51 protein-coding genes and 1 tRNA gene are annotated in these 51,881 nt (G+C 36.5%); 6 read left to right on the top strand and 46 right to left on the bottom strand.

Going from position 1 to position 51,881, the window contains the following annotated elements; translation table 11 throughout:
- Positions 1–20 precede the first annotated feature (20 nt).
- Positions 21–665, bottom strand: coding sequence for an HAD family hydrolase (locus tag ACJMLD_RS02855; RefSeq protein ID WP_405267782.1), 645 nt, complete (start codon positions 663–665; stop codon positions 21–23).
- Positions 666–771: 106 nt separating this feature from the next.
- On the opposite strand from ACJMLD_RS02855, the gene ACJMLD_RS02850 reads away from it, so the two are divergent.
- Both ACJMLD_RS02850 and ACJMLD_RS02845 read left to right on the top strand, forming a co-directional pair.
- Entirely contained in the window at positions 772–1,128 is a 357-nt protein-coding gene (locus ACJMLD_RS02850) for a hypothetical protein (RefSeq protein WP_405267780.1), read from the top strand.
- Complete coding sequence (locus ACJMLD_RS02845) at positions 1,125–2,081, top strand: ARPP-1 family domain-containing protein (protein ID WP_405267778.1); 957 nt, start codon at positions 1,125–1,127, stop codon at positions 2,079–2,081. Before ACJMLD_RS02850 ends, ACJMLD_RS02845 begins: the two co-directional genes overlap by 4 nt.
- Before the next feature lie 18 nt (positions 2,082–2,099).
- Here ACJMLD_RS02845 and ACJMLD_RS02840 read toward each other — a convergent pair whose 3' ends face one another.
- The 10 genes from ACJMLD_RS02840 to ACJMLD_RS02795 form a co-directional block, all read right to left on the bottom strand.
- Entirely contained in the window at positions 2,100–2,576 is a 477-nt protein-coding gene (locus tag ACJMLD_RS02840) for a methylated-DNA--[protein]-cysteine S-methyltransferase (protein ID WP_405267776.1), read from the bottom strand.
- 1 nt (position 2,577) lies between these two features.
- On the bottom strand, positions 2,578–3,375 hold the full coding sequence (gene cfbC / locus ACJMLD_RS02835; protein WP_405267774.1) for a Ni-sirohydrochlorin a,c-diamide reductive cyclase ATP-dependent reductase subunit: 798 nt from the start codon (positions 3,373–3,375) through the stop codon (positions 2,578–2,580).
- Entirely contained in the window at positions 3,368–4,615 is a 1,248-nt protein-coding gene (locus ACJMLD_RS02830; protein ID WP_405267773.1) for a U32 family peptidase, read from the bottom strand. Before ACJMLD_RS02830 ends, cfbC begins: the two co-directional genes overlap by 8 nt.
- A 5-nt stretch (positions 4,616–4,620) precedes the next feature.
- On the bottom strand, positions 4,621–6,042 hold the full coding sequence (gene purF / locus ACJMLD_RS02825; RefSeq protein WP_405267771.1) for an amidophosphoribosyltransferase: 1,422 nt from the start codon (positions 6,040–6,042) through the stop codon (positions 4,621–4,623).
- A gap of 72 nt (positions 6,043–6,114) precedes the next feature.
- Entirely contained in the window at positions 6,115–7,008 is an 894-nt protein-coding gene (locus ACJMLD_RS02820) for a hypothetical protein (RefSeq protein WP_405267769.1), read from the bottom strand.
- A 9-nt stretch (positions 7,009–7,017) separates the two neighbouring features.
- On the bottom strand, positions 7,018–7,986 hold the full coding sequence (gene galE / locus ACJMLD_RS02815; RefSeq protein WP_405267768.1) for a UDP-glucose 4-epimerase GalE: 969 nt from the start codon (positions 7,984–7,986) through the stop codon (positions 7,018–7,020).
- Positions 7,987–7,995: 9 nt separating this feature from the next.
- Positions 7,996–9,174, bottom strand: coding sequence for an NAD(P)/FAD-dependent oxidoreductase (locus ACJMLD_RS02810; RefSeq protein WP_405267766.1), 1,179 nt, complete (start codon positions 9,172–9,174; stop codon positions 7,996–7,998).
- A gap of 4 nt (positions 9,175–9,178) precedes the next feature.
- A complete protein-coding gene (locus tag ACJMLD_RS02805) occupies positions 9,179–9,346 on the bottom strand; it encodes a 4Fe-4S binding protein (protein WP_067041727.1) in 168 nt (55 codons plus the stop codon).
- 123 nt (positions 9,347–9,469) lie between these two features.
- A complete protein-coding gene (locus tag ACJMLD_RS02800) occupies positions 9,470–9,895 on the bottom strand; it encodes a universal stress protein (protein WP_405267764.1) in 426 nt (141 codons plus the stop codon).
- Between the two features lie 3 nt (positions 9,896–9,898).
- Positions 9,899–11,602: an ATP-binding cassette domain-containing protein gene (locus ACJMLD_RS02795; RefSeq protein ID WP_405267762.1), complete on the bottom strand. Its 1,704-nt coding sequence runs from the start codon at positions 11,600–11,602 to the stop codon at positions 9,899–9,901.
- Between the two features lie 86 nt (positions 11,603–11,688).
- Between ACJMLD_RS02795 and ACJMLD_RS02790 the strand changes: the two genes are divergently transcribed.
- Positions 11,689–11,988, top strand: a complete 300-nt coding sequence (locus ACJMLD_RS02790) for a hypothetical protein (protein ID WP_405267760.1) — start codon at positions 11,689–11,691, stop codon at positions 11,986–11,988.
- A 1-nt stretch (position 11,989) separates the two neighbouring features.
- Here ACJMLD_RS02790 and ACJMLD_RS02785 read toward each other — a convergent pair whose 3' ends face one another.
- The 4 genes from ACJMLD_RS02785 to ACJMLD_RS02770 all read right to left on the bottom strand — a co-directional run bounded on the left by ACJMLD_RS02785 (position 11,990) and on the right by ACJMLD_RS02770 (position 22,612).
- Positions 11,990–12,532 carry a zinc ribbon domain-containing protein gene (locus ACJMLD_RS02785; RefSeq protein WP_405267758.1) on the bottom strand — a complete coding sequence of 181 codons (543 nt, stop codon included), beginning with the start codon at positions 12,530–12,532 and terminating at the stop codon, positions 11,990–11,992.
- Between the two features lie 100 nt (positions 12,533–12,632).
- Positions 12,633–14,384, bottom strand: coding sequence for an excinuclease ABC subunit UvrC (gene uvrC / locus ACJMLD_RS02780; RefSeq protein ID WP_405267756.1), 1,752 nt, complete (start codon positions 14,382–14,384; stop codon positions 12,633–12,635).
- A gap of 8 nt (positions 14,385–14,392) precedes the next feature.
- The gene (locus ACJMLD_RS02775) at positions 14,393–21,631 is read right to left on the bottom strand and encodes a DUF3320 domain-containing protein (protein ID WP_405267754.1); all 7,239 of its coding nucleotides are present in this window, start codon (positions 21,629–21,631) and stop codon (positions 14,393–14,395) included.
- Between the two features lie 162 nt (positions 21,632–21,793).
- On the bottom strand, positions 21,794–22,612 hold the full coding sequence (locus ACJMLD_RS02770) for a PfkB family carbohydrate kinase (RefSeq protein ID WP_405267752.1): 819 nt from the start codon (positions 22,610–22,612) through the stop codon (positions 21,794–21,796).
- Positions 22,613–22,739: 127 nt separating this feature from the next.
- Between ACJMLD_RS02770 and ACJMLD_RS02765 the strand changes: the two genes are divergently transcribed.
- On the top strand, positions 22,740–22,919 hold the full coding sequence (locus ACJMLD_RS02765; protein ID WP_405267751.1) for a hypothetical protein: 180 nt from the start codon (positions 22,740–22,742) through the stop codon (positions 22,917–22,919).
- Here the strand turns inward: ACJMLD_RS02765 and ACJMLD_RS02760 are convergent.
- The 18 genes from ACJMLD_RS02760 to ACJMLD_RS02675 all read right to left on the bottom strand — a co-directional run bounded on the left by ACJMLD_RS02760 (position 22,911) and on the right by ACJMLD_RS02675 (position 34,717).
- Positions 22,911–23,600, bottom strand: coding sequence for a HisA/HisF family protein (locus ACJMLD_RS02760; RefSeq protein WP_405267749.1), 690 nt, complete (start codon positions 23,598–23,600; stop codon positions 22,911–22,913). The two genes, ACJMLD_RS02765 and ACJMLD_RS02760, sit on opposite strands and share 9 nt — an antisense overlap.
- A gap of 591 nt (positions 23,601–24,191) precedes the next feature.
- Positions 24,192–24,476: a DUF3194 domain-containing protein gene (locus ACJMLD_RS02755; protein WP_405267747.1), complete on the bottom strand. Its 285-nt coding sequence runs from the start codon at positions 24,474–24,476 to the stop codon at positions 24,192–24,194.
- A gap of 36 nt (positions 24,477–24,512) precedes the next feature.
- Positions 24,513–24,860, bottom strand: a complete 348-nt coding sequence (locus tag ACJMLD_RS02750) for a prefoldin subunit beta (protein ID WP_405267745.1) — start codon at positions 24,858–24,860, stop codon at positions 24,513–24,515.
- A gap of 31 nt (positions 24,861–24,891) precedes the next feature.
- Positions 24,892–25,158 carry a KEOPS complex subunit Pcc1 gene (locus tag ACJMLD_RS02745; protein ID WP_405267744.1) on the bottom strand — a complete coding sequence of 89 codons (267 nt, stop codon included), beginning with the start codon at positions 25,156–25,158 and terminating at the stop codon, positions 24,892–24,894.
- Complete coding sequence (locus ACJMLD_RS02740) at positions 25,151–25,636, bottom strand: ribonucleotide-diphosphate reductase subunit beta (RefSeq protein ID WP_405267742.1); 486 nt, start codon at positions 25,634–25,636, stop codon at positions 25,151–25,153. Before ACJMLD_RS02740 ends, ACJMLD_RS02745 begins: the two co-directional genes overlap by 8 nt.
- 41 nt (positions 25,637–25,677) lie before the next feature.
- Positions 25,678–25,809, bottom strand: a complete 132-nt coding sequence (locus ACJMLD_RS02735) for a DNA-directed RNA polymerase subunit P (RefSeq protein ID WP_082706360.1) — start codon at positions 25,807–25,809, stop codon at positions 25,678–25,680.
- Between the two features lie 3 nt (positions 25,810–25,812).
- A complete protein-coding gene (gene rpl37A, locus ACJMLD_RS02730) occupies positions 25,813–26,082 on the bottom strand; it encodes a 50S ribosomal protein L37Ae (protein ID WP_405267740.1) in 270 nt (89 codons plus the stop codon).
- Positions 26,083–26,331: 249 nt separating this feature from the next.
- Positions 26,332–27,816, bottom strand: a complete 1,485-nt coding sequence (gene guaB / locus ACJMLD_RS02725) for an IMP dehydrogenase (protein ID WP_405267738.1) — start codon at positions 27,814–27,816, stop codon at positions 26,332–26,334.
- Positions 27,817–27,831: 15 nt separating this feature from the next.
- The gene (locus ACJMLD_RS02720) at positions 27,832–28,545 is read right to left on the bottom strand and encodes a (5-formylfuran-3-yl)methyl phosphate synthase (protein ID WP_405267736.1); all 714 of its coding nucleotides are present in this window, start codon (positions 28,543–28,545) and stop codon (positions 27,832–27,834) included.
- A gap of 100 nt (positions 28,546–28,645) precedes the next feature.
- Positions 28,646–29,848, bottom strand: a complete 1,203-nt coding sequence (locus ACJMLD_RS02715) for an LUD domain-containing protein (protein WP_405267734.1) — start codon at positions 29,846–29,848, stop codon at positions 28,646–28,648.
- Positions 29,835–30,506: a (Fe-S)-binding protein gene (locus ACJMLD_RS02710; protein ID WP_405267732.1), complete on the bottom strand. Its 672-nt coding sequence runs from the start codon at positions 30,504–30,506 to the stop codon at positions 29,835–29,837. Before ACJMLD_RS02710 ends, ACJMLD_RS02715 begins: the two co-directional genes overlap by 14 nt.
- A 3-nt stretch (positions 30,507–30,509) precedes the next feature.
- The gene (locus tag ACJMLD_RS02705; protein ID WP_405267730.1) at positions 30,510–30,857 is read right to left on the bottom strand and encodes a DUF2304 domain-containing protein; all 348 of its coding nucleotides are present in this window, start codon (positions 30,855–30,857) and stop codon (positions 30,510–30,512) included.
- 9 nt (positions 30,858–30,866) lie between these two features.
- Positions 30,867–31,598: a glycosyltransferase family 2 protein gene (locus ACJMLD_RS02700; RefSeq protein ID WP_405267784.1), complete on the bottom strand. Its 732-nt coding sequence runs from the start codon at positions 31,596–31,598 to the stop codon at positions 30,867–30,869.
- Positions 31,582–32,040 carry a riboflavin synthase gene (ribC, locus tag ACJMLD_RS02695; RefSeq protein ID WP_405267728.1) on the bottom strand — a complete coding sequence of 153 codons (459 nt, stop codon included), beginning with the start codon at positions 32,038–32,040 and terminating at the stop codon, positions 31,582–31,584. Before ribC ends, ACJMLD_RS02700 begins: the two co-directional genes overlap by 17 nt.
- Before the next feature lie 135 nt (positions 32,041–32,175).
- Positions 32,176–33,009 (bottom strand): ATP-binding cassette domain-containing protein, encoded by an 834-nt coding sequence (locus tag ACJMLD_RS02690; RefSeq protein ID WP_405267726.1) that lies wholly within the window; start codon positions 33,007–33,009, stop codon positions 32,176–32,178.
- 1 nt (position 33,010) lies between these two features.
- A complete protein-coding gene (cbiQ, locus tag ACJMLD_RS02685) occupies positions 33,011–33,706 on the bottom strand; it encodes a cobalt ECF transporter T component CbiQ (protein WP_405267724.1) in 696 nt (231 codons plus the stop codon).
- A 47-nt stretch (positions 33,707–33,753) separates the two neighbouring features.
- The gene (locus tag ACJMLD_RS02680; RefSeq protein ID WP_405267722.1) at positions 33,754–34,041 is read right to left on the bottom strand and encodes an energy-coupling factor ABC transporter substrate-binding protein; all 288 of its coding nucleotides are present in this window, start codon (positions 34,039–34,041) and stop codon (positions 33,754–33,756) included.
- A gap of 10 nt (positions 34,042–34,051) precedes the next feature.
- Positions 34,052–34,717, bottom strand: a complete 666-nt coding sequence (locus ACJMLD_RS02675; protein ID WP_405267720.1) for an energy-coupling factor ABC transporter permease — start codon at positions 34,715–34,717, stop codon at positions 34,052–34,054.
- 199 nt (positions 34,718–34,916) lie between these two features.
- Here ACJMLD_RS02675 and pyrF point away from each other — a divergent pair, with 199 nt between their 5' ends.
- Entirely contained in the window at positions 34,917–35,564 is a 648-nt protein-coding gene (gene pyrF / locus ACJMLD_RS02670) for an orotidine-5'-phosphate decarboxylase (RefSeq protein ID WP_405267718.1), read from the top strand.
- 87 nt (positions 35,565–35,651) lie between these two features.
- Positions 35,652–35,897, top strand: coding sequence for a DUF5654 family protein (locus tag ACJMLD_RS02665; RefSeq protein WP_405267716.1), 246 nt, complete (start codon positions 35,652–35,654; stop codon positions 35,895–35,897).
- 44 nt (positions 35,898–35,941) lie between these two features.
- On the opposite strand, the gene ACJMLD_RS02660 is transcribed toward ACJMLD_RS02665, so the two are convergent.
- The 13 genes from ACJMLD_RS02660 to ACJMLD_RS02600 all read right to left on the bottom strand — a co-directional run.
- Positions 35,942–36,469: a hypothetical protein gene (locus tag ACJMLD_RS02660; RefSeq protein WP_405267714.1), complete on the bottom strand. Its 528-nt coding sequence runs from the start codon at positions 36,467–36,469 to the stop codon at positions 35,942–35,944.
- Positions 36,470–37,393, bottom strand: a complete 924-nt coding sequence (locus tag ACJMLD_RS02655; RefSeq protein WP_405267712.1) for a deoxyhypusine synthase — start codon at positions 37,391–37,393, stop codon at positions 36,470–36,472.
- Positions 37,394–37,406: 13 nt separating this feature from the next.
- Positions 37,407–38,309, bottom strand: coding sequence for a CBS domain-containing protein (locus tag ACJMLD_RS02650; protein WP_405267710.1), 903 nt, complete (start codon positions 38,307–38,309; stop codon positions 37,407–37,409).
- A gap of 133 nt (positions 38,310–38,442) precedes the next feature.
- Positions 38,443–39,432: an ATP phosphoribosyltransferase gene (locus ACJMLD_RS02645; protein WP_405267708.1), complete on the bottom strand. Its 990-nt coding sequence runs from the start codon at positions 39,430–39,432 to the stop codon at positions 38,443–38,445.
- A 75-nt stretch (positions 39,433–39,507) separates the two neighbouring features.
- The gene (locus ACJMLD_RS02640; RefSeq protein ID WP_405267706.1) at positions 39,508–41,556 is read right to left on the bottom strand and encodes a heavy metal translocating P-type ATPase; all 2,049 of its coding nucleotides are present in this window, start codon (positions 41,554–41,556) and stop codon (positions 39,508–39,510) included.
- Between the two features lie 259 nt (positions 41,557–41,815).
- A complete protein-coding gene (locus tag ACJMLD_RS02635) occupies positions 41,816–42,409 on the bottom strand; it encodes an NAD(P)H-dependent oxidoreductase (protein WP_405267704.1) in 594 nt (197 codons plus the stop codon).
- 13 nt (positions 42,410–42,422) lie between these two features.
- Positions 42,423–43,550 (bottom strand): TIGR04083 family peptide-modifying radical SAM enzyme, encoded by a 1,128-nt coding sequence (locus ACJMLD_RS02630; protein ID WP_405267702.1) that lies wholly within the window; start codon positions 43,548–43,550, stop codon positions 42,423–42,425.
- 1 nt (position 43,551) lies between these two features.
- Entirely contained in the window at positions 43,552–43,761 is a 210-nt protein-coding gene (locus ACJMLD_RS02625; RefSeq protein ID WP_405267700.1) for a TIGR04165 family Cys-rich peptide, read from the bottom strand.
- Positions 43,762–43,837: 76 nt separating this feature from the next.
- Complete coding sequence (locus tag ACJMLD_RS02620; protein ID WP_405267698.1) at positions 43,838–45,061, bottom strand: aldo/keto reductase; 1,224 nt, start codon at positions 45,059–45,061, stop codon at positions 43,838–43,840.
- Positions 45,062–45,088: 27 nt separating this feature from the next.
- The gene (gene galU / locus ACJMLD_RS02615; protein WP_405267696.1) at positions 45,089–45,943 is read right to left on the bottom strand and encodes a UTP--glucose-1-phosphate uridylyltransferase GalU; all 855 of its coding nucleotides are present in this window, start codon (positions 45,941–45,943) and stop codon (positions 45,089–45,091) included.
- Between the two features lie 92 nt (positions 45,944–46,035).
- A tRNA-Leu gene (locus tag ACJMLD_RS02610) sits at positions 46,036–46,119 on the bottom strand.
- A gap of 54 nt (positions 46,120–46,173) precedes the next feature.
- Positions 46,174–46,593 (bottom strand): DUF371 domain-containing protein, encoded by a 420-nt coding sequence (locus tag ACJMLD_RS02605; protein WP_405267694.1) that lies wholly within the window; start codon positions 46,591–46,593, stop codon positions 46,174–46,176.
- 201 nt (positions 46,594–46,794) lie between these two features.
- Positions 46,795–51,881: Ig-like domain repeat protein (locus ACJMLD_RS02600; protein WP_405267693.1), on the bottom strand; the 5,087-nt coding region annotated here is incomplete at its 5' end.

The raw sequence follows: 51,881 nt of genomic DNA, 5'->3' as shown, positions 1-51,881 counted from the left end.
ATAATTAATTGATTTTCAAGCTAAAAATAGTTAAGTATTTCAGAAACATCATCAATAGCTTCCAAAACATAATCGTTTTCAAAGTCCTTTTCGTTTCCATAGCCCCATTTGACAATCAAGCAGTCAACTCCTGCATTTTTGGCTGTTTCAATGTCTGTTGAAGAGTCTCCGATGAAAATTGCATCCTCAACAGAAACTCCTGCCTTTTCAATGATTCTGTTGACGCCCGCTGGAGACGGTTTGGTTGGAATATCAAAATCATGCCCTTCAATCGATAGGAAATCAACATCCTCCAAGAACTTTTCTACAAATGACTCGATTGAATCGGTAAACCTGTTTGAATTGATTGCCAGCAATACTCCCCGGCTTTCCAATTCTTTCAAGATGTCATGAGCGCCCGGAAACGGAAGGCTATTCTCCTTTTTTGATCCGTAATAAATCTTCAGATAGGTGTTCTTGAAGCTTTCAAGATTTTCAGGAGTGGCATTATCCTTCAATACCAATGAGACTATTTCATCAATGTTTCCGCCCAAGCTGCCGATATACTCCTCACGTGTTACGGTAGGAAAACCATAGACTGTCAATGCCTCATTGAAAGATTTGACGACATCATCTACTGAATCAAATAAAGTCCCGTCAAAATCGAAAATTGCAAGCTTTTTCATATACTAAACTTTATAGTTCATCATACAACTATTTTTTCGATACCTTTAAATATTATCAAGCACAATATACACACAAGGTGATAATATGTATATAACAATACTTTCAATGGATAGATTTCACGGACCAAAACCATTAGCATTAAACAGATTAGTAAAATTAACAAAAGAACCGGATAATAACTATGATGCAGAGGCAATATCTTGTGAAATGAGACATTTCGGAAAAATAGGATACGTTGCAAACAGCACCCGCACCGTAGCAAAAGGTACAATGAGCGGTGGAAGACTATATGACAAAATTTCAGATGAATACATTGCAAAAATACAATTTATAATAGGAAAAGAGGCTATTGCAAAAGTACTATCAACCGAAGAGTTCACTCAAGAAGTGAAAAACCCTGAAAGCGACATACACTTCCTATTCGATGACTTATCAAAATTACACGTGGAGGAGAAACAATGATAATCATAGGAGAAACCGAATTAAACTCAGACATTGAACTTTTAACTCCTCAATCACATGAACATATGGCGATTATTCCTTTAAAAACCCAGCCTAACTATAAATTAGACATCCTAACACTAAAAAAAGGTTTGGAATTAGGCCTTGTTGAAGTTAAAGAATGTGAACACTCAACCGTAAACACATTGATCGTCAAAAACAATTCCATTACCCCTCTCCTTTTAGTTGATGGCGAAGAGGTGGTTGGAGGAGACCAAAACAGGATTGTAAACTCAACAATATTGGTAGCACCAAAATCAGAATGCAGCATTTCCGTCAGCTGTACCGAACAGGGCCGTTGGGCATACAAAAGCGAATTTAGAAGTTCCGTGCATATTGCAGACTATAATACCCGCCGAGCAAAACTAAGCGCAAAACGCCATAACAGGCCCGTGCAGAGTGAAGTCTGGTCATCAATCAGAGACCTTGAAAAATCAATCGACTTTTCATCCCCTACAGGTGCAATGTCCGAAAGCTATGATGCACAAAAAGTAAATCATGAGGAATTTATAAAGGCATTTAATCTGGCCGAAGGTCAAACCGGCGTTTTAATCATTGTAAACGGTGAAATAAAAGGATTTGAATTATTCCTAAATCCTGAAATTTACAGCCATTTTCATGAAAAAATTATCAAAAGCTATCTGATAAATTCAAAAGTTGAAAACACCACATTTTCAATAAACGTTGATGAATCAAGACTCGTAATTGAAAATGCAAAGGACTCAACATTTGAAGATAAAAAAAGCAATGGCTTGGAAAAGGTCTATGAGTTTGAAAATTCACAAGGATTTGGAAATCTCTATACCTATGAACAGGAAATTCTTCACTGGTCCTACTTTAAAAAGGACACTGCTGAAGAAGAAACCGACGATGTTGCTGAAAACATTGAAATAAAAGAGGTATACGACATTTAAAAACCTTTTTTTTATTTTTTATATTATTTTTTCTATTTTCAACAATTCTATTTTTTTATCCAAGCCGGCGGCATATCCTGTCAATTTTCCGTTTGATCCCAAAACCCTATGGCATGGAATCAGAATGGATATGGGATTGTGGCCTACCGCACCGCCAACTGCCTGTGCCGACATTTCAGGTGAAATCTTTCTTGCAATCTCGCCATATGTCAATGTCTCGCCATATGGAATTTCAGACAATATATTCCAGACTTTGAGTCTGAACTGGCTGCCATCAGGTTTCAGCTTAAAGTCAAATTCAGGGTTTTCACCTTTAAAATAGCTATCCAACCACTTTTTAACATTATCAAAAATAAGCAAATCGTCCTTTTCAATAAAATCCTCCAATGATGGAAAATGCTTCTGGCCATAAAACCATATGCCGCAAATTGCTTCGCCATCACTTACGATAAGCATCTTACCTAAAGGTGAATCATAATCAGTTGAAAAATACATTTTAATCCATATATGATTTGAAGAATTCCTCAAATTCCTCATCGCTCATAGGTTCCGGAGTTGAAATCTTTTCATTGGCCATTATATTTGAAGCAAGGTTCGAGTATTCTTGTGCTTCTGCGCTTTCAGGGTATTTTTCTACAACGGTTTTTGCATCTAATTCAGCATCCTGAATCAAATTACTTCTATGTATCGTTCCAATAACATGTGTGCCTATCTTTTCTGCAAAGTCATTGACAATTTCCTCCTCATTGTCGACATTTCTGCAGTTGCAGACAATGCCGCTCAAGTTACCCTTAAGCTTCTTAACACCGCGAACAATATTGTTGGCCGCATAAAGTGACATGTACTCACCTGAAGTTACAATCAAAACCTCATCCGCATACTTCTCCCTCAGAGGCACCGAAAAGCCGCCGCATACGACATCCCCCAAAACGTCATAGACCACAACATCCAAGTCCTCATCAAAGATGCCCAATTGTTCGAGGCGTTTCATGGCAACGATGACACCTCGCCCTGCACATCCTACACCAGGCTCAGGACCTCCACTTTCGACACATAGTATATCTTTAAAGCCTCTGAAAACCAAATCATCCTTTTCAGGCTTTCTGTTATCCTTCAAAGTATGGACAACTGTAGGAATTCTTTTACCATATAAGGTACGTGTAGTATCCGCCTTTGGATCGCAGCCTATTACAAGACAATTCAAATCCTCACTTGCCCAAACAGCAGACAGATTAGCTACTGTAGTACTCTTTCCAATTCCTCCCTTTCCATAAATGGCTATTTTCTTAATCATCAGAATTCCTCTCAACTAATTTATAAACAAAATCGTTTTCCCTTACTTTCTGCTCAATGGCTATTGCCACATTGCATCCTCTTTCAACTTCACTAACGCTTTCACCTTCGATTTGCATAGAATCAATCGTATGGGTGATGGAACCGGTAGTGGGACCCTGAATGATAATCTTATCACCAATCCTTAAATCATCCCAAATCCTTAACTCGGCCGCCTTTACTCTATTGTAATAGTTAACAACCTGTCCGATGTCCTTTTTGATATATTTTGATTGGTTGTCTTCGCTTGTCTCAAATGGAGTATTGAAATAAAAATTAGTGTCAAAACCCCTATTGAATACGCTAGTGAGCTCTTTCATCCATTCGTCCTTAACTTCATAATGCAAGGGGTCTTTTGAATAATCGTCAATCGCTTGCCTATAGATTCCTGTTACCATCGCACCGTAATCGGGACTGCGTGCCCTTCCCTCAATCTTGAAAGATGCAACGCCGCTTTCCATAAGCTCAGGAATATGTTCAATCATGCACATGTCCTTTGGTGAAAAGAAGTTAGTCCTATAACTTCCATCATCGCTTCCGGTTACGATAAATGTCTCATCTTCAACATCCGAAAAGTTAACGACATTGTCTTCACCCTCTTCATATGTCAATGTCCAGTTTTTTCTGCAGGGCTGCAGGCAATCGCCGCAGTTTGCGCTTCTTCCATAAAGGCCATAGCTTAAAAAGCAACGCCCGGAAATCGCCATGCAGATTGCGCCATGAACAAAGATTTCAGTTTCGATTGGGGATTTTCTGGCAAGCTCCTCAATCTCCCTTAAGGAAAGTTCACGTGACAGAATTGCCCTTTTGGCGCCTAATTTTTTAAGAGTTTTCAAAGTATAAGAATTAGTAACGTTTTCCTGAACGCTGATGTGGGCCTCAAGGCCATGGGATACTGTATCCTCAATTAATCCTATATCCGATAGGATCAGTCCGTCAATTTCTGAATCTGAGATGATTTCCAATTTGGATTCGAGCTCTGAAGCTAAGCGTTCATTCAAAATAATATTTGTGCCCAAGTATGTTTTAGCCCCATATTCCTTGGCAATCCTTGAGACATCCCTTAAATCATCTAGGGAAAAATTTTTTGCATTGGCCCTCATGTTATAATCTTCAAGGCCAAAGTAAACTGCATCTGCACCATTTTCCAAAACAGCGCGCAGAGATATGAAATTTCCGGCAGGAGCTAATAATTCAACCATGATATCTAAGGCTTATAGTAAGTTTCAGCTTCAAGACCTTCAGGAATCTCGGTAGGGTATTCCTCATTGACGCAACCCAAACATAAGTCCTCTTTAGGCATTCCGATTGCATCGACCAAAGCATCAAGAGTAATATATCCTAACGTATCGATGCTTAATTGCTGCCTTATCTCTTCAGTAGTGTAATTCGCTGCAATCAATTCTTTTTTGGTTGCCATAGCCACTCCATAATAACAAGGTGAAATAACTGGCGGACAACCTATTAACAAGTGTATTTCAGCCGGTTCCGCTTCCTTTACAAGATTGAGCAATTGTTTTGAAGTGGTTCCCCTAACAATACTGTCATCTATCAAAATAATCTTTTTGCCTTTCAAGGCTGATTTAATAGGATTTAATTTGAGCCTAACCGCCAGCTCACGCTCTTCCTGAGTTGGCATGATGAATGTCCTTCCGACATACCTGTTTTTGATAAGACCCTCACCATATGGAATTCCGGAAGCCCTTGAGTATCCGATGGCCGCAGGAATTGATGAATCAGGCACGGGAATTACAACGTCGGCATCAATAGGATATAACTTTCTTAGCTGTTCGCCAATGTTCATTCTGGTCTGATAAACGTTAATGCCGTCAATAGTACTGTCAGGCCTTGCAAAGTAGACATATTCAAACATGCAGTGTGAAAGTTTGCATGTTCCTGCGCTTTCCAGCATGTGGGAGTTGAGTTCGTCGTTTTTGAAGTAAACGATTTCACCAGGAACGATATCCCTGATATATTCTGCATTGATTACATCAAAAGCAACAGTCTCAGAAGCTAAAATGAATTCATCACCCTTTTTTGCAACTGCAAGCGGTTTTATGCCCATAGGATCTCTTACACCATATAACTCGCCGTCAACTAAAATTGTTAATGCATATGACCCTACAATTTTTTTACATACAGCTTCGATAGCCTCTAAAACATCCTTATTGTTATCGTAATGCTCTTTTTTAAGCAAATAACAGATTACTTCAGAATCGGAATCGGATTTGAAGTAAAACCCTTCACTGATAAGTTCATTCCTTAACTCTTCAGAGTTTACAATGTCTCCATTATGAGCCATTGCAATAAATCCGTCACCAAAATCAATTACGAAAGGCTGTGAATTTTCCAGTTTTGATTGGCCGGTTGTTGAATATCTTACATGTCCGATGGCCATATTGCCTTTTAGATTTTGGATTTCATAATCTCTAAACACGTCAGTAATCAAACCCATTCCACAGTAATATTTTAAACCGTGGCTTGAATTAAAAGTAGCTATTCCTGCTGATTCCTGACCTCTGTGCTGTAAAGCATACAAACAATAATAAACAAAAGATGCGACATCTTTAGAATCATCACTTGTGTGAATTCCAACAATACCACACTTATCTTCCATCTCACCTTGCATTTGCTAACTCCTATTAAATAGTATAATTATAATTATCTTAAAACTAGTATAAAATTATAATTGTTTTAGGGTTCAGTCCCAAAAATTCTCAAAGGAGCTGGAAATATCATAGTCATCCCTGACTTCCGGAACTTTAGGTTCGCTGTCGGGAGTCGGTTCCTTAACCAGATCATCGGAATTGTCATCTACAAAAATCAGTGCGGTTCTGACAATTTTTAACCATTCTATAGCTTTAGGTTTAGATTCGGCTGCGATGAAACCCTGGCCAACAATGATATTGTCGGGTCTAAATTTGTCTGTTGCAATGACAACCCTCTCCTCATCTTCCAAATCTTGCCTGAAAGTATCCTGCCATAGATCATATAGATTAAAGATTTCGAGAATTTCTCTGGAGTAGATGTCCTGGTAACGCAATTTAAAAGCATCAAAATCAGCCCGGACTTCTGAGATATCCTCTCTCAACTCATTGTTCTCTTGACTTAACACTTCATTCTCTTTAATAATCTGGTTGTAGTCGTCCAAAAGATTATTATAGTTATGAGTCACTTTCATCAGCTTATTTTCCAATGAATGAATATTGATTAGATTCAAGGAATAGGACAATGTTGACTTTATTATTGAATTCAGAATCTCCTTTTCGGCCAGCTTAAAGTCAATTGATTCGTCTTCAATGATGATGGCATTATAATCGAATAAACCTATATTGTTAAAATCGGTTTTCAGTTCATTGAAAAGAATATTGTATGTTTCATCATGACCATATCCTCCAATCAAAAGGATATCTGCACCGCTGGCTACCTTTTTAACAATGTCCAGTTCTACAGTAGGTATTATTGAAGAGACGATAATGTTATAATCCCTTTCAAGCTGAATGTTATTTACAGCTTTTGAAACAAGCTGTGCGATATCCAGACCTGACACTATTATGCGAACATCAATCTTTGTCTCATGATTTTCGTTTTCCATGAATATTACCTAAACTACACTCATTTTTTTATGCCACTTCCAGGCAGACTCTACAATCTGTTCAAGATTATATTGAGGAGCCCATCCCATCCTTTCCTTGATTTTTGTTGAATCGGCTATTAGAATATCCGGATCGCCTTCACGGCGTTTGTCTATTTTGACCTCAAAATCACGGCCAGTGACCTTTTTGCACATATCAATTACTTCACGTACAGAATATCCCTTTCCGTTTCCTAAATTAAAGACATCTGACTCATTTCCTTCACATAGATATTCATATGCCCTGATATGCGCATCAGCCAAGTCATTGACATGAATATAATCGCGGATGCATGTGCCGTCTGGAGTATCATAATCATCACCGAAAATGGAAATGGATTCGCGCTTTCCGATAGCGGCATCCAAGACCAATGGAATCAAGTGAGTTTCGGGGTCATGCAGTTCCCCGATTTCACCGTCAAAGTCACAACCTGCTGCATTGAAGTATCTGAGAGACACATAATTGAAATCACCTTTTTTGGCTTCCCTTTCAAGAGCCTTTTCTGTGATGAATTTAGAATGTCCATAAGGATTGATTGGCTTCAAGGCCTGGTCTTCTGTAATAGGAACCTTTTCAGGGTTTCCATATACTGCAGCGGTTGAAGATAAAATAAATTTGTCCACACCAAATTCCCTCATAATCTGCAGGAGATTTAGCGTATTCTTATAATTATTTTTAAAGTATTTTTGAGGCATTTCAACTGATTCTGCTACAAGCGAGAAAGCTGCGAAGTGAATAACACCATCGATGTCATATTTTTCAAAAACCTCTCTCAAATCTTTGCTTCCAAAGTCATAGTTTTCAAAATTTCCCCATTTGACAAAGGACTCATAGCCCTTACAGAGATTATCCACAACAACAGTATCATAACCTGCAAGATTAAGAGCCTTGTTGGTTTGAGATCCAATATAGCCTGCTCCACCAGTAACCAAAATCAATTTTAACACCTAAACGAATTTGCCTAATTTAAGTAAGGCTTTTGGAGATACTTTAATCAATTTTTTAACGATTTCAGTAGTTGAAATCTTATCAAAGCTTTCATCCTGGAATGCATGACCGATGCTGTCCAATTCCTCATCGGATAAGGTAAGCAGGTATTCCTGAACCTTCTTATACCTTTTGATGTCGTGGTCCAATTCCGCATGTGCCATTTCATCGTATTGTTTTAAGAATTTTTTAGAACAATCTTCCTTAATAGCTTGAGCGGCAACCTGGCCCGCGCACATTCCACCAGTCATTCCTGAGATAATTCCTCCACCGGTCAATGGGTTTACCTGACCTGCGGCATCTCCGCAGACTAAAATGTTATCATCATAAAGTTTTTTGGTCATTCCACCTACAGGGTCTCCTCCCACATTCATTTCAACAGCCTGAGCGTTTTTCAAGTAAGGGGAAGTTGCAACAAAGTCGTCCAAGTATTCTTTTGCTGTCTTTTCAGCTTTATGAGGTAAAATTGCCAAACCTACATTTGCAATGTCATCGCCTTTAGGGAAAATCCATACGTATCCTCCAGGAGCACATGAACCTAAATAGAATTCAATTACCCCAGGCCTTTCGAATTCGACATTACACATTTCATACTGAACACCGGATTCCATTTCCTTAGGCTTTGCAGCCGGTTTTAATCCTGCCCATCTTGCAACGTGGCCTTCAGGACCATCAGCGGCAATCAATATCTTACATTTATAGTCGATTTTTTCACCCATACATTCAGTATAGACAATATACCCATCTTCAATCTTATCGATGCCTGTCACTAAGGTTTTGATTCTGATTTCAGCACCTGCTCTGGCAGCATCCATAGCCATATGCTTATCGAACACTTTTCTCTCTAGAATGTATCCTGCTTCAGGTATTTTGACCTCTTCGCTGGTCATCCAAACATCGGTTCCATCAGGAGTCTGAATTCTGATTCCTTCTATTTTTTGAGTTACCCAACGAGGGGAAAGTTCAATGCCTAATTTTTCCAATCCTTGAATTGAAACACCTTCAGCACATCTTTTTGGTGAACCTATTTCAGATTTCTTATCCATCAAAATTACTCTTGCGCCACCTAATGCAGCGTGTTTTGCTGCAGAGGAACCTGCAGGTCCTGAACCTACTACAATTACATCAGTTTCAATCATATAATCAATCCTCTTTTTCCAATGCGTTTATCGGACATGCTTTGATGCATGTGTCGCACTCTTTACAGTCATCATCATTAAACACTAATGAATATTCTCTAACTTGAATCAAGTTTCTTGGACAAACTCCAGCGCACTCACCGCAGAATGAGCACCAATCTTTAACAATCATAAAATATCTCCTATAATCTTAATAATTTATGTTATATTTAGTATATTTCTTATTATATAAAAAGTTAAGTAAAAAATACCTTATAAAAATGTATAAAAAAAGGAAAATAAGTTTTTTTAAGTATTATTTTATCAATAATACAGGTACTGAAGAAGTTCTTAAAAGCCTTTCTGAAACAGAACCTATTTGGGTATCTGAAACATCGTTTTCATCAAAGGACACAAATCGATGATTATTGGCTCCATGAGCATGAATGACAATCAAATCAGCACGGGTCTGGTCTGCAATGAATTTCATGTCCCTTAACGGATCTGCAGTGAGCAAGTGTTCTGTAACTTCGATTCCTAGCTTATTTGCCTTCTCAGTAATTTTTGCCAAGATTGCATCGCCGGAATCCTCTTCCATGTCATAACTATTGAATGAGAATTCCTCCAGAACATGGACTGCGGCTATTTTGGAGTCGAATCTTTGGGCTATTTCAATAGCCACATCGGCTGCCTTGTATCCATATTCGGATCCGTCAACCGGAACCATTATTACATCAAACATTGTCTAATCACCCTTGAGGTAATCCGCATGACAGAAATCAATGAAATTGTCAACAATCTGGTCGATGTCCTCACTGTCATCGATTAATTTGCCGTCATCCATAAATACCGCCCTGTTGGACAGCTCCTTGATAAAGTCGGTATTGTGTGAAATCATTACGATGGTGATTCCATAATCCTTGGAAATTGTTTTCAAAGCATTGGTTACATCTCTTAAGGTAACAGGGTCCAAATCACCGAACGGCTCATCCAAAAGCAGGAACTTAGGCCTTGAAACCAGAATCAATGCAAGCATTACACGCACCTTCTGGCCACCTGACAATTCATAGGATTTCCTATGCAGGATATCCATGTCCAAATCAAGGCTTTCGAATATGTCTGCAACTGCTTCTTTTGTTGCGGTTTCCGGGAATCTTGGGAACAGGTCATCCAAAATACCTTCATCAAGCCCAATCTTCTTAAGACGATCCCTCGCTTCGACTTCAGGCAAATCAGTGAGCAAGTAAAATGAATCCAATAGCTCTTCGCTAAGTCCTATTCTTTTAGCCCTTTCCCTGGCTTCATTAATAATGTTCTGGTTCTTATAACCTAGTCTGGTTGCAAGTTGATTCAAAACGGTTGCATAATGGCTTAAGGCGAATTCCTGATGCATGAATCCTAATTTGGATCTGATTTTCATACGGCCCATGCCGGGAATGTCCACATCATTCCACTCTCCGTCGACCTTGTACAATACTTCCCCTTTGTCAGGGTCTTCAAGTCCGCCGAGCATTCTCAAAAGGACTGTTTTGCCGGCACCACTAGGTCCGATAATGCTTAGGATATTCTCCTTTTGAACTGTAAAGTTTACATCCTCAATCTGCAGAACTTCCCCTCCAGTCAAGAGGTAGAACCTTTTGTAGATGTCATTGACTTGGATTACGTCTTCATCGGTTGCAACATTTTCGATATCAACTATGTCATCCATGCCTTCCATGAACTTATCGCAGATTTCATCAGCAGAGCCTTCATCAACAATTTCACCGTCTTCAAGAAGAATCACCCTGTCCGCCAGATACTTCTGAACATCCGGCAGGTGAGATACGATGACCACAGTGATGTTCAATTCCTTGTTGATTTTTTTGACTGCATCCAATATCTCTTGTTTTGTTTTAGGGCATGCCATTGTTGCAGGTTCATCAAGAAGCAATGCTTTAGGCTGTTTAGCAAGTTGTCTTGCCATGATAAGCCTCTGCTTTTCACCGCCGCTTAATACAGATGCATAATGGTCTTTCTTATGAGTTAATGAAACAAGTTCCAAAAGCTCATCGGCTTCATCACCGAATTCTGATTCGGCAACTTCAAAATTAGTATCCCCTTCGTCAAAATATCTTCTGGCATACAGTTTCCTCAATACATTTTCACGTACTGTATCCGGCCAGATACCAAAGGATCTCTGAAGGTGTATTGCAGTTTCCTTTTTGAGTTTATTGTAGTAGAACTGAGAGGAATCCTGGTTAATGCTAACATCACCGACAGTTATGCTTCCCTCATCAATGTGTTCAACACCTCTTAAAGCCCTTAGAAGTGTAGATTTACCGGAACCGCTTCTTCCCATGATTCCTAAAATTTCACCTTCCTTGACTTCCAGACTAACATTCTTGAGTGCGGTAACTTTTGTCCCATCAGCTAATTCATAATCTTTACTTACATTTTCAACTTTTATCATTCTTTATGCCCCTTATATTATACAAATTTTTATTAATGAAAGTATTTATATTTTATATTAATTAACAAAAAAAAACTGTGATTAACATGGCTAGCGAAAATAAGATTGAAGAATATCAAAATAGCTTAGAAGAAGAAAAATTTATGATTGAAAGTCATTTTGTAAATATTGAAAGGATTTTAAGGGAACCTGAACCAATAGAACAGGAAAAGCTAGTTACACTAATGAATAACTATAACACCCTAAATATTCAATACGACCAGCTATGCAGTGACCTTATCAGATTTATCCAAATATTCAAAGATGACGACGAACAAGAAATCAGATTATATAAGACTGATGAACTAGTTGAACTGCTGCAGGAAAAGATTAACCAAATAGAATAGATCAATAGTTGTAATTGATTACAATCCTGCCTGTAACATTTGTAGTTGAATCTTCAGCTACAACTTCACCATTTCTTAAAAGCTGCACTTTGAATTCCCCTTCACCATAGTCATATTTTTTGGCATCGATTGCCACCCTATCCCATGGAGCACAGTCAAGTGTGAATTTTTTCGGACCGTAACCTGATTCTTTTGCAAGATAATTCGGGTTTCCCATTTCAGCATACCAACTACCTTCGTAGTCGATTACAGCAACATATGGATAAGAAGCAGTTTTGTGAACACTGCCATCATCAGTAATCACGTTCAAAGTTTCATTATGAGAGGGTTGAGTGTTGTTATAGACCAGAGAGAAGAGTAACAGCGCTATAATAATAATTCCTAGTACGATAACAATTTTTTTAGCAATACCTATGTCCCAACTGTTTTTGCGTTTTGTATTATTGATTCTGTTCCCATGAGAGTCTGTTAGAAGATAGGCACAATTATAACAATATACGGCGTTGGATGGATTTTCATACCCACACCGTGGACATTTTACCATAAATAATTATTCCTTTTTCTTTCTTATAAAAACATTATTAAAATTCTTATATTTAAACTTAATGGAAAATTAGCCATTTTTCATTAAAAATAATAAGACGCTAGTGATAATAATTATAGACATTTTCAGCCGTTTTTTGATTCATGCCGTCGGTTTTAGCTAATTCATCGATTGATGCCTTCTTAATGTTTTCAATAGTGCCAAATTCTTTTAAAAGATTAACCTTTCTTTTTTTACCGATTCCAGCGATATCGTCAAGTGAAGAGGCTGAAATATCCTTACTGCGCAGTTTTCTATGATAGGTTATCGCAAAACGGTGCGATTCATCCCTAACTTGCTGAAGCAAGTGCAATGCCTTATTGTTTTTAGGAATAATGATTGGGCGCTTACTGTTTGGAACATATATCTCTTCAAATTCCTTTGCAATCCCAATGACTGGAATATGAGTGAGATTTAATTCCTCCAACACCCCGCATGCCATACCCAGCTGACCTTTGCCACCATCAATCACTATCAGGTCAGGTTCCGGATCAGAATCGATTAATTTCAATCTGCGGGTCAACAGCTCCTCCATCATTGCAAAATCGTTTGGTCCTGGAGTTTCCATTTTGAAATGCTTATACATCTTTTTGTTAGGTTTTCCATCTTTGAATGACACCTTCGAACCAACAGCGAATTTGCCTGAAATGTTACTGATATCATATCCTTCAATCACATGAGGAACATTTTCAAGTTTGAGGTATTTCTTAAGCTCTATCAATGAATTTTCCATCTTCTTCTTTTGATGCTTGATAATTTCGGCATTTTTCTTTGCCATCTTGACAAGCCTTAATTTAACGCCCTTTTGAGGAACTTTAATTTTTACCTTGTTTCCCCTTAAGTCACTTAACCATTCTTCAAGTAGCTCCTTTTCATCAATATCTTCATCCAAAAGAATCTGTTTAGGAATGTGCCTGTTATAACCATAGTACTGCTGAATAAAAGAAAACATTATTTCGGATGGTGAGTCATATTGTGAACCGCTCATCAGAAAGTCGTCACGACCTACAATCTTGCCGTTCCTAATCGGCATTATAATGACTACAACCTCATTCTCGCCGGGAGCTATGGCTATGACATCCTGGTCCAGGTCATCGTCGACAAAATCGACAAGCTGCTTTTCCATAATCTCTTCAATTGATGTAATCTGGTCTCTTATGACAGCTGCCTTTTCGAATTCCTCATTATTGGCCGCCGCAATCATTTCCTTTTTGAGATTATCCACGATAATCGAATATTTGCCTTGGAAAAATAAGTCAATCTTGTTAATAATTTCGGCATAGTCCTCTTTGGATATTTTTCCATCACATGGCGCATAGCATAAATCGATTTGGGAGTTAAGGCAAGGTCCGTTCATATTGCGGCAAGTTCTTATCTTGAACAATGACTTCAAAAATTTAACAGTTTGCTTGACAGAGCCCACATCTGTAAATGGGCCAAAATAAACACCGCTTTTTGTAACGTTTCTTGTAATGACCAATCTTGGGAACTCCTCATCCGTAATCTTGACATAAGGATATCGCTTATCATCCTTCAGTTGAATATTATAACGGGGCCTGTGCTTTTTGATTAAAGTGGCTTCTAAAATTAGGGCTTCCTTTTCAGAATTGGTTACGATATATTCCAAGCTATCGAAATGACTCATCAATATTTGGGTTTTTGGCCTGTCCAGCTTTTCACGAAAATAAGATTTGACACGCTTTATAAGGCTTTTAGCTTTGCCTATGTAAATTATGGTGTCCTCATCATCCTTCATTATATAGACACCAGGTTTATTCGGCAAATTGTCAGGTGATTTCACTTTAGTTGACATAAAAAACACTATTTAAGTTCAACAATATCATTCTCAATTTTAACTTTATTGTTTGCTATCATTAAATCCAGGACGCTATTGATTCTGGTAGCGGTCTTTTTAGAAGTTGACCTGAATCCGAAGTTGCGTGAGGTTTCCTTTGCGATTTGAGAGGTTGTGATTTCAGGATTGTAAATCAATACCAATTCTATGCTTTTAGCTATTTCCTCATCTGAAATCAAATCGATATTCGGTTTGTTCCTTCTTCTAATAACAATATTATTATCTGAAGCATCATATAAGAAGTCTCCAATTCTGATAATGTCACCGGAGTTTTCCGCTTCAGTGATTGCTGCATTTACGCGCTTTTTCAATGTGGAGCCTGCTCTTTTAATATCACAGGAATCCTTAACCCTCTTTGTTACTTCGCTAATATGAATAGGTCCTTCAATATCCACAATCTCATTGATGGATTTGGCTACCTTCTCAATTGGCTGCTTGTATAAATCATCGGATGAATTCAAGCCAAAGTCATCAATCTCAACATAATCCATAATTTGGTCTTCCATCTTTCTTTTGCCTGGAAGTTTCTTATCATCGAATGCCTTTAACTGATTATCCTGTCTGTGCCTTTCCTTTTCTATTTCCTTGTAGTCCTCATTAGCTGTCAGAATTATATCCTCAAGAGCCTGATCCTTTAGTTCCTCTCTCCTTTCATGCTCATGAACAGGGACAATAACATCTTCCTCTTCTGATATTTCTTTTCTGAGAGCTTCCATCATCATCTCTTTTTCAATTCTTTGCTCCTCTTGTTCGGCGAATGTCAATCCTTCTTCCTTTTGAATAATCTTATCGGAATCATCATCGCTTGGTCTGCTCAGGTAATCATTAGGATCATATTCCTCTGTTCTGTCCACTACAGAAACATAATCAATGTGGGTTGGATTTTCAATTTCCTTCAGGGATTTGTTGATGTATTGCATGTCCTTTTTGATTCCCCTGATTGAATCACGAACAGATCTAGGCTTTTCTTCCTCATAGTAGAAATTATTTTTCCTAAGCTTGCTTGTTACATCATTTGACCCTTGATAGTAAGTTACTCCATCACCTATATCATCTTTAGTGACTTCTTGTTCCTCTTCAGGCACGGAGTCATTATCTTCAACAATCACTTCATCAAATTGAGGGGTTTCCTCTTTAACTTCACTATCTAAATCATTCCTTTCCAATGCTTCACTGTCATGGGGCGCTTCATATTTTGTCTCATTTTCCAAATCATTCCTTTCAAATAATCCATCATCATAAGGCGCTTCCTTTGGCAACTCCTCTTCTTTAAAGGTTTCATCTTTATAGACTTCCCTTTGCAACTCTTCATTATCGAAGACCTCATCAATGAACTCCTCTTTTGCCTTATCTACAATATTATTGGATTTTCCACCATCTTTGCCAAGTGAATCATCAGTGAAAATATTCAATTCCTCCCCTTCCGTATAGTCCATTTTAGGAGACGGCCTTTCAAGCTCTTCATCATATTTGCCAAGTGAATCGTCAGTGAAAATATTCAATTCCTCCCCATCTTCAACAATTTCGGCTTCAACAACGATGTCATCACTAGGTGCCGGCTTATATTCCGGAAGCTCATCATCTTCCATCAGTTCTCCCTTAAAGGTTTTGACTTCTTCAGCTTCCAATTTAGGTTCACCAGCCATTACATCTGAAATGAAAGATTTAAAACTTCCTCTTCCGGATTTAGTTCTTTGTTTTTCTTCATGAATTTCATTGACAGGTTCTTTCTCATCCAAATCCTCATTGAAGTCATATTTATTAGTTTCATCATCCATTACGTGCTCTTCATCATGGCTGTGGTCAACATAAATATAATCCTCATCAGAACCCAAATCAACCTTATCGTCATCTATTTCTTCAGATTTCTCATCGGGAACATCTTTAACTACATTATCAAAATCAACCTTATCTTCAAAAATTTCTTCAGATACGTTTTTAGTTGTTTCATTGACTGTCTCATCATCACTATGATCAACAATGATGTAATCCTCATCAGAACCCAAATCAACCTTATCATCAAAGATTTCTTCTTTAGATGGCTTTTTAACAGTTTCCTCAACAGCCTCATCAACACTATGGTCAACAATGATATAATCCTCATCAGAACCTAAATCAACCTTATCATCGAAAATTTCTTCTTTTGATGGCTTTTTAACAGTCTCTTCAACAATCTCATCATCACTATGGTCAACAATGATATAATCCTCATCAGAACCTAAATCAACCTTAGTTCCGAATTTTGGCATTTTCATCTGCGAATCGTCATCTTCGGGAGTTTCATCGACATCAATTGCCTCATCAATAATATCCTCAACAATAAGCTCTTGTGATTCTTTAGAAATTTCCTCATCGATTCCAGATAAAGGCTCTTCAAACTCATCCTCCAAATCTGAATTTTCGCCCAGATTGCTGGTGAATTTAAGAGATGAGAAAAATGAACCTTTTTCCTCTTCATTTTCTTCTTCATCTGATTTTAATAATGACTTGAACTTATCTGAAATAAGCTTTGAAACACTATTATTTTCCTCATCAGAGTAATCCTTTTCATTTTCCCAAACTTCAGCATTATCTTCCGGAGCAACCCCTTCATCAGACTCCCAAACTTCAGAATCACCATCTATGCCTGATTCATCTGCTGCATCATCAGAGATTTCTTCATTTGCAGCTTCTTCCTGTTGATGGAATTCAGGAGCCTCTTCAACAACGCTTTCATTTGAAGGCTCCACATCAACAAACTCAGAAGGATCCTCTTCAACAACGCTTTCATTTGAAGGTTCCACATCAACAAACTCAGAAGGATTCTCTTCAAACTCAACATCACCCCCAGAAGACCCAACATCAACAAATTCAGATGGAGTTTCATTTATTGAACTGGTTTCATTGATAGTTTTTTCCTCTTCAAAGAATTCTGAAGGGTCAATTTCACTTACGTCTATAGGTTTCTCCAACACATCATCATCAACTTTTTCGACTTCAACAAAGTCTGCAGGACCAATATCCTCAATGTTAATGTCGTCCTGTGATTCTTCCTTCATCTTTCGCTCAGCTTCTTCCCTTTCACGTGCAATGCGTAATTCTTCGGCTTTTTTCTCAGCTTCCAATCTTCTTTTTTCAGCCAGTTCTTTCTCCTCTTCAGATTTGCGTTTTTCTTCTGCACGGGTTTGGCGAATAGATTTTTCAACAAATGTTAAAAGTTTTTTACGTCCAAGGTCTCTGTTTCTGTACCAGTCAGTTGACCATAAATGATACAGTTTCCATCCCAAACCATTCAATACCTGTTCACGGAGCCTGTCTCTGTCACGTGCCACCTTACTGGATGAATACATTTTTCCATCAGTTGTAATTCCCAAAATGTATTTTCCAGGATTTTCATCATCCACAATAGCCAAATCAACTCTAAAACCTGCACAACCGATTTGCCTGTCAACAGTATAACCGTTTTCCTCTAAAAAGCTGGCTATTGCATCTTCAAATGGTTCATGGGTATATGCTTCACCAACATGAGTTCCTAAAGTCAGGTTTTCGGCATATTCCAAGAACTCTTTTAATGATTTTACACCATAAGGAGGGTTTGCAGTTAATTTCATGTCATAAGCTTTAAAGTTTGAAAATACAACACACTTTTCTCTTGCACGAGTAATTAAAACATTTAAACGTCTTTCTCCACCATCTTGGTTTAAAGGACCGAAGTTAAGTGACATCTTTCGCTCCTCATCAAAACCGTAACCAACACTGATTAGGATAACATCCCTTTCATCCCCTTGGATTGTTTCAAGGTTCTTGACAAAGAATCTTTCTTCCTTACTGTCTGAAAACAATGGCTCGAATTCCGGCCTTTCCTTACGCTTTACTTCCAATGCCTCTAGAATTGCATTCTTTTGTGCAACGGAAAATGTTCCAACACCCAAACTTTTTGTATCACCGTATTTCTCAAAGTGGTTGAAGATTTCATCTGCAACATCTTCTGCTTCAAGAGGGTTTGCTGAAGATGAACCTCTATGATATGCGGTATTTGGATTATAATGGAACTTTAAACCAAGTTCAGGGTCATTGTGTGAAGGTGAAGGGTAAACCAACAGGTCATCATCATAAAATTCCCTATTTGATACTGTAATCAGTGATTCATGGCGAGACCTGTAGTGCCATTTGAGCATTTTGACCGGGAATGACAGTTTGCACAAATGCAGGATACTTTCCATATCTAGTGAAGTTGCTTCCTCTTCATCGCTTTCGGCATCTGACATTTGGTCAAAGAAGGAAGTCGGAGGCAATTGCTGAGTATCGCCCATAACAACTGCAGTTTTACCTCTCATGAATGCACCAAGCGCATCTTCAGGCTTTACCTGACTTGCTTCGTCGAAAATGACTACATCAAACTGCAACTCTTCATTAGTTGGATCCAAGTATTGTGCAATAGACAATGGGCTCATCATAAAGCAAGGCTTGATTTGTTTTATCATGCCTCCTGCCTTTTCCAGAAGTTTGCGTACGGGCATATGCCCGCTTTTTCTTGTAAATTCACCTGCCAATATCTTTGCCTGCGGATTTTCTGTTCCTCCAAAGATTTTAGGAATGTTGCTGTTAAGCTTATGGTAAATCCTCTTACGGTTCAAGACAAGAATCTTTTTGTCCAAATCCCTGAATTCACGAATTCTGTTTTCATGAAGCTCACCGACAAATGTAGCCAATTCGTGATTTTCAACAAATAATATATTTAATAATGAATCTGCAAAGTTTCCTTCAACCAATGCTTCAATATCCTCTTTTTTAATGTTTCTTTTCTCAATGGAGTCAACGAACATTTTCGCATTTGAAGTCTTAAGAGAATTTTTAGTATTCAAATATTGGGACCATAGGTGAAGGCTTGACAGTTGTCCTCTCCAATTATACAGCTGTTCCTGCCATGCCTCAAAAGGAACATCACCAGTTTCCCTTTTGAAAATCAGTTTGCTTCTTGGATTTAGCTTGTCCTTAAGTCTTGACAATACCCTTACGAATTCCTCACCGGCATCAATATACTCTGCAAGATCCCTTTCGGGTTTAATGTCAAAGAGGTCTTTGCTCATCAGGTCAATGGTATTTTCAGAGAATGTTCCTTCACGAACAAGTGCGGTAAATTCGTTCATCCATTTTGCAATAGCCTTCAGGTCATTGATATTTGCATTCAAATGCCAATATCCTCCATAGTACTTTTGGCCCAATGCCTCATTGGCCTCCAGATTCTTTCTGATTTTAATTACTGCCTTTGCTTCCTGCAAATCTCTTATGATTTCATCAATGCTTCCGGGAACTGGAACCGCATAGTATCTTTCAACCAACTCAATGTGCTGCTTGTTGTTGAAGAATCTGAACTTTTTGTTTGAAATGCTTCTTAACTCATATATCAATCTGTCAATGTCCGCCTGGAAAATGCTCTGATTGAATTTGGTTAATATTCCTGAATATTTCTGATACCTTTCAAGCTCATGGATTAACTTAAACGCATCGTCATTGTTGTTATTCCATGCCCCTGACTTAATTATGGATCCGTCAATCAGCTCTGCATTCTGAGACTTGATTATTTCAAATGCGGAAAGCGAATTTTCAAACTCGTTTAAGGTATTCGGCTGTTTGATTCCATAAATGTCGTAAACCCTTCCACGCTCAACAAGGAAATTGTCCAAAGCGAACAGCGTATCGTTAATCAGCATTTCGATTTCCCTCAAGTCTGCTGGAAGCAGACTTTTAGGAGCGCATTTGCTCCAAGGGTTTTCTTTAGAGATTGTCTGATATAATTCCGCTAAGTTCTCCAAAGCAATCTTCATGTCATCCAAATCCTTTAATGTAACGGATTCAGGATTTTGGAATCTGACCAATGGCATTATTGTGCCCTTAATTGCAAAATGGTCATCTGCAGATTCCTTCATTCCATATAACTGGAATGGAGATAAGTTAACCGCAAAAGCGGGTTTATGAATAATTTGAGAGTAATCATCAAGCTGGCGACGTAATGTCTCCAATTTACGAATTGTCTGATCGATATTCAACGGCTCCTGTGCCCTTACGTTAGTTGCCTTCTGCAAATCCTTAAGGAATTTTTTCCTTCTTGTCTTATGGGAATGCAATTCCAAGACAAATTTGCCCAATCCCACAGCAGTCAGCCTGTCCTTTACAACATCAAGCGCCGCCATTTTCTCAGATACAAATAAGACTGATTTGCCTTCGGCCAGCAATTCGGCAATCAGGTTCACAATGGTCTGTGACTTACCGGTTCCTGGTGGACCCTCTACAACAAGGTTGCGGCCTGCCTTAACATCCTGAATGGCTGCAATCTGAGATGAATCTGCATCAAGAACCTGATACATGTTCTGATATTCCAGACGTGAGTCGATGTCCTCTTCCCTAAACGCTTCATGGTCATTTTTGGCAGGATTGAAAATTGCTTGAATCAATTCGTTTTTAGTCAAGTCAACATTGTCCGCCCATGCATCAGGGTTCAGGTCATTATACATCACAAATTTGGTAAAGCTAAAGAAACCTAAAGCCACATTGGAATTGACTTCCCATCCGTCCATTCTGCTGACTGCACGCCTTACATTAGATATGTAATGGTCGATTACTTCACCGTATCTTTTAAATTCAAAATCGGGAAGCTCAATGCCCGCTTCCAGTAATTTGGCCTTAAGCGAAATGTTTGTCTGAATATCTTCTCCGGTCCATTCAAGGTTGAATGATTCGCCGACCTTCTTCCTTTCCATTGCGACCGGAATCAACACTAAAGGTGCATTGTTTTTCTGCCTTGGCTTTGATTTGTCTTTCCATGATAAAAAGCCAACTGCAAGATATAGGATGTTATAACCCTGTTCCTGAAGCATTGTTTTAGCTTGGTTGTTTATGTAATATAATCTTTTTTGGAGTTCCTTTGGTGTCAAATCAGTGGCTAATTTCTTATCGCCTTCAGAAAACTTTGAAACATCAAACGGAATGTAATCCCATACTGAAGACTTGTCTTCCTTCTTATCCTTTTTATTGGCCACAAAATACATTTTATGTTCTTGCAGAACCAATGTCTGAAAAAGGTTTGTAGGAGATTGGTTTACTATGGTAATGGTTTTGGCCCTTGATTTGAAGTTAAGAAGTTGATTTCTTAAAGTTAAATCCAAAAGCTCCTTACGTAAGTTTTTAAATTCCTTTTCGATTATATTATCTGACTTATTTAACATGATGACCCTTTGTAGTGTTTAAAAAATTCAAAAATACATTATATACTATTATAATATTAATTAATAAAGTTTTCTAAATTAGGTAAATTTAATTAAAAGCTAGTAAAAATTAAAAAAGAATGTTAATAAAAAGCAAACAAAAACAGCTTAAAATCTGATAAATCAATTCGAGTTATAAGGGCCGGACTTTTCAATTTTCCTGCTGGCAATCTGTGAAGCAAAAGAACCTGCAATTTCACGGGGTTTGAGCAATAATTTTTGAGCAATGTATGCTGCCATATAGGTGTCCCCGCAGCCTGTCGTATCCACAACATCCTCACATTCAACGGCATCAATTATGATTTCATCATCAGAAACTATCCTAGATCCTCGACTTCCATTAGTTATGACCATCTCATCTACATCAAAGACCATGCCGATGATGCTTGCCTCATCCTCATCCAGAAATATTGAAGTGACGCCTTCTAAAACATCACTTAACTTATCAAAGTTCTCTAATTTTATAGTATAATTTCCATTTACTTCATCTGAAGGAACCCTTAAAAATCCCTGAACTGAAATGAAAACCGGAACATTGAAACTCTTTATATATTCTATGGTTTCAATTGGAAAATCATATCTGTTAAGAGGATTCAAAACAAAAGCGTCAATCTCCAAAGGTAATGCATCTTCCAAATCCTGCTTTAAAATTGGAATTCTTGCAAAATTGGTTGACTGTTCCCGGATATCCAAATTATCCTCAAAAGGATACTTATTGATAAAGTAGTGAGTATCTTCCTTCAAGATTACTTTAACCTTATCCTTTGAAGGAAAGCTGTTTGCCAGCTCAATATCAGAGCAGTTTACGATAGCCCGGTAATCCTTGTGAAATTCCTCAAAAACAAAACTTTGATAATACGTTGGCCCTCCGATTCTCTGTGATTCCTCACCACCGATAACTATCAAATCTTTTGTTACAGGGCCGATAACAACTAACGTCATAAAAAAAGATTTAACCTTTATTTCATTTAAAATTTTAGTCAACTTCAACAGTTGCATCAACATCCAGAATTCTGCATTAAGTTATATTTATATAATTAAAAAATGTAAATTATAGTAGTGATTTAAAATGGCGATAGTTGGAACAACAATATTTTCACATATCCTTCCATTGATATGTGGATTTTTTGGATTTGTATTTATAATATCCGGATCTTTGGAAAACGATAGAAACAAATTAGGATTAGGCATTGCATTATTCATTATAGCTTGCGTATTCCCATATCTGATTTTATATGTTCTAGTCTAGGATTTTCACTTCACCGGAATGCAGACTAGTTCCTATCAATACTTTTTTTATGCCCAATGACTCTAACTCACCAAGAGAGTCCTTATTCAAACCACCAGCAATGATTAATTTTTCTTTTAGCTCCTTGAATTCATCAAGCAATTCCTTATTATATCCATGTTCCGTTCCAACGCCGGAAATATCCAAAAGGATAATCTCATTAGGATCCAATCTTTTTAGAACTTCCTTAAATTCAGAAAGGGACATATCGAAATTTTTGGATAACAGTTCATTGTTCTTAACATCTACACTGACTACAATCCTTTCCTTTGGGAATTTCTCGAATATCCTTTCCATCTCCTCAATGCTTTCAAGGGTTTCTGTCGGAACGATTATCTTATATGCATAATCCAAGAAAAATTCGAAGGATTCGTAATTCTTAACACCGCCATCAAACATTACAGGTATGATTGTATTGACCATCTTCACGTCGTTGATGTTGTGTCCGACTGATTCTATAAGGTCCAAATCAGCAATGTACATTTCATCGGCACCATTCAGTTTCAGCCCTTGGGCAATTTCAACCGGATTGGCTGACGGTGCAAAAACTGTGCTTAACGGTTTATAAGTGTCTCTCATACCGGATTTGCCACTTACGGCTTGGTGTTGTTTTAAATCAATAACGGGAATTTTCTTAATCATGATAATAGTTAGATAAAAACAAGTATTTAATATTTTTAAAAAAGTTAAGGAGGTGAGGAAAGCCGACGTGTTTTTGCTTTCCTCGAGAATATAAAAAATAATGATCAATTTATAGGTAAATAACAGATTAGTTATGAACCTCTATTTATTAAGTTAATTCACATACTATATAAATGTTACTATAATTTAGAAAAATTAAAGTATACTTGAATATATGATTTTTAAAAAAACTTTAAAAAAATAAACATAATATAATATTTAATACAAAATCATTAACAAAAATTAACAAATTATCAATAAATATAAAACGCAATATTTTAGGCACATAAAAATTTGTAATAATAAATAAAATCAGATTGATAAACTCAAATTGATAAAAAAAGAATAAAGAAAAGTTTGAAGTAATGAAAGAGGGAATTTAATTTAAAAGATAGTATTACGTGTTTGACCTTAATATTGCTAAGCTATTTTGTTACTTCAAACTCTTAATTAATAATTGAATTTTTTAGTATAAATACTTTTTTATAAAAAAGTAATACTAATTTAATATAAAAAATTAATATAGTAATACTTGGAAATTTAAAAAAATAATTAAACTCTATAATTCTCATCAATATATGAATCGAACTTCAAATAAGCCTCATCAATGGCCTTAGTTACTTGATCTTGAGTAATCTCTGAAAGCTCATCAAACAGCACTCCAACATCAACATCAACATCCAGCTGTTCATTGTCATAGCTGAGAACAATATCCAAATCGATATCCTCCAATTCCTTCATGGAAATAAACTTTGAAACTTCACGTTCGAGAATTTCTCCAAAATCATCGGAAATGACAGCCAAATCATCTTGAGTTAATTGCTTTAATTTTGACATAAAAATCTAAAAAAAAGAAAAATGAAAGTATCGAACCTATTGGCCCATACCGTTCATAGCAGTTTGAATAGCAGCTTGCATTTCTTCAAGTTTTTTGACGACCCTTTCTTCCTGGCGGGTCATGGTTTGTTTTCTTAACTCGAGAGTTTCTAATTTATCCGCCATTTCAGCCATTGCGTCGTCATATTCCACTTTAATAAGTAAAGTGCCTGCTTGTTTAAATACTTCAGTTGATGAATCAGTTTTTTTAAGTTCATCTAATGCGTTTTTGGTTTCTTGAATTTGAATTTCAACATTTTGAACTTGCATACTTACAGCTTGAGCCTGTTGTTGTAATTGTTGAAACTGATTTAATTGTTCTTGAATGTTTTCAGGAATCTCCATATTATCACCTTTATAAATTATATTATGAACATCAATTGGTTAAATTATTTATTTCCAATGCCAGCTTAATCCACTTTATTGCTGAGTTAACAGAAGCCCTAAATGATGTGGAATCTTCTGCATCAATATTGATTACAATATTTGAATCATCTAAATCCAATGTCATGGATGATCTGAAGTCGGGAGCCGTATCGAATTCCAAAAGAATAGAATCATAAACTATTTTGGCTTGACTGCTGTTTTCAAATTCGATGACTATATTGCTTTTGACAGATTCAAGAGGGCTTTCATCAATCATTTGAAACCTCTAAAATCTTTTTAACATTAATCTGGAAGTTGATTTTGTCTCCAAACTTGTTGATGAAATTAATTTTAGCTACAGAATCGTCACTTTTAGAAATCAAGATATAATTTTCTTCTGCCTTATCCACTAAATCCATGTCCAGAATGTCGCTTAAGACATTGAGCCTGTCGACTTGTGATACTATTTTCAATTGGGATGGAGCAATATTCATTTTTTCGCCATCCTCAGATGCTCCAATAAGAATGGTAAGCAATAATTCTCCCTTATTAGAATAAAATGATATTCTGCTAGGATTGCCTTTTATTTCATTGACGACAGCCAAATTAAACTCATCCACTTCCAGTGCCTTAAGTAAAAGCTCACGCATGTTCATTTTTCCTCTGTTGACAGAGGTAGATCCGGTCGCATGCGCTAAATTTTTACAGAACTTTCTAGTTTTTTGAGAAGGTTTTCTAGAAGTTGAGATTAACATTTAAATCAAAAATAGTAAAAAATTTAGTAAAAGCAGATGAATTATCTTGCTTTTATGATTCTAGTAGTTTCTGGAACATTCTTAAATAAAATCCTATATCTGCATTTAGGACATTTATTTTCCATGTAGCTTTTATGGTCTACTTCTGCTCCACAACGTGGACATCTATACAATGCCTATTCCTCCACTTTAATGTATCTAATACTACGTGCTGCGGATTTTGCCATAGGAGTTTGTGGAACGTAAGCTCCTCCAGTGAAGACTGCACCACATTTTCTACATTTCCAAATTCCAGCAGCTTGTCTTTTTACGTAAGGTCTAGCGCATTTAGGACAAACATGGTCTTTTTTCATGTTTTCTTCAATAATCTTAACAGATCTTTTAGCTTTTCTTCCGTATCTTGCACCGAACCTTCCTGTAATACCCACTTTTTTAGTTCTTGCCATTTATATTCTCTCCATAATAATAAAATTTAATCAAATGTAAATAAATTGATTATCTAAAATAATCATAAAATTATCTAATATTACAATATTGAATATACTAATATTTAAAGGTTTGCTTAAAATAGGTAATTTTAAGAAAAAACACCTGTTTTAATATAAAAATATATGATTTTGATGAGAAAAATCCATTTTCCTATAAATCTTTATGCCTCATTGTAGTCTCATCAAAACAATATGGTAAGTGCCCAACTATTCAGGAGGTGAATAATTAGGACTTTCATTAGTAATCAACAAGTCATGAGGGTGTGATTCCTTAATACCGCTACTTGTAATTCTGACGAATTGTGCTTTTTCCTTCATTGCAGCAATATCTTTGGCACCGCAGTATCCCATAGATGATTTCAAACCACCAACCAGCTGGAACAGTATTTCAGCGATAGTTCCCTTATATGGCACTGCACCTTCAATTCCTTCAGGAACATATTTTGTGTGGTTCATCTTACTTTTTTGACCTTGGAAGTATCTGTCTGCTCCACCATCATACTCACTGGTCATTGCACCCATGGAACCCATTCCACGGTATTTTTTGTATTGCTTACCGTTCATGACTACAATATCACCAGGTGCTTCAAGGGAAGCTGCAAGCAAGTTACCGAGCATTACTGCATCTGCGCCAGCACCAATAGCCTTTGCAACATCTCCTGAGTATCTGATACCACCATCGGCAATGACTGGAACGCCTGAATCTGCAGCCGCATCAGCAACATCGGAAATGGCTGTCAATTGCGGCACACCTACACCCGCTACAATACGGGTGGTACACATTGAACCTGGACCGATTCCTACCTTAAGTGCGTCAACACCCATGGAAATCAAGTCTTCTGCAGCTTCTGCAGTTGCAATGTTACCGACACATAATTCAGCATCAATATTGTCCTTGATGGTTTCGGTGAATTTGACTACATTCATGTTATGCGCATGAGCGCAGTCAATGGAAATGATGTCCGCACCTGCCTGATCAAGTGCCATTGCCCTGTCCAAATCAAACGGACCGCATGCAGCAGCAACCAGGAAGTTGCCGTCTTTATCACGAGCAGCTTTTGGATATTGGGCATGATTCAAGATATCCTTAATTGTAATAATACCTACCAATTTGCCTTCATGAACAACCGGAAGCCTTTCAACCTTATTTTCATAAGCAATATTCAATGCCTCTTCGGATGAAATGCCTTCATCAACAGTCACAACATCGGAAGTCATGATGTCTTTAACAGCCTTATTCGGTTCTGATTTTAAGACCGGTCTGATATCCCTTTTAGATATGATACCTATAATTTCATCACCTTCAACGACTGGAAGACCGCTGATCAGTTCATCATGCATTTTTGCTTGAACTTCAGCAATTGTAGAATCCGGGGAAATTGTAACAACATCACGAATGGTTAAGTCTTCAGCATTCTTAACCTTCTTGACTTCTTCAACCTGTCTTTCCTGTGTGATGTTTCTGTGAATTACACCTACTCCGCCTTCCTGTGCCATTGCTATAGCAAGCTCTGCTTCGGTTACAGTATCCATAGCAGCACTTAAAACCGGAATGTTCAATTTAATTCCTTTACCCAGTTCAACTGAAATATCAATATCCTTAGGTTCCACATAACTGGCGTTAGGAGTTAAAAGAAAATCATCAAACGTGAAAGACATTCTTGCTTCTTGAACTTTTTTTGAAAATGACATAATAATAACACCTAATTAGAATGAATTTAATAATTCTTTAAGCTCAGCTACAGCAGTTCGGTGTATTTTACCGGTATTTCTGTCACCGCCAATACATGCAGCTCCTCTGATACCAACCACATCACAACCGATATCATGCAATGGCTTTAATTGGTCCTTTTTGACAGATCCTGCAAGTGCAGTCAACAATCCATAGCTGTGAGCCTCTTCAACAAACGCTTTTAATTGGTCAACATCCAAATGATCGAATAATGTAAGACCGTCTTTGACTGCAGTATCAAGCATTGCAAGGTCGCATCCTGCATCTTTAGCTATTTTTGGTATTTCCATAGGATTGACCGCACCGACACGGTGAGCATCTGCATAACCTGCAGCTACAATAATTGTATCTTCACTAACATCTTTTACAGTTTTAACAACGTTTTCCATGACTTCAACAGCTTCGTCATGGTTTTTGGTTCCGTATAATCCAACTTTAATATAATCCGCTCCGGAAACGTGAGCTCCCATTGCTGCAAGAGAAACGGTACCTGGTTTGTAAGGCACATCACCCAAAGTAGCGCTGACAAGCTTATCTTTAGGAGTTAACTCTCTAATTTCCTTTATAACCCAAGGGAAATTAGCCCCTAAGGAACCTTCCTTAGGATTTTTTACATCAACAATGTCTGCTCCGCCTTCAATAGATTCTAGAGCTTCTTCACGATTTATAGGGCTTATTAATAGAAGCATAAATTTCCTCCAATAAAATATAATATTATAATATAATAATATTACTTCTTTATTATTTATAATACTATTGTTTTTAGGAATAATTTTAAAAAAAATAAGATTAATAAGGAGAATCATTTTTGGAGATATTGTCCTTAATGACACCATGGGCTTTCGGATAAAATCCAACACCGGTTGAAAACTTCCTCATGTTTTCAATAATTTCATTTGTCGGAATGGCCAAAGGACAATTTAAAGTGCACAGTCCACATAGAGTACACATGTAAAGGCCTGAATTATAGCATGCCTCATCATCTTCAATGAATTTTGACATTGCAACGCCTCTGCCTCCCAAATAGTTATTAAATCCAAATTCATTTCCGACTGCATTGTATACCGGGCAGTGAACAACGCAATTTCCACAGCCAATGCAGTAAAGGCATTCAGGTATAGCTTCACTTCTGCCGTTATCCAATAAAATAACAACAACCTTTTCAGCACCATACATATTTTTCAAAAGTTTCTTCTCAATATCGGCAGTCTTTGACGGTCCTGAAATCACATTCATATATGAAGTCACATAGCTGCCTGTTGCAAAGATTGTTTCAAGTTTGCATACGGAGATTGCATCTTCCAGTGTAGGCACTATTTTATCGATTCCCGCTACAATTATATGCAAATCCTTTAGTGAAACTATTGAAATATTGCCCTCATTGTGCACCATTACAAGGGACCCTTCCTCGGATGCGATAGCATTGGCTCCACTTATACCTACATTTGCAGTTTCAATGCGTTTCAGCACATCACTTCTTACAAGTTCCATAATTTCTCTAGGTTCCGGATTCACATGAGCACCCAAAGACTCGTTTACAATACCTGTGATGTCTGAAATATTCAAATGGGAAGCCGGACCTGTCGGATGAACAGGATTATTGTCAGTCTTTTTAAGCTGCAATATGCGATCTCCCAAATCAGTTTCAACAACATCAATGTCTTTATCGGCCAAATGATTTTTAAAATCAATTTCGCGCAAGGTATTTGATTTGGCTTTTGCAATTGCTTTGCAATCATATTCCAAGAGCAAATCATCAATGACTTTTAAAGCGTCTTCGGAAGTTTCAGCTATTATAAGATCAATATCATTGCGTTTGAATGACTCGCAAACTTGATTTATCAACTCCTGATTGTTTTCAATCGAGTATTTTTTTATTTCACGAACCCTTTCAATCAATCTTTGGGTTGATGGCGATTCTTTAATATGGTTTGATCTTTTTTTAACCGTATCGAAAGACCTTCTCATTGTTTCAAGTTCACTGGCCTTCATCCAAACCACCATATTTCACTAAGAATTCGGTTAAGTCAAGCACTTCCAAATCATCATTTTCCAAATTGAGTTTGCAAAACGGACATGGTGTTACCAATGTTTTACATCCTGTTTCCTTTGCCTGTTCTATTCTTGATTTTCCCATTTCAAAAGCGATTTCCGGATAAGCTGACTTTACCCCGCCACCGGCACCGCAACATAGACTTTCTTCACGGATATTTTCCATTTCAACCAAATTAGCGGCTGATTTGATAACCTCGCGCGGCTCATCATATTCATCGCAATGGCGACCCAAATGGCAAGAATCATGGTAAGTAACATTTAAATCTGATTTAGATAGATTAAGTTTGCCTTTCCTGATTAACTGATTTAATAATTGGGAGATGTGTATCACATCCAAACCCTCATAATCATCCTTTAAGGTTTTATAGCATCCGGCACAGGAAGTTATGATTGTTTCTCCTTTGAGAATTTCAGTATTCTTTCTGATCTGTTCAGCCGCTTCATCAATGAATCCTGTTCTAAGCAATACCGAACCGCAGCATTTCTCATCATCCAAAACGTGATAGTCGACATCGGCTAATTTCAATAGCTTTTCGGTTGCCTCTTGAATATCCGGCAATTTCTCCTGTGCAGTGCATCCTCTAAAATATAACATAAATCATTCCTCTTTCTCATCAAGAGTGATTTCGTTGCTTAATGCCACTTCCTTAACAATCTTGTTTACATCATCCTGCAATTTGTCAATCCTGGAGTATAGCTTGAAAATTGTGTAGGCCAAAACAGCAAAAACAATGATTATTACAAAATCAAGTCCACGAGTTATACCGAATAGTCTAGCAAATGAGTTACTGAAATTAGGGAAGATTGCAAACAAACTAACTAGAACCCAAAAAATAGTCCATAAAATTGTTGTAATTAATGTATTTTTCTCTTTTAGATATCTTAACAAAAACCAAACAATAGCTATTATAGATATTATTGGAAATATGATTGAATATAATAACATTTAAATCACCTAAAATTGATGTCTAATCATCTGAATCAAAATCTTAAATGCAACAGTCACATTTGTTCCTTTTGCCTGAGTTTCGGGAGTGTAAATTGTTCTGATTGGAACTTCTTCAAATGGGATATTATTATCATTGACTTCACGTATGAACTCTGAAGAGATGAGATACCCTCTGGCATTAATGTTAATCTTTTTCAGGGCGTCGATGGTTATGGCCCTGAAGCCTGTCTGTGAATCGCTTACGTCAACCTTATAGAATATCTTTGTCAAAAGGTTCATTATGGCATTTGCTATATTTCTGCTTAATGGCATGTCCTTTAAAGGCCTTACTCCAATTACCGCTTGAGCCCTGCCAGTTATTAACGGTTCCAACACATTTTCCAAATCATTTGCATCATGCTGACCGTCGGAATCCATATTGACAATGTATTTTGGACTGTATCTTAAGACAGCATCAAATCCTGTCTGCATAGCTACCCCTACACCCCTATTGATGATATGAGAGTAGATAAAGATACTTTCAGGATATTTCCTTTGAGATTCCTTGACAACCTCCAAAGTGTTGTCTGAAGAGCCGTCATTGACTATGACCATCTTATATCCTTTCTCTGCAATTTCCTCAATTACAGGTTGAATCCTTGTTGCTTCATTATATGCCGGAAGAATTACATAAGTGTCCTTTTTATCTTCCTCTGATACTTCAAATCCCATTTTACACCTTTTATAGTGGTCCTGCATCTTCTTTTCCTTCACGCATTCCCATTCCAGCTTCTTTTCTCATTGCTTTTCTGTGATACATCATCTTAATTAGGTTTTGCGCATGTTCACGTGCCCTGTTTTCTGCAAGCTTTGCAAGTTCAACAGGATCATCTTCTTCATCTTCATGTACAAACACTTCCAAGATATGGGTGTTTGTCATAAGCTGTGCATTAATGAGACCGGTTGATGCTTCGTGAGCGCACATCTTATCCTTTTCCATTGGTCCCGGCATTCCAAGTGCCATTACAATATCACAGTTCTCTTCTTCAATGAGAATCTTTGCAGTTACAGGCAAATCTTTAACGCCCGGAACTGTTTGTCTGATTATTTTTAAATCATGAGCATTATTCTTAAGCTCGTCAATGGCTGCAGCAGCCATATCAAATCGAGCAAATGTAGTGTCACAAATTCCAATTCTCATTTTAAATTCACCTTAAAAAAAGATATGTTTTTATTAATATAAAACTTTAATTAAAAATAAAAAAGTATTATGAATTAATATTCTGAATAATACTTTAGGTTTTAAAATTATGAAAATTTAGGATTTAAAAAAAAATTAGTTTTTGTTTAACAATTTCAAAAACTTATCCTTAGCCTCATCAATTGTCAACGGATAGTCTCCTTGCATGTCAAAGCCTTCTTCCTCAAGCTGCTGGAAGAGATCTGTAACAATCGGGACTTTTAGATTGGCTTGCTCCAATATTTCAGGTTTTGCAAAAATCTCCTTAGGAGTGCCTTCCGCAATCAGAAGGCCATCAACCAGAACAAATACCTTATTGGCATAATTCGGAACAAGATCAACCTCATGTGTTGAAATAATGATTGTGATTCCTTCATTATTAAGCTCATTCAACAGTTTTGACAAATCGACCACACCCTGCGGGTCAAGACCGGCAGTAGGCTCATCCAAAACCATGATTTCAGGCCTCATTGCAAGAATTCCTGCAATAGCAACCCTTTTCTTTTGACCTCCGCTCAAGTGATGCGGTGCGGTTTTTTCATATCCGCTCATTCCTACACGAGCCAAAGCCTCTTCAACCCTGTCCTGAACTTCCTCCATTGACAAACCCAAGTTTAGAGGTCCGAATGCAACGTCCTCTTCAACAGTAGGAGCGAAAATCTGGTCATCCGGGTTTTGGAAAACGATTCCAACCTTCTGTCTGAACTTAAGCAAAGACTTCTTGTCATATTTCAATTCTTCACCGTCGATAAAGACTTGACCTTCATCAGGCTGGTAGATTCCATTTAGATGAAGAAATAGTGTTGATTTACCAGCACCGTTTTTACCTAAAAGGGCAATCATATCTCCTCTTTCAACTTTTAAGCTAACCCCTTTGAGTGCCTGATAATCAGAATTATAGGAATATTTAATATTTTTTACTTCTAACATCTTAATTCTCCTTTTTTCTTGGTTCATAAACCGGAAGTTCACCAGAATATCCTCTTGAATCTAAAGCGAACTGCAATGTTTCACTTTTATCAAGAGATCTTAAAAATATTGTACTTGCAAGAGCACCTAAAGATTTAAATGAAGACCAATAGGAATTATATCCTAGCCTAGAATCCTGCGCTTTCTGCATTGTATCAATTTCATTTAAGAATATGAATATTGTATTATACATCAAAAGAGCAATTTCAACCATTAATTTTGGAACTTTCAAAGTTCTTAAACAGTTTAAAATCTTTGCAATAGGTGTAGTAAGCGCTAAGAAACCTAAACAAGGCAAACAAGCCATTACACGCATAAATGTATAAACAGCATAATGCCAAGAATCATCAGTTATTACAATTCCCCATATTCCTGTTTCAAAAATTACATTCCCTTTTCCAAAGAAGAACAATAAAAAGAAACAGGTTATAACAAGGAATGCCATTGGAAGTGATAGGAATTTTAAGTAAGATTTATAGCTGATTCTTGCGATTGCTAATATGACAATGGACATTACAACGAATATGAGTACATCAAAATATAGATTATCAAGTGCTAATGTAACAATTAATAAGATTATTGTTAAAAACAGTTTAAAATAAGGATTTGTTTCTGTTAAAGCATTGTGATGCGCAATATAATCCATATCAAATTTCATAAAATCACTTAATCTCTAAAAAAAAAAGAAAAAATAATAAAGAAGAATTATTCTTCTTTACCTTGTCCTCTCCAGTAACCGAAGAAGTAACCAATAATGATTGCCCCTATAGCTGCTTGAAGAGCGAATAATAAACTTTCTATTTCACCACTAGGTGGTTCCCAAATTGATGAAAACCAAGGTTCGAAACCGGTTTCTTCGATAGCTTCTCCAGCTGCATCGTCAGCTCCGCCAAAGTATCCATCATCTTCCCCATGACCATTAAACATTATTAATGGTGCAATAAACAATATAAGACAAACGACTGCTAAAATAATTAAAGTTGATGTTTTCATATTTATCACCTTATGCTTCATTAGGAGCTAATGCACCGAGTTTATCTAACAATTTTGGTTTGTAAGCTTTTAATCTGTCCCAGATAATTACTGTTAAGATACCTTCACCAATAGCTAATGGTACTTGAGTTACTGCGAAAATAACTAAGAATTTAGATAATGCTGATCCAAAAGTAGGAGCAGGGAATGCGAAAGCCAATTGGAATGAAGTAGCTACGTAAGTTAATAAGTCACCTAAAAATGCTGCAAAGAAGATTGCAATAGTGGATGAAATATTAGCTTTGGTTAAACCTTTGTATACGAGCCATGCAGCTAAAGGTCCGACAATACCCATTGAGAAAATGTTTGCACCTAAAGTAGTTAATCCACCGTGAGCAAGTAAAAGTGCTTGGAATAAAAGTACGATAGTTGCGAGTACTGCGGTTACAGCAGGACCGAATAATGCTGCACCTAATCCGTTACCACAAGGGTGAGAACAACTTCCAGTAACAGAAGGTAGTTTCAAAGAAGACAAGATGAACATGAATGCTCCGCTTACAGCAAGTAAAGCTTTGGATTCAGGATTTTCATCTACAATTTTTTTGATTTGATATAAACCAAAGGCCACAACGGCGAATGATATGACGAACCATATAATACACCATGTCAATGGTAAATATCCTTCCATAATATGCATATATAATTTCCTCCAAATAACCTATCAATATAATTTGATAAACTAATCAATAAAAATTTAAAATATAATTAAAATTTATTAAAGTTTTATTGATAATGTTATTATATACCTTATTATATATAAATATTATTAATAATACTTTGAATAAAAATCAGAAAGTTAATCTAAATTTAATAAAAATAAAAACCAAGTTGATAAGATGAATGTAAAAAATAACCTAATTTTGGCACTTGACGTAATGAGTGAAAGTGAAGCTATTGAAATTTGCGATTCAATCAATGAACATATTGACACCATAAAAATAGGCTACCCATTAGCACTTGCAGAAGGTCTTGAAATAATCGGGAAACTAAAGGACCGATTCGGATTTAAAGTAATCTGCGACTTTAAGGTAGCCGACATTGATGCTACAAACTCAAAAATATGTGACGAAACATTCAAGGCAGGTGCTGATGCAATAATATGCCACGGCTTTGTTGGATCAGACAGCGTTCAGGCTTGCCTTGACATGGCGAACAAACATGGAAAAGAGCTATTTTTGCTAACTGAAATGTCACATCCAGGAGCTAAAATGTTTCTGCAAAAGGATGCAGAGGCAATAGCCCAAATGGGAGTGGCCATGGGCATCACAAATTATGTTGCGCCTGCAACCAGACTTGATAGATTATCAAGTATAAGAGATATTGTCGGGGACAATGCATTTATAATCTCTCCCGGAGTTGGAAAACAGGGTGGTGACGGTAAAAAAACCCTTGAATACTCCAATGCCATTATTGTTGGAAGAAGTATATACGAAGAAAACAATCCTAAGATTGCCTGTGAAAATTTGATTGAATCATTGAAATAAAGCCAAACTATTTAAAATAAGAAAAATAAATTTAATATTGTTCTTATAATCTGGGAACTAAAATAAATTTAAATGGGGTGAAAATGCATGGCAGATGATGTAAAAAAATTGATTATGGAAACAATCTTAGCATTAATCACAACTGCATTCGCATTTGTAGCCGGTGAAGCATGGAACAGTGCTATTCAATCATTAATCGAAACCTTCGTAGGTACTGGAGACGCACTTCCTAGTCTATTCACTTACGCTATTATTGTAACTATAATTGCTGTTGTCGTAACTGTACTCATTGCTAGAGTAGCTGGTAAAATGGGCGTAGAAGACGACGACTAAACATAAAACAAAAGGAATTCCATATTCCTTTTTAACTTCTTTTTTTAATTTAACTTTTCAAAAACAATTCCTGCAGATTCATAAGCTATCTCAAAGGATATGAAGCAGAAGAATATCCAAATATTGAATACACCACAGATAGCCAATATCAAAATCACGACTTTCATCACACACCTATACTCGAAAAACAGATTCAGAAAGGCATTATCAGTGTATTTTGAAATCAATTCATGGCCGACCTCATCGCCAAATGCCGCAAGAATGCAAATCAAGAGAATTACTAAACTTAACTCCGGAAGACCAAAGACCAGACAGATGAAAAGATAGACTACTAATGTAAGGATATGATGGATTCCATCTACCTTCAAAGCTATGAAATTGCCAATAAGAATAGCTATAAAGATATAAGCCGCTTCAGCATTGTAGATTGTGGCAAATGCAGATGCAAATGCACATAAAACACCGAAGACACTTGCAAACTTCAAATCTTGATTTTCATCAAACAGGTCATCCGAATATTTCATGAAAAATCCGGACAGCAAAAATAAAATCGCCAAAATAATATAACTCATCTAATCACTATCAATCTTATCTAATGCCGCTGCATAGATTAATGGGAAAATAACTGTAACGTCACCAACAACACTGGCAAGACTGGAACCGCATCTCGCTTTTGCCCATGACTTGGCCTCTTCAAGAGGTGCTCCACCTAAACTGCCTGCTTCAGGCCTGTCCATCGTGATTTGAATGGCCGCATCAAGTCCTCCTTTAATAACGTTTGATGCCAGGGTGTAGTGTTTTGTAAGGCCTCCGCCTAAAAGAATTGCACCAACCTTTTCTGATTCAAATACAATGTCTGAAAGATAATGCATGTCGCCTACCGCACTGATTGTGAAATCATGGTCCTGGGTGAAAATCCACAATTGAAGGCCCATCATCGAATCAATGAGCCCTGGTGCAAATATAGGCACATCATTTCTTGCAGCAGTCGCTACAAATGAGTTTTCATCATCTACCAAAAGACCTATTTCATGCAATAATTCCTGGATGGAAACTACTTTCTTTTCAGAGGCAATCTGTTCAAAAATCTTGATTATTTCCGTTTCAAAAATAGTAAAATCGTCAGAACCGACATTGATGTCTGCAATACGACCTATTCCTTCTTCATTCAGTTCCTCATCATCCTTTCCTTCATGGCGATAATGAGAGCCTCCAAAGGCCTCGACAAGGTCATGAGTAATATTTGCTCCGCTTGATACGATTAAATCGACATGGCCTTCCCTAATCATTTTGGTCACTATGTTCCTCATGCCTCCAGGTATTAAAGGACCGCCCAAACTCATGAAAACGCTCATGTCCTCATTTTGGATCATGTCGACTAGGATATTACATGCGCGTGCGACTCTGCCTGCACCCAAAACACCAGATTCATCAAATTGAGCTATTAAATCTGATATTCTCATATTGCCTTCTACATCAATTTGGTTAACTTTCATTAAATCACATAAATTAGTTTGTAACAATTGGGAATTGGTCTAGATTAGTAATTGTGTTAATTAAATCAGTTCTTGTGACAATACCTAATAGATTATTGTCGTTATCTGCTACAATCAATCTTGAAATTGATTTTTTAAGCATGACCTCAATTGCATTAGCTATCTTCAAATCTTCATTGACAATAACAACATTTGTTGACATCAATTCACCGACAGTGAGATTCTCCTTATCATTGGCAATTGCATGAACAAGATCGGTTAATGTGAATACTCCAACCACTTTTCCGTCTTTTATAACTGGAGCCCCATCAATATCATTATCTGCCAATTTTTTAGAGGCATCCTTAACGGAGCAATCCATTGTGAATGATATTACATCTCTGCTTGCAATATCCCCTACGCTTTGCTTTGGAATGCTTCTGATGGTCTTTGTATCCACTAAGAGGATATTGTCCATATCATCACGGCCGACGATTGTACCCATGATGCCCAAATTGTTTACCGGTGTGGGTCCAATGCTTACGGTATCGCCCAAGTTCAAGTCTTTGATACTTCCAAGAACTTTTATCGCCGCTTCACATTCACTAGGTTGAGGAACACTTGTAAATTCAATTCTTGCAACTGAAATATCTTCAATCCTTTTACCATTCTTATATATCGGCACTTTTGAATCCTGATCTGAAACAGAGATGTTTAAAGAATGATAAGCTTCAATTGTTGGCTTGTATCCTCCTCTAGGTCCAGGCACACCCTTGACAAGACCTAAACTTCTTAATGATTGCATCTGGTTACGAATTGTTCCGGGATTTCTCCCCATAACCTCAGCAATATCCTCACCTTTAATAGATTTGCCATCGGAAGATTGGTACAAATTAATTAAAGTTTGTAAAATTTCTTTTTGAACAGATGTTAACATGTTTTATCCCCATCTACTAATCTAATATATTAATTTATGTAAGGTATACCTTATAAATTTTAATGATTTATCATGATGGTTCTTTTGTTGTCTTTGAACAATGTTTAGAAAAAAATAAAAGATAGAGAAATGATTATTCCACCAGCTGCTTTAAATCATTTCTGATAATTGAAGTTGCATTGAATCCTTTAATGGCATCGACCATCTCAGGGAATTTCGCTTTTGGAATCAGCACATTGATTTGTGAAAAATCAGATCCGGGAGTGATTGTAGGCTCATCAGCACAAAGCTTATTGTCAATCAAGTAAGCTGAAACTTCATCAATCTTTGAATTTGCGATGTTGAACTTTACATCGAAATATTTTTTAGCGGTGATTGCTCCCAATAACTGCTCATAAATCATTTGAGCCTTATCGAGCTTTTCACCTGTACAGCTGACTCCCGCATAAAGGCCTGCTGAGGAATGCAATATTGTTTCGATTTCCTTTAAGCCTGCTTTCTTCAAGCTGCTGCCTGTTTGGGTATTGTCAACTATCAGATCGGCGCCTTTAGCGATATAAACTTCAGTAGCCCCATCGGAGTTGATTACCTGCACCATCTCATTGTCCCCATCGGTTAAACCTCTGACTTGGACAAACGGCACCGCATCACCATAGATTTCCTGATACGCTTCATTTTCCATTATGAATTTTCTAGTTAAGTTAGGATATTCAGTAAAACATAAAATTGGTTTTTGCCTGTCCTTATTCGCTCTAAATAAATCTGAAAGACTATCATATGGAGAGTCTTTAGGAACTGCAACTATCAAACGAGTCTTTCCATAATCCAAATCCCCAATCTTAACGGTATTTGTATCCCTTAAGACTGATTCTTCCTTAATCCAATCTTCGCCGACAATTGCAATATCGATTATTCCCCTATTCAATTCCACGGGAGTGGATTGCGGGCGGGTGAGAAATGCGATGATGTCATCGTCATTTAAGATTTCAATTTCGTAAGCCTCATCGCCAGGTTCATATCCCTTGACTTCATAACCTGCATCAACAAATAACTTATGAGTATTTCCTCTTTTTACATTATTTAAACTTCCCTTTGGGAGTCCTAAGATTATTTTTTCGTTCATATTAATACCTAAACTAGACTTATTAATTTTAAATTATATAATATTTTTGATGGATTACTAAAAAAAGAAAAGAAGTTAGTTGTGATAAGCTTCACAACTTTGTCTACTCAAAGCATGTTTGTGAACATGCATATGCTTGATTCCACCACTTGTTCTGATTTCATCAATAATTGTAACACCTTCATGGGAATGTGAGTGCTCACCGTCATTGTGGAAGTGATAATGTGAGTGTTCTACATTTTCGGTGTCTATCTTTTTAATTGAATCATCAAAGTGCCTGTCATATAGCAATGCCGCATTCAATACGACCAGACATGATCCTGCATTGTGAACAATAGCTCCAGTTACCGGATTCAGGAGACCTAAAACAGAACATACAATAGCCGCAGCATTGATTGCCATTGACATTGCAATGTTTGCCTTAATCGTGAATAAAGTGGAATTGGAAAGCTTTTTAAGATATGGAATTTTGCCAATGTCGTCACCTAAAAGTGCAATATCCGCGGCTTCGATTGCTACATCGCTTCCAACGGACCCCATTGCTACACTTACATCGGCCGTTTTAAGTGCAGGTGCATCATTAACGCCATCTCCTATCATACAGACTTTTTTACCTTCATTTTTGAATTTTTCAATCCATGAAAGCTTTTCTTCTGGCAGCAAATTGCCATAAACTTTGCCAATTCCAACTTTAGATGCAAAATAATTTGCGGTTTCTGTGTTATCTCCTGTGAGCAGTATAGTTTCAGTACCCAAATCATGCAAGTTTTCAATCATGCTTTTAGAATCTTCACGAATCACATCGGACAATCCGATTAATCCAATAACCTCATCATTTAATGCAACGATAATTGAAGCTTTTCCTTCATGTTTCAGTTTGTCTAATTGAGTGGAAATATTTACGTCAATATTATTTTCTGATAGAAATTTGGAGTTTCCTGCATATACCATACCATAAGAATTTGTACATGTAACGCCTTTTCCAGGATACATTTTAAAGTCTTTTGGCTCTTCAATATCAATTTTCACTTCTTTTGCATTGTTTACGATGGCTTTAGCCAATGGATGTTCGCTCAATTTTTCGCATGACGCAGTGATTTTAAGTATATCTTCTTCAGTTAAACTATCATCTAAAGAGATAACATCAGAAACCTCTAAATTACCATAAGTTAATGTTCCAGTTTTGTCGAATACTAATGTATTTAAGCCACCTAAAGTTTCAAGTGCTTCACCTGATTTAATAAGCACACCATATTTTGTTGCCTGGCCAATAGCAGCCATAATGGCAGTTGGTGTTGCTAAAATCAAAGCGCATGGACAGAATACCACAAGAACTGTTACTCCTCTTTCGACATTTCCTGTTATTAGCCAAGCCGCGATTGCGATTAATAATGCAACAGGAACAAGCCATGTTGCCCATTTATCTGCAATTCTCTGTGTTGGAGCTTGCTTTTCATCAGCCGCCTTTACAAGATCAATTAATTTTTGAAGTGACGAATTCTCACCTAAACTTGTAGCTTTGATATCAATAGCACCATACATGTTCATGGTACCGCAAAATACCTCATCTCCAACCTCTTTATCAATCGGCAGGGATTCCCCAGTCATGATTGACTGGTCAAGTGATGAAGTACCTTTTACGATTTCACCATCTACCGGAACGCTCTCACCGGGAAGAATTCTTAAAATATCGCCAATCCTAATCTCATCAACTGAAATCATTTCTTCCTTACCGTTGACAATTCTTCTACCGGTTTGTGGAGTCAAATTAATTAAGTTTCTTAAACCTTTTTTTGCCCTCTCAACTGTCCAATCCTCAAGGAGAGCCCCTAATGCCATAATCCATGCGACTTCACCTGCAGCAAATATTTCACCAATCAATAGTGATGCCACCATAGCTATTGCAATTAGTAGTGCAGATGAAATCCATTTTTCACGAATCAACCTGGTCATAGCCAAAAGCAACATTGGAATACCACTTATTACTACTGCCCCCCAAGCAGGGTTTAAATAAATTGGAGCGTCTACTCCAAAAATCATAAAAATAACTGCTATTAATAAGAATATACCTGAAATAATAGTCATCTTTAGTCCGAATAAGAAATCAGTTATTTCATCAATCATTTCTAAAACCTCAAAGTATTACTTTTTTTGAATTTATTTAAATACCCAGTATTACTCAAAAATTTTTTAAAAGTTTCACCCAAAATTTGAAACAAATCAAAAAAATTATATCCAGTAACTACCAACAGCCAAAAAAGTATTACTTTTTTTGAGTTCATTTAAATACTCAGTATTACTATTTATTATTTTGGAGCAAGAAGTATATAAAAGTATTACTTTTTTTGAGTTCATTTATATACTCAGTATTACTCAAGAAAAATTAGTATAAATTATTTTTTGCAATTTCAAATACTTCATCAATATATTGTCTCTTAATTTCAGGAGTGATCTTATCGTGGCTGGTTTCACTAAAGAAGTAAAAATTTATCTTATTCGCTTTATCGTTAATTCTGTCGGTTGCAAAAATGGTCTTGATAGCATCGATTTTGCCGTCGGCTTTCAAATCATCATAGCTGCTTCCGGTTCCAATCAAAAAGTTTACTTCATCAAACACCTTCATTGCTGATGGAGCATCATCATTATAATATCTAAAGCCATAAGTGAAAACTCTCGAAAACCAACCAACAAGCTTTGAAGGGGCATCCATCCAGAACAAGGGAAAAATGAATGTTAGAATATCAGCATCATTAATCAGTTTCTGTTCTTTTAAAACATCCTCCAAAACAGAAGATTCAATATAATTAGCCTCACGAAGATATTCTTCCTCAGAAATATCAGAATTAAAATTATCATTATACAAATCAGAAATAGTAAAATCAATATTTGACGATTTTAATCCTTTGAGATAGGATTCTTTCAACTCAAATGTCAAACTATCATCGCTTGGATGGCAATAAACAATATGAACTTTCATGATATCTAAAAAATTAAGGCTTCATAGCCAAATCCATTATGCTGAAAGGGTCACCCTCTTTTCTAGGGGCAGGTCCACCCATTCCAAATGCCGAACGGGCAAATTCCTTATTCATTCTTTTTGAAACTTCTCCAAATATCATTTTATATGCCGTACATTGCGGATCAACTGCCTGCGGTGTCTGATATGCAACAATTGCATTGTAAGGGCATCCTCCTTCACAGTATTTTACATATCTGCATTTCTTGCAGTTTTCATCAACATAATCTCTGAATTCCTGAAGTTTAGCCCATGCATCTGACTCTTTTAAATCATCAAAACTTGGATTTGTAGAAACATTGCCTAAAACATACTCCGGCATTCCGACAAACCTGTAACATGGATAGATTGAGCCGTCCGCACCTACTGCCAATGTAGTGCCTATGCAGTCTGCAAATGTGCAGAGAGTTCCTCTTCTTCTTAGCGTGCTTTTGCAAATGTGGTCCAAATCCATAATGACGAATTTATCCAAATCGTAAAGGTACTTGTCCAACCATTCAACCAGGAGCTTTCCATGTTCTTCCTGGTCAAGTGCCCATGGGTCTGCATTGTCCCCCCTTAGTGATGGAAGGGCCGCATGAATCTTCAGACTCATTTGTTCGCCTTTGAAGAACTCATACAATTCATCTGAGAAATCTTTAGAATAATCAGTAACAGTTAAAACGAAGTTAATTATCAGCCCTTTGCTTTTGGCGAGTTCATATTTTGACATGGTCTTGTCAAAGTAGCCGTCTCCACGTTGATAATCGTTGATTTCCTTTGGCCCGTCAATGCTTGTGCTTACAACGACATTGTATTTTACAAACAAATCTATTAGCTCATCACTCAAAAGCCAGATATTGCTTTGAAGAGAAAACCCTTCAAAATTAGGCAGCTTAGAAAGCTTATCCAATGCATATTCGTAAAAATCGTAGCCTGCAAGAAGGGGTTCGCCACCATGGAAAGTGAAATGAACCTTATCATCCCTGAAATCAGCTAGCCAAGTTATAATCTGGTCGATTACTTCAACATCCATCATTTCCTTTTTGTTTTCAGATCCCCAACAGTATTTGCAGTTTGATGGACAGTTGAGTGTTGGGATAATCATTACATGAAATGTCATTTTAACCGTGTACTTTATTTAATTCCATTAACAACTGTTTCTTCTCATCAGGATCCATATCCTCATTTACAAAGAAGATATATCCGCATTCTTCGCATTTAACAGCTTTCATTTCTGCATGTGCGCGATGATTGTCTAACAATCTCCTAAGAGCAATCTTATCTTTTGAACCGCATTTAGGGCATGGTGCCAATAATTCTTCTAGTTTCATATTAGACTATTTAATTTTAAAATATATTAAATTTATTAATGGCAACAATGGTCAAATGTCTAAAAATAAGAAAGGATTAACGATTTAAAATCTTTACGAACTGCCTATAAATCGGAAAACCGACATGCTGGATAAATAAGAGTATATAATGGACACCTGGAAATTCGAACTCTTTTTTTACCTTTTTAAGCTCTGAGATAATGTCTAATTTTTGAGGGCATTTCCTCAGGCATTTGCCGCATCCGTTGCACTTGCCTGCATTTCCCTCATTGCCCATGATTCCCCCAACATACTGATAGTAATCAATCAATGACTGATTGACAAATCCATTATGATTAAACAGGTACTTTTCATTGTATATCTTCATGCATTCCGGAATGTTAACTCCCTGAGGGCAGGGCATGCAATATCCGCAGGATGAACAATTGATCTTTAGGGAATTCCTCATGACCCGCTTTACAAGCTCAATTGTTTCCATCTCTTCAAAGCTCATTGACAATGGAGTTGTCTTGCTTGCAATAGCCAGATTATCATCAAGCTGTTCGAAGCTGTTCATCCCTGACAGTACGCAGGTGACATTCCTGTTATTCAAGACCCACTCCAAAGCCCAATCAGCATTGCTTTTGTTGGGATTGGCTTTTCTGAAAACATGTTCAACCTCATCAGGCATTTTACCGGCCAATATTCCTCCCTTAAGAGGTTCCATTACAATAACGCCAATTCCTTTTGAGGCGGCATACTCAATTCCTTCCATGCTTGCCTGAACATTCTCATCGAAGTAATTGTACTGGACCATTACGACATCCCAATCATAGGCATCGACAACCGTTTCAAATTCCTCTTTAGGCCCATGATAGGAAAATCCGACATGCTGGATTTTACCTTCAAATCTTGCCTTATCGATGAATTTAACTAAATTTCTCTTAAGCAGACGGTTTATTGTTTTCAAATCAACGGCGTGGATGAGGTAATAGTCAATGCAATCGATTTGCAGCCTTCTCAACTGTTCGTTTAAGATGTTTTCCATATCTTCATACTTTTTAACATTAATCGAAGGCAGTTTAGTGGATATCTTAACCTTGGATCTTATTTCATCAGTTAGGATTTCGCCTAAAAACGTTTCGCTATCCCCATAAAGATAAGCGGTATCGATAAAGTTTACACCATTATCAATAGCATGGAAAATAAGTCTGCTGGCTTTGTCTCTGTCAATCTTGCCGTTTTTAAGTGGCAATCTCATTGCTCCAAAGCCCAATGAGGATATCTCATCGCCAGTTTTTGAAATTAATCTATATTGCATTAAAATCCATAAAATAAAAATTTGGAGTTATTGAACCCCATCAATAATTTCCTTCATATATTCAATCAAGTCCGCTTTTGATTCGGAATCATCCATTGCAAATTCAATTGATGTCTTGAGCCATTCCAAACGATTTCCTATATCATAGGTTTTTCCTTCAAATGTGACTCCATAGATTGAATCCAATTTCTGAAGGGCATCTGTCAATTGTATTTCGCCTCCCACACCCGGTTCGGTTTCATTGATTTTGTCAAAAATGTCCGGTGTTAAGACATAGCGCCCCATAATGGCCAGATTGGATGGTGCCTGATGAGCCAATGGCTTTTCGACTAGCTTAGTAATGTTATAAATATTCTTCTCAACTTCATCCCCTTTAATAATACCATACCTTTCCACTTTCTCTCTAGGTACCTTTTCAAGGGAAATGGCAGAGGCATCATATTTCTTGTGAACCTCAATCAACTGTTTTGTACATGGAATCGGACCTTTTGTAATGGAATCTCCCAGCATTACTGCAAACGGTTCACTGCCTATATGCTTTCTAGCACAATAGATAGCATCGCCAAGACCCTTTTGTTCCTTTTGCCTTACATAACAGAAGTCTGCCAAATCAGTAATGTCACGAACCTGCTTTAAGCGGTCATACTTGCCTGCACTTTGCAATGTCTGTTCAAGTTCAAAGGATTTGTCGAAGTGGTCCTCAATAGACCTTTTGTTTCTACCTGTGACAATTAGGATATCATCAATACCTGAAGCAACCGCCTCTTCAATAACATATTGAATAGTAGGCTTATCATAAACAGGTAACATTTCCTTAGGTTGCGCTTTAGTAGCAGGCAAAAATCTTGTTCCAAAACCTGCCGCAGGAATTACAGCTTTCATAATTTATCACCAAGAATTTTAATTGTATATAATTTTTAATTTGAATATATAAATAATTTAGCAAAAAAAGAATTGAAATCAGAAAATGATAGTGCGGGAGACGGGACTTGAACCCGCGAAGGGACTGACCCACTAGGCCCTCAACCTAGCGCCTTTGACCGCTCGACCACCCCCGCATAAAAACAAAAGTAGTTATAAAAAAATATATTTTTTAACTTATATAAATGTAACTATTTTTCACTTAATTTTATAGTAACTTCCATGACTTTTCCATTTTTTAAATCTTCGATAAGGTTTTCATCAAGATCTTTTGCAGCCTTATCTGCCCTAATCATTAATGTACGGGAACATGTATAATCACTAGTTCTACAAACAATGTCTGTCGGATGGGTTAATGTTAGGTCTTCATGACCCCAGCCGGTTATTTCATCATGCCCATTTTCAGTATCCAAAATGACACTAATCCTTGTATCGGAATTAGCTATTTTATCCTTGAACTCTTGTGGAAAGTTTAGCATAGATTTGTCCATGTCAGTTCCAATGATGCAGTCTGCAGTCGGGCCAATTTCAACATCCTTTGTAATTTCAAAAGTGGATTTGTGAAGTGATGTCACATTTCTATGGCCTTTAGTTTGAAGTTTAAAAATCATAATTAATAATTAGTCAGGAAAAACTAATAAAAGTTTTCATGCATTTAATTAAAAATAGCTTCAATAATTCGATGATTAACTCAAAAAAATATAAAATTCTCGGTTGCTATTGATAGAATAAACAATCAGATGTAAAAATAAAGAAGTTGAATATGGCTCCCATATATGAAAAAATAAAAATAAGAAAAGTTTAAGGAAAAACTATTTTTTAACAGTTATAGTATTAGTCCTAGTCAACTTTCCATATGTAGTGTATATCTTATATTTACCTACTTTCAAATTATTTTTAACTTTGAAAGTGGCTATTCCCTTAGAGCTTGTTTTGGCGGTGTATTTCTTACCCTTAAATTTGAAAGTTATTTTTTTGCCTTTCAATATTTTACCATTAGAATTAAGGAGTTTAGCCTGGAAGCTTGCTGTCTTTGATTTCTTTTTGGACAAGTTCTTTGTAACGATTGTAGACTTTACAGTTATCTTATTTGAAACGGAATAACCTTTATAAGTTGCTTTGACTGTGTATGTTCCAGGTTTCAAATTAACAGATAATCTTGCATAACCCTTCTTATCAGTTTTGACAGTATATGTTTTTCCATTAAGTTTCATTTTAACGTTTACGCCGACAGCCACTTTTCCATTATCACCATATGCCCTCACTTGATATTTCTTAGTTCCGCCATAGTACTTTTGAATATTCTTATTTTCCATCAATCTGTTTTTAATGACAATCTTATTAGAATATTTCTGTGAAGTAACCGGATTGATAGCTGTTATGGTATAGGTTCCGGCTTTTAGATTAATGTTCAGCCTGACGATACCGTTCGGAAGTGTAGTTGCCTTATATGAATTGGATCCTATAGTGAACTTAACCTGTTTATTTGCTAACGGCTTTCCGTTTGAATCGGAAAATACTGCATAGTATTGGGTTGAAGTACCATAAACCTTAACGACATCGATTCCTTCAACAGTGGACAATATTGTCACTGTTGCATTTGCAGATGATGCGAAGTAATCATCATCACCTTCAAAATAAATTGAAGAGACATAACTTCCGGTAGCTAGATTAACATCCAATGTAGCGAGTCCTTCATCATTAGTAACGACAGTATATGTTTTACCGGCGATAGTAACATCCATTGTTGCTCCGGAAATAACCTTATTTTTAGATGAAACAAGGTAAATTGAAAGCTTTTTGGCATTTTTATAATATTTAGTAAGATTATACGCATAAATTGTTGTATTCAAACGTGTTTCCCTTACTTCAAAACTGCCTTTGTAAGAAGTTTTTCCATATATGCTATTACCGGCGTAGCTTACTGTATATGAATAATTGCCTGCAGGCAGCTTTCCAATAACAAGACTGGATTCGCCTTTCTTGACATCTATGTCATATGTCCTTGAATTTAATTCCAATTTGACCTTGCCGCTAAGGCCAACACCTTTGGAATTTGTTAATTTGAAATTGGAAACCACCCTATCCTTAACATTAACATCCTCAATTTCAACATCAAGAATAGCTCTTTTTTGAGATATGTTTAATATAAAGACAGTACTGGATTCATAGTAGTTGTTATCACCTTCAAATGTTGCACGAATTGTATATGAACCAGTATCCAATGGTGAAATGTACCAAACTGATTTTGAGTCTGTAGTAGGCTTATACCTTGGAGAGTAATAATTATCCATACTGTACAATACTTTTCCAGTTGCATTAGTGCTCAAATTAGTATAAATGATAATATTCTCATCCAGATATACATCTTTCACATAAAGGACTATTTTTGAACTGGATTTGCTGACTTTGAATGTGGTTGAATTTGAAACATCAATATAATAGTCATCACCTAAATAATTAGCGGTAATATTGTGAGTCCCGGCACCGATTCCGCCGAATACCCATTTTGCAACACCATTCTTTACGGTAACCTCTTTTGACAAGTCTTCCACATCAAATCTTATTACTCCAGATGCATTTTTATTGATATTTGCAGTAACGGTTAAATCCTTACCATAAACTCCATTTTTTATTTTTAAGGTGATATCTGTAGTCAATTCCTTAACAAAAATATAGGAATTCAAAGTAAATGCATTATAATTCCTGTCCCCTTTGTAAGTGATAACCAAAGAATGATTTCCTTTTGACAATGTCTTGAGTTTCAATTCTGTTTTTGAATTGTTGATTGCTGAATTATACTTTTTGCTGTCAATCTGAATAGATAAACTTCCAGTTGCATTATCCAAACTACCTACACTAAGAACATAATCATGCTGGTTAAAACTATATGTAAAATCAAGATCCAGTTTATTAACTTTAAATGTCTTTGAAACTTTAGCAGAAGAGTAAACATCATTTTTATAGTTAACATAAACCTTATAGGTGCTTGCATTTACTCCAGAAATGTTGATTAATGCGATTCCATTGGCAATCGGGACAATTTCATCCACTACATCCTTAATGTAAAAACGAACACTGCCTTCAACATCATCATTGAATTCGGCTTTAATTATTCCGCTTCCACCATAATCAAAATTTTCAGTAGTCAGATTAAATTTAATTTCATTAATAGTGAATGTATTGGTAATTGATTCCTCCCTATAAGTGGATACCACATTATAAGTGCCTTTGGCAAGATTTAAAGTCAAATATCCGAAACCGAATTTATTAGTTGTAACATTATAGAATTTACCGTCTACATTGACTGAAACTGTTTCATATTGAATTGGAACTCCACTATCCTCAACCAATCTTATTGAGTAATTAAAGTCATTGTGTTCATAGGCAGTGACATTGGACCCTATTATCTCATAGGTATCTACAATACCGACAGTAGTATTCCATTCACAGCCTTCATAATAGTCATCACCTTCATAATAAACAAATATGTAATTTGTTCCCTTATCAAATTCCACGTTAAATCTGGCAACGCCTTTGGTGAGGTTTAGTTTATATTCTCTAAAATTGACATAAACCCCAATTAGCCCTGTACATTTTGAAGGAATAGTCTTGACAACTATTTTTCCAGTATATTCATTTTCCTTTTGGGTTATATTAACTGTTAGATTTGAAGTTTGTTTGACGACTCTAAATGAAGTGGTGTCATTAGAACTGTAATATTGGTTGTCGCCCAAGTAGACAACACTAACATCATATCTACCCGGCTCTAAATTATAAATAGTAACATTAGTAAAAGTATCCTCTAAAAATATTAATTGTTTAACATCATTGATATAAAGCTCTGCATCCCCTCTTAAAGTTTCTGGAATGGCTTCAATAGTGATTACAGCATCTTCACCAGCGTTAATGTTATTGGCATATACATTTAAGATAGTGCTATATCTTGAAACCTCAAATGAGGTAGTTAAATTAACCGGTTCAAAATTATCAGAACCTTCATATACCAATATAACCTCATGTTTTCCTTCAGGATATTGCCCCAAATTCTTAATTGGAGTGTTGCCGGGGTAAATCCTACCGGATGCCTTATAAACACCATCGATGTATAATTTATAAGTTCCTTGAGCATCGGAAGTATTAAGAATAATCTGACCGTTTTCAACCAACTGGCCAACTTTTACATTAGGAATATCAATTTTTAAGTCAACAGGGAGTCTTTTAACCTTAACTGTTCCATTTGTGAAAGATTTGGCATAATCATCATCCCCCATATAGGTTAATTTCAATGAATACTCTCCTTTACTTAACCTATCAATTTTGTAAGTTCCAGCACCGTTTTTCAAGTTAATTGTATATTCGACACCATTTAAAGACATTAAAACATGTCCTGTTGGATTTTTTGCACCCTTACCCTTTACAGTAACGTTGATCTGGAAAATGTCTTGATAAGTCAAATCTTTAGTCACATTGAACTCAATATTAGACTTCAATTTTCCAACATCAATGAAAATTTTCTGTTCAAAACCTGTTAACACAGCTATTACTTCATATGCTCCTTTATTCTTAGTGTCATCAAAAACAAATTTTGCTTTTCCATTGACTAATTTTTTAGTTGAATTAACAGATGATGTTTTGAATGTAGTGCTGAATACTGGGAATGAGTTTAATTTTGCACTGCCTTCATTTGGTTTTAGTTCTGCTTGAATAGTGATTTTTCCACCAATGTCCAATGCGGAATAATCCGGATTTAAAGTGAATGTTAACCATGTTGAAATGCCTTCAACATTAGTAAATCTCATTGCATTAGGATTTTCATTACTTCCCCACCAGTTATTATTCAATGAGGTAACGTCTCCATTATTGTAGACATCACGTCTGAAATTAGATGTAGAAACGTCTGATGAATCGGAATACATTTGGTTATTAATAAATGCATTATATGTTAAGTTTAAGGTGCCTTCATTGTAAATATTGGCAGTATACCAGGCTGATTGTAAACTGCTTGAACGAGTAAATGTGTTGTTCTCAAAAATACTTCCAATACCTGTAAAGTCGCCTAAATTATATACTGCACCATAATACTTGTATCCTCCATCACCATATCCTATTCTATTATTTTTTATGATGGAATTTGATAAAATAAAGGTTCCCTTATTATAAATCGCGGAACCGTAAGACTGGGTAAGTGCAGTGGAATTATCAATAATTGAATTTTCCATTTTCGCAAATCCATAATTGGCAATGGCAGCACCATATGTTCCTGTTTTGCCTCCTTTAGAATTGACGAATGATGAATTATTCACATATAACTTTCCCCTATTGAATACTGCTCCACCATATCCATATCTGGAAGGAGCCATTGAATCTATAAGGTTATTACTGAAATAAGAATTCAAGATTGTTAAATCTCCAAAACTGCTTACCGCTGCACCATATATGGCATATTTCTTCAAACCATTACTAAGTTTATTATTAGAAAACTGACAATTGTCGATTGTTACGGTTGAATTTTTAATTTCTAGGGCAGCACCATAACGATTATTTAAATTCCATTCTCCTTCAGAATCGTGTAAAGGATAGGAATTCTGATTTTTTAGAGCATTGACAAAATTGATATTTTTAAATGTGACAGTTAAGTTATCATTTACGACAAACAGATAATCTTTTCCTAAACCGTTAAAAGTCGTATTTTCAGAACCTACAATATTTACAGACTTAGTAATGTTAATCCTAACATTGCCTGTTGAATTGTAATTTCCAGAAGATAAATGGATTGTAGCACCATCGGATGATAAATTTAAAGCTTGATTTATTGTTTTAACTGATGAATCCCATGATTTTCCATCATTACGATCATCACCAGCAAGATCATCAACATATATTGAATTACCAGAAG

The sequence above is a fragment of the Methanobrevibacter sp. genome, from assembly GCF_045112895.1.
Lineage (GTDB): Archaea > Methanobacteriota > Methanobacteria > Methanobacteriales > Methanobacteriaceae > Methanocatella.
This window is presented reverse-complemented; position numbering and strand designations above follow the sequence as displayed.

Bases quoted from the DNA above. Each gene is read 5' to 3' on its own strand.
- ACJMLD_RS02855 (WP_405267782.1), bottom strand. From the start codon at position 665: ATGAAAAAGCTTGCAATTTTCGATTTTGACGGGACTTTATTTGATTCA.
- ACJMLD_RS02850 (WP_405267780.1), top strand. From the start codon at position 772: ATGGATAGATTTCACGGACCAAAACCATTAGCATTAAACAGATTAGTA.
- ACJMLD_RS02845 (WP_405267778.1), top strand. From the start codon at position 1,125: ATGATAATCATAGGAGAAACCGAATTAAACTCAGACATTGAACTTTTA.
- ACJMLD_RS02840 (WP_405267776.1), bottom strand. From the start codon at position 2,576: ATGTATTTTTCAACTGATTATGATTCACCTTTAGGTAAGATGCTTATC.
- cfbC (WP_405267774.1), bottom strand. From the start codon at position 3,375: ATGATTAAGAAAATAGCCATTTATGGAAAGGGAGGAATTGGAAAGAGT.
- ACJMLD_RS02830 (WP_405267773.1), bottom strand. From the start codon at position 4,615: ATGGTTGAATTATTAGCTCCTGCCGGAAATTTCATATCTCTGCGCGCT.
- purF (WP_405267771.1), bottom strand. From the start codon at position 6,042: ATGCAAGGTGAGATGGAAGATAAGTGTGGTATTGTTGGAATTCACACA.
- ACJMLD_RS02820 (WP_405267769.1), bottom strand. From the start codon at position 7,008: ATGGAAAACGAAAATCATGAGACAAAGATTGATGTTCGCATAATAGTG.
- ACJMLD_RS02810 (WP_405267766.1), bottom strand. From the start codon at position 9,174: ATGATTGAAACTGATGTAATTGTAGTAGGTTCAGGACCTGCAGGTTCC.
- ACJMLD_RS02805 (WP_067041727.1), bottom strand. From the start codon at position 9,346: ATGATTGTTAAAGATTGGTGCTCATTCTGCGGTGAGTGCGCTGGAGTT.
- ACJMLD_RS02800 (WP_405267764.1), bottom strand. From the start codon at position 9,895: ATGTTTGATGTAATAATGGTTCCGGTTGACGGATCCGAATATGGATAC.
- ACJMLD_RS02795 (WP_405267762.1), bottom strand. From the start codon at position 11,602: ATGATAAAAGTTGAAAATGTAAGTAAAGATTATGAATTAGCTGATGGG.
- ACJMLD_RS02790 (WP_405267760.1), top strand. From the start codon at position 11,689: ATGGCTAGCGAAAATAAGATTGAAGAATATCAAAATAGCTTAGAAGAA.
- ACJMLD_RS02785 (WP_405267758.1), bottom strand. From the start codon at position 12,532: ATGGTAAAATGTCCACGGTGTGGGTATGAAAATCCATCCAACGCCGTA.
- uvrC (WP_405267756.1), bottom strand. From the start codon at position 14,384: ATGTCAACTAAAGTGAAATCACCTGACAATTTGCCGAATAAACCTGGT.
- ACJMLD_RS02775 (WP_405267754.1), bottom strand. From the start codon at position 21,631: ATGTTAAATAAGTCAGATAATATAATCGAAAAGGAATTTAAAAACTTA.
- ACJMLD_RS02770 (WP_405267752.1), bottom strand. From the start codon at position 22,612: ATGACGTTAGTTGTTATCGGCCCTGTAACAAAAGATTTGATAGTTATC.
- ACJMLD_RS02765 (WP_405267751.1), top strand. From the start codon at position 22,740: ATGGCGATAGTTGGAACAACAATATTTTCACATATCCTTCCATTGATA.
- ACJMLD_RS02760 (WP_405267749.1), bottom strand. From the start codon at position 23,600: ATGATTAAGAAAATTCCCGTTATTGATTTAAAACAACACCAAGCCGTA.
- ACJMLD_RS02755 (WP_405267747.1), bottom strand. From the start codon at position 24,476: ATGTCAAAATTAAAGCAATTAACTCAAGATGATTTGGCTGTCATTTCC.
- ACJMLD_RS02750 (WP_405267745.1), bottom strand. From the start codon at position 24,860: ATGGAGATTCCTGAAAACATTCAAGAACAATTAAATCAGTTTCAACAA.
- ACJMLD_RS02745 (WP_405267744.1), bottom strand. From the start codon at position 25,158: ATGATTGATGAAAGCCCTCTTGAATCTGTCAAAAGCAATATAGTCATC.
- ACJMLD_RS02740 (WP_405267742.1), bottom strand. From the start codon at position 25,636: ATGTTAATCTCAACTTCTAGAAAACCTTCTCAAAAAACTAGAAAGTTC.
- rpl37A (WP_405267740.1), bottom strand. From the start codon at position 26,082: ATGGCAAGAACTAAAAAAGTGGGTATTACAGGAAGGTTCGGTGCAAGA.
- guaB (WP_405267738.1), bottom strand. From the start codon at position 27,816: ATGTCATTTTCAAAAAAAGTTCAAGAAGCAAGAATGTCTTTCACGTTT.
- ACJMLD_RS02720 (WP_405267736.1), bottom strand. From the start codon at position 28,545: ATGCTTCTATTAATAAGCCCTATAAATCGTGAAGAAGCTCTAGAATCT.
- ACJMLD_RS02715 (WP_405267734.1), bottom strand. From the start codon at position 29,848: ATGAAGGCCAGTGAACTTGAAACAATGAGAAGGTCTTTCGATACGGTT.
- ACJMLD_RS02710 (WP_405267732.1), bottom strand. From the start codon at position 30,506: ATGTTATATTTTAGAGGATGCACTGCACAGGAGAAATTGCCGGATATT.
- ACJMLD_RS02705 (WP_405267730.1), bottom strand. From the start codon at position 30,857: ATGTTATTATATTCAATCATATTTCCAATAATATCTATAATAGCTATT.
- ACJMLD_RS02700 (WP_405267784.1), bottom strand. From the start codon at position 31,598: ATGCAGGACCACTATAAAAGGTGTAAAATGGGATTTGAAGTATCAGAG.
- ribC (WP_405267728.1), bottom strand. From the start codon at position 32,040: ATGAGAATTGGAATTTGTGACACTACATTTGCTCGATTTGATATGGCT.
- ACJMLD_RS02690 (WP_405267726.1), bottom strand. From the start codon at position 33,009: ATGTTAGAAGTAAAAAATATTAAATATTCCTATAATTCTGATTATCAG.
- cbiQ (WP_405267724.1), bottom strand. From the start codon at position 33,706: ATGAAATTTGATATGGATTATATTGCGCATCACAATGCTTTAACAGAA.
- ACJMLD_RS02680 (WP_405267722.1), bottom strand. From the start codon at position 34,041: ATGAAAACATCAACTTTAATTATTTTAGCAGTCGTTTGTCTTATATTG.
- ACJMLD_RS02675 (WP_405267720.1), bottom strand. From the start codon at position 34,717: ATGCATATTATGGAAGGATATTTACCATTGACATGGTGTATTATATGG.
- pyrF (WP_405267718.1), top strand. From the start codon at position 34,917: ATGAATGTAAAAAATAACCTAATTTTGGCACTTGACGTAATGAGTGAA.
- ACJMLD_RS02665 (WP_405267716.1), top strand. From the start codon at position 35,652: ATGGCAGATGATGTAAAAAAATTGATTATGGAAACAATCTTAGCATTA.
- ACJMLD_RS02660 (WP_405267714.1), bottom strand. From the start codon at position 36,469: ATGAGTTATATTATTTTGGCGATTTTATTTTTGCTGTCCGGATTTTTC.
- ACJMLD_RS02655 (WP_405267712.1), bottom strand. From the start codon at position 37,393: ATGAAAGTTAACCAAATTGATGTAGAAGGCAATATGAGAATATCAGAT.
- ACJMLD_RS02650 (WP_405267710.1), bottom strand. From the start codon at position 38,309: ATGTTAACATCTGTTCAAAAAGAAATTTTACAAACTTTAATTAATTTG.
- ACJMLD_RS02645 (WP_405267708.1), bottom strand. From the start codon at position 39,432: ATGAACGAAAAAATAATCTTAGGACTCCCAAAGGGAAGTTTAAATAAT.
- ACJMLD_RS02640 (WP_405267706.1), bottom strand. From the start codon at position 41,556: ATGATTGATGAAATAACTGATTTCTTATTCGGACTAAAGATGACTATT.
- ACJMLD_RS02635 (WP_405267704.1), bottom strand. From the start codon at position 42,409: ATGAAAGTTCATATTGTTTATTGCCATCCAAGCGATGATAGTTTGACA.
- ACJMLD_RS02630 (WP_405267702.1), bottom strand. From the start codon at position 43,550: ATGACATTTCATGTAATGATTATCCCAACACTCAACTGTCCATCAAAC.
- ACJMLD_RS02625 (WP_405267700.1), bottom strand. From the start codon at position 43,761: ATGAAACTAGAAGAATTATTGGCACCATGCCCTAAATGCGGTTCAAAA.
- ACJMLD_RS02620 (WP_405267698.1), bottom strand. From the start codon at position 45,061: ATGCAATATAGATTAATTTCAAAAACTGGCGATGAGATATCCTCATTG.
- galU (WP_405267696.1), bottom strand. From the start codon at position 45,943: ATGAAAGCTGTAATTCCTGCGGCAGGTTTTGGAACAAGATTTTTGCCT.
- ACJMLD_RS02605 (WP_405267694.1), bottom strand. From the start codon at position 46,593: ATGATTTTTAAACTTCAAACTAAAGGCCATAGAAATGTGACATCACTT.